The organism is Candidatus Latescibacterota bacterium, assembly GCA_020633725.1.
Lineage (GTDB): Bacteria > Krumholzibacteriota > Krumholzibacteriia > JACNKJ01 > JACNKJ01 > VGXI01.
In genome coordinates, this window is sequence record JACKDC010000005.1 from 57,672 (window position 1) to 115,342 (window position 57,671).

The 57,671-nt window shown below is 70.2% G+C and carries 42 protein-coding genes (2 of these 42 cut by a window edge); 37 read left to right on the plus strand and 5 right to left on the minus strand.

All coding sequences use genetic code 11. The features are described 5' to 3' along the window. Positions 1-836: the 5' portion of an alpha-ketoacid dehydrogenase subunit beta gene (locus H6693_11360; GenBank protein ID MCB9516782.1), read on the minus strand. Its footprint begins 145 nt before the window's first position; the window shows 836 of its 981 coding nt (coding positions 1-836); its start codon is at positions 834-836; the stop codon falls past the left edge of the window. Continuing rightward, complete coding sequence (gene pdhA, locus H6693_11365; protein MCB9516783.1) at positions 829-1,938, minus strand: pyruvate dehydrogenase (acetyl-transferring) E1 component subunit alpha; 1,110 nt, start codon at positions 1,936-1,938, stop codon at positions 829-831. Before pdhA ends, H6693_11360 begins: the two co-directional genes overlap by 8 nt. Positions 1,939-2,238: 300 nt before the next feature. Here pdhA and H6693_11370 point away from each other — a divergent pair, with 300 nt between their 5' ends. The 6 genes from H6693_11370 to H6693_11395 all read left to right on the plus strand — a co-directional run bounded on the left by H6693_11370 (position 2,239) and on the right by H6693_11395 (position 8,221). Continuing rightward, positions 2,239-2,832 carry an NAD(P)H-dependent oxidoreductase gene (locus H6693_11370; GenBank protein MCB9516784.1) on the plus strand — a complete coding sequence of 198 codons (594 nt, stop codon included), beginning with the start codon at positions 2,239-2,241 and terminating at the stop codon, positions 2,830-2,832. A 15-nt stretch (positions 2,833-2,847) separates the two neighbouring features. Continuing rightward, positions 2,848-3,912, plus strand: coding sequence for a hypothetical protein (locus H6693_11375; protein ID MCB9516785.1), 1,065 nt, complete (start codon positions 2,848-2,850; stop codon positions 3,910-3,912). 205 nt (positions 3,913-4,117) lie between these two features. Further along, on the plus strand, positions 4,118-6,775 hold the full coding sequence (clpB, locus tag H6693_11380) for an ATP-dependent chaperone ClpB (protein ID MCB9516786.1): 2,658 nt from the start codon (positions 4,118-4,120) through the stop codon (positions 6,773-6,775). A gap of 60 nt (positions 6,776-6,835) precedes the next feature. Next, entirely contained in the window at positions 6,836-7,321 is a 486-nt protein-coding gene (locus H6693_11385; protein MCB9516787.1) for a peroxiredoxin, read from the plus strand. Between the two features lie 116 nt (positions 7,322-7,437). Beyond that, positions 7,438-7,857, plus strand: a complete 420-nt coding sequence (locus tag H6693_11390; GenBank protein ID MCB9516788.1) for a BrxA/BrxB family bacilliredoxin — start codon at positions 7,438-7,440, stop codon at positions 7,855-7,857. A gap of 22 nt (positions 7,858-7,879) precedes the next feature. Next, entirely contained in the window at positions 7,880-8,221 is a 342-nt protein-coding gene (locus tag H6693_11395; protein ID MCB9516789.1) for a 4a-hydroxytetrahydrobiopterin dehydratase, read from the plus strand. On the opposite strand, the gene H6693_11400 is transcribed toward H6693_11395, so the two are convergent. After that, positions 8,218-9,978 (minus strand): response regulator, encoded by a 1,761-nt coding sequence (locus H6693_11400; GenBank protein MCB9516790.1) that lies wholly within the window; start codon positions 9,976-9,978, stop codon positions 8,218-8,220. The genes H6693_11395 and H6693_11400 overlap by 4 nt on opposite strands. A gap of 156 nt (positions 9,979-10,134) precedes the next feature. Beyond that, positions 10,135-10,857, minus strand: a complete 723-nt coding sequence (locus tag H6693_11405; protein MCB9516791.1) for a phenylalanine 4-monooxygenase — start codon at positions 10,855-10,857, stop codon at positions 10,135-10,137. A gap of 264 nt (positions 10,858-11,121) precedes the next feature. On the opposite strand from H6693_11405, the gene H6693_11410 reads away from it, so the two are divergent. After that, positions 11,122-14,400, plus strand: a complete 3,279-nt coding sequence (locus tag H6693_11410; protein ID MCB9516792.1) for a T9SS type A sorting domain-containing protein — start codon at positions 11,122-11,124, stop codon at positions 14,398-14,400. Positions 14,401-14,423: 23 nt separating this feature from the next. Next, entirely contained in the window at positions 14,424-15,395 is a 972-nt protein-coding gene (locus H6693_11415) for a PorV/PorQ family protein (GenBank protein MCB9516793.1), read from the plus strand. A gap of 6 nt (positions 15,396-15,401) precedes the next feature. On the opposite strand, the gene H6693_11420 is transcribed toward H6693_11415, so the two are convergent. Beyond that, a complete protein-coding gene (locus H6693_11420; protein ID MCB9516794.1) occupies positions 15,402-16,220 on the minus strand; it encodes a UDP-2,3-diacylglucosamine diphosphatase in 819 nt (272 codons plus the stop codon). A 294-nt stretch (positions 16,221-16,514) separates the two neighbouring features. Here H6693_11420 and H6693_11425 point away from each other — a divergent pair, with 294 nt between their 5' ends. The 29 genes from H6693_11425 to H6693_11565 form a co-directional block, all read left to right on the plus strand. Then, positions 16,515-17,900 (plus strand): trypsin-like peptidase domain-containing protein, encoded by a 1,386-nt coding sequence (locus H6693_11425; protein ID MCB9516795.1) that lies wholly within the window; start codon positions 16,515-16,517, stop codon positions 17,898-17,900. A 77-nt stretch (positions 17,901-17,977) separates the two neighbouring features. Next, positions 17,978-18,838 carry an RNA polymerase sigma factor RpoD/SigA gene (locus H6693_11430; GenBank protein MCB9516796.1) on the plus strand — a complete coding sequence of 287 codons (861 nt, stop codon included), beginning with the start codon at positions 17,978-17,980 and terminating at the stop codon, positions 18,836-18,838. Between the two features lie 175 nt (positions 18,839-19,013). Beyond that, entirely contained in the window at positions 19,014-19,925 is a 912-nt protein-coding gene (locus tag H6693_11435) for a M23 family metallopeptidase (protein ID MCB9516797.1), read from the plus strand. 128 nt (positions 19,926-20,053) lie between these two features. Further along, the gene (locus tag H6693_11440) at positions 20,054-21,562 is read left to right on the plus strand and encodes an N-acetylmuramoyl-L-alanine amidase (protein MCB9516798.1); all 1,509 of its coding nucleotides are present in this window, start codon (positions 20,054-20,056) and stop codon (positions 21,560-21,562) included. Next, complete coding sequence (locus H6693_11445) at positions 21,562-22,230, plus strand: YbbR-like domain-containing protein (GenBank protein ID MCB9516799.1); 669 nt, start codon at positions 21,562-21,564, stop codon at positions 22,228-22,230. The genes H6693_11440 and H6693_11445 overlap by 1 nt, the downstream gene beginning before the upstream one ends. Positions 22,231-22,302: 72 nt before the next feature. After that, a complete protein-coding gene (locus H6693_11450) occupies positions 22,303-22,761 on the plus strand; it encodes a PTS sugar transporter subunit IIA (GenBank protein ID MCB9516800.1) in 459 nt (152 codons plus the stop codon). An 85-nt stretch (positions 22,762-22,846) separates the two neighbouring features. Then, complete coding sequence (vanZ, locus tag H6693_11455; GenBank protein ID MCB9516801.1) at positions 22,847-23,215, plus strand: VanZ family protein; 369 nt, start codon at positions 22,847-22,849, stop codon at positions 23,213-23,215. After that, the gene (locus tag H6693_11460) at positions 23,212-24,201 is read left to right on the plus strand and encodes a hypothetical protein (protein ID MCB9516802.1); all 990 of its coding nucleotides are present in this window, start codon (positions 23,212-23,214) and stop codon (positions 24,199-24,201) included. The genes vanZ and H6693_11460 overlap by 4 nt, the downstream gene beginning before the upstream one ends. Positions 24,202-24,261: 60 nt before the next feature. Further along, complete coding sequence (gene aspS, locus H6693_11465) at positions 24,262-26,040, plus strand: aspartate--tRNA ligase (protein MCB9516803.1); 1,779 nt, start codon at positions 24,262-24,264, stop codon at positions 26,038-26,040. A gap of 182 nt (positions 26,041-26,222) precedes the next feature. Continuing rightward, positions 26,223-26,507, plus strand: coding sequence for a hypothetical protein (locus H6693_11470; GenBank protein MCB9516804.1), 285 nt, complete (start codon positions 26,223-26,225; stop codon positions 26,505-26,507). 33 nt (positions 26,508-26,540) lie between these two features. Continuing rightward, positions 26,541-27,044 carry a LysM peptidoglycan-binding domain-containing protein gene (locus tag H6693_11475; GenBank protein MCB9516805.1) on the plus strand — a complete coding sequence of 168 codons (504 nt, stop codon included), beginning with the start codon at positions 26,541-26,543 and terminating at the stop codon, positions 27,042-27,044. A 93-nt stretch (positions 27,045-27,137) separates the two neighbouring features. Then, the gene (locus tag H6693_11480; protein MCB9516806.1) at positions 27,138-28,121 is read left to right on the plus strand and encodes a PhoH family protein; all 984 of its coding nucleotides are present in this window, start codon (positions 27,138-27,140) and stop codon (positions 28,119-28,121) included. Then, a complete protein-coding gene (locus H6693_11485) occupies positions 28,118-30,427 on the plus strand; it encodes an HDIG domain-containing protein (protein MCB9516807.1) in 2,310 nt (769 codons plus the stop codon). Before H6693_11480 ends, H6693_11485 begins: the two co-directional genes overlap by 4 nt. Further along, a complete protein-coding gene (ybeY, locus tag H6693_11490) occupies positions 30,381-30,854 on the plus strand; it encodes an rRNA maturation RNase YbeY (protein MCB9516808.1) in 474 nt (157 codons plus the stop codon). The genes H6693_11485 and ybeY overlap by 47 nt, the downstream gene beginning before the upstream one ends. A 4-nt stretch (positions 30,855-30,858) precedes the next feature. Beyond that, positions 30,859-32,169, plus strand: coding sequence for an HlyC/CorC family transporter (locus tag H6693_11495; protein MCB9516809.1), 1,311 nt, complete (start codon positions 30,859-30,861; stop codon positions 32,167-32,169). After that, positions 32,166-32,810: a DUF502 domain-containing protein gene (locus H6693_11500; protein MCB9516810.1), complete on the plus strand. Its 645-nt coding sequence runs from the start codon at positions 32,166-32,168 to the stop codon at positions 32,808-32,810. Before H6693_11495 ends, H6693_11500 begins: the two co-directional genes overlap by 4 nt. Then, positions 32,807-34,165 (plus strand): magnesium transporter, encoded by a 1,359-nt coding sequence (gene mgtE / locus H6693_11505; GenBank protein MCB9516811.1) that lies wholly within the window; start codon positions 32,807-32,809, stop codon positions 34,163-34,165. The genes H6693_11500 and mgtE overlap by 4 nt, the downstream gene beginning before the upstream one ends. 5 nt (positions 34,166-34,170) lie before the next feature. Beyond that, positions 34,171-34,947, plus strand: coding sequence for a DNA repair protein RecO (gene recO / locus H6693_11510; protein ID MCB9516812.1), 777 nt, complete (start codon positions 34,171-34,173; stop codon positions 34,945-34,947). Positions 34,948-34,972: 25 nt separating this feature from the next. After that, positions 34,973-35,863, plus strand: coding sequence for a glycine--tRNA ligase subunit alpha (locus H6693_11515; protein MCB9516813.1), 891 nt, complete (start codon positions 34,973-34,975; stop codon positions 35,861-35,863). Continuing rightward, on the plus strand, positions 35,856-38,033 hold the full coding sequence (locus H6693_11520; protein MCB9516814.1) for a glycine--tRNA ligase subunit beta: 2,178 nt from the start codon (positions 35,856-35,858) through the stop codon (positions 38,031-38,033). The genes H6693_11515 and H6693_11520 overlap by 8 nt, the downstream gene beginning before the upstream one ends. A 401-nt stretch (positions 38,034-38,434) precedes the next feature. Beyond that, positions 38,435-41,542 carry a T9SS type A sorting domain-containing protein gene (locus H6693_11525; GenBank protein ID MCB9516815.1) on the plus strand — a complete coding sequence of 1,036 codons (3,108 nt, stop codon included), beginning with the start codon at positions 38,435-38,437 and terminating at the stop codon, positions 41,540-41,542. Positions 41,543-42,115: 573 nt separating this feature from the next. Further along, complete coding sequence (locus H6693_11530; protein ID MCB9516816.1) at positions 42,116-45,226, plus strand: T9SS type A sorting domain-containing protein; 3,111 nt, start codon at positions 42,116-42,118, stop codon at positions 45,224-45,226. 336 nt (positions 45,227-45,562) lie between these two features. Next, the gene (locus H6693_11535) at positions 45,563-47,695 is read left to right on the plus strand and encodes a hypothetical protein (GenBank protein MCB9516817.1); all 2,133 of its coding nucleotides are present in this window, start codon (positions 45,563-45,565) and stop codon (positions 47,693-47,695) included. A 48-nt stretch (positions 47,696-47,743) separates the two neighbouring features. Beyond that, on the plus strand, positions 47,744-50,206 hold the full coding sequence (locus tag H6693_11540; protein MCB9516818.1) for a hypothetical protein: 2,463 nt from the start codon (positions 47,744-47,746) through the stop codon (positions 50,204-50,206). A gap of 120 nt (positions 50,207-50,326) precedes the next feature. Next, on the plus strand, positions 50,327-51,991 hold the full coding sequence (locus H6693_11545) for a hypothetical protein (GenBank protein ID MCB9516819.1): 1,665 nt from the start codon (positions 50,327-50,329) through the stop codon (positions 51,989-51,991). A 71-nt stretch (positions 51,992-52,062) separates the two neighbouring features. Beyond that, on the plus strand, positions 52,063-54,528 hold the full coding sequence (locus H6693_11550; GenBank protein MCB9516820.1) for a hypothetical protein: 2,466 nt from the start codon (positions 52,063-52,065) through the stop codon (positions 54,526-54,528). Next, positions 54,525-55,574, plus strand: coding sequence for an asparaginase (locus H6693_11555; GenBank protein MCB9516821.1), 1,050 nt, complete (start codon positions 54,525-54,527; stop codon positions 55,572-55,574). Before H6693_11550 ends, H6693_11555 begins: the two co-directional genes overlap by 4 nt. 17 nt (positions 55,575-55,591) lie before the next feature. Continuing rightward, a complete protein-coding gene (locus tag H6693_11560) occupies positions 55,592-56,989 on the plus strand; it encodes a tryptophanase (GenBank protein ID MCB9516822.1) in 1,398 nt (465 codons plus the stop codon). A gap of 33 nt (positions 56,990-57,022) precedes the next feature. Beyond that, positions 57,023-57,671 carry the 5' portion of a pyruvate, phosphate dikinase gene (locus H6693_11565; protein MCB9516823.1) on the plus strand. The gene runs 2,123 nt beyond the window's last position, so 649 of the gene's 2,772 nt are visible here — the first part of the coding sequence; the start codon lies at positions 57,023-57,025; the stop codon falls past the right edge of the window.

Consider the following 57,671-nt stretch of genomic DNA (forward strand, 5'->3'; position numbering starts at 1 on the left):
TTGATGCGGGTGACGATCTCGCTCGACATGCCGAGGCTGCGCGGCGCCTCCTGCACCACCACGCAGCGCCCGGTCGTCTTGACCGAGTCGGCGATGGCGTCGCCGTCCAGGGGCGACATGGTGAGCGGGTCGATCAGGTGCGTCGTCGCGCCCCGCTTCGCCTCGAGCTGCGCGGCCGCCTGCTCCGCCGGGCGGCGCATGGCGCCCCAGGCGACGAGCGTGACGTCCTTGCCCTCGCGCACGTGCTCGGCCACGCCCAGGGGCATGGACTCGGGCGTCTCCGGCACCTCTTCGCGCCAGGCGCGATAGCTGTGCTTGGGCTCCATGAAGACCACGGCGTCGGGGTCGGCGATGGCCGCGCGCAGCAGCGCCCGCGCGTTGCGCGGCGTCGACGGGATCACCACCTTCAGCCCCGGGAAGTGCGCGTAGGTCGCCTCGCGGCTCTCGCTGTGATGCTCCAGCGCGCGCACGCCGCCGCCGTAGGGCATGCGCATCACCATGGGCACGCTGTACCTGCCGTGGCTGCGGTTCCGCACGCGCGAGGCGTGGCCCTCCATCTGCGCGATGGCGAGGTAGGAGAAGCCCGAGAACTGCATCTCGCAGACGGGCCTGAGCCCCGCCATGGCCATGCCGATGCTGGTGCCCGCGATGGCGCTCTCGGCCAGCGGCGTGTCGATGACGCGGCCCTCGCCGAACTTGTCGTAGAGCCCTTCGGTGGCGCGGAACACGCCGCCGTTGATCCCGACGTCCTCGCCCAGCACGACGACGCTGTCGTCCTCGGCCATCATCTCCGTGAGGGCAAGATTGATGGCCTGGATCATGGTGAGCTTAGGCATCGCCCGCCTCCTTGGCCCGCGCGGCGTCCCGCGCCAGCAGCGCGTGGAAGAGCTCGCGCTGCTCGTTGATCACCGGGTGGAGGGTTCCAAACACGTGGTCGAAGGGCGTGTCGGGGGGGAAGGTGGTCTCGGTCTCGTAGACCTTCACTTCCTCGGCGATGCCCGCGCGGATCTCCTCGCGCAGCGCGGTCTCGCGGGCTTCGTCCCAGAGGCCGCGGGCCTCGAGATAGCGGCGCAGGCGCAGGATGGGATCCTTCTCGGTCCACTCGGCCTGGGCGGCCTCCTCGTTGCGGTAGCGCGTGGGGTCGTCGGCGGTGGTGTGCACGCCCATGCGATAGGTGACCGCCTCGATGAGCGTCGGCCCCTCGCCACGCTTCGCGCGATCGATCGCCTCGCGCGTGGCGACGACCATGGCCAGGACGTCGTTGCCGTCCACCTGGATGCCCGGCATCTCGTAGGCCACGGCCTTCTGCGCGATGCTCCGCGCGCTCGTCTGCTTGCTGCGCGGGATCGAGATCGCCCACTGGTTGTTCTGGCAGATGAAGACCACCGGCGCCTTCCACACGGCGGCGAAGTTGAGCGCCTCGTGGAAGTCGCCCTGGCTGGTGGCGCCGTCGCCGAACCAGCAGACCGTGGCCGCCTTCTCGCCGCGCAGCTTCTGCGCGTAGGCGAGGCCCACGGCGTGGGGAATCTGCGCGCCCACGATGATCGAGTCGTAGAGGGTGCGCAGCGCGGGGTCGATCGCCGAGCCCTCCTCGCGGCCGTTCCAGAAGTGGAGGACGTCCTTGAAGCGGTGCCCGCGCATGAGCCGAGCGCCGAGCTCGCGGAAGGCGCCGACGAACCAGTCCATCGGGCCCATGCAATACACCGGGCCCACCGACGCGGCCTCCTGGCCGACGCTGGGACTGAAGGTGCCGAGGCGGCCCTGGCGCTGCAGGTTGAGCATGCGCTGGTCGGCTTCGCGGCCGAGCACCATGCCCCGGTAGAGGGTGTGAAGATCCTCGGGAGGCAAGCCGGGATCGAGCGCCTGGTCCACCTCGCCGCTGGGGGCGAGGATCTGCAGGGTCTCGATGCCGAAGCTCGCCAGTTCCGTTCTCGGCATTGCCGTCCTTTCGCTGAGGCGGGCGCAGAGGGCGGGAGGCGGAGACTCTCGCCGGCAGGCCTGCATTGACGGGGGGCGCGCGCCGGCGGCGACCTCGTTCCTGTGCTGGGGTCAAGCGGCGGTCGTCCGGCGCCGGCCCGCTCACACTAACCCGAGCGCCCTGTCGCCGCAAGGGTTCCGGCGGCAGGCGACAAGAGGGTCCGGCGCTCCGTTTTGGCCGCAGCGCCCCGGTCCCGCTCTTGCGCTTCCGGCCGGCTTGCGGCATTGATGGGTGCGTTCCTTCAGCGAAGCGGAGATCCCGTGAACTTGCTCATCGTCAGCGGCTCGACGCGAGCGCGCAGCCGCACCCGAGCGCTGGCCACCGGCCTCGTCTCCGTGGCCGAGACCGCGGGGGCCTCCGTGCGCCTGCTCGACCTGCACGCGACGCGCCTGCCGCTCTTCGAGTCCGGCAATGCCGACCTGGCCGCGCGGCCCGAGGTCGAGGAGATCAAGGACAGCGCCGCCTGGGCCGACGGCTTCCTGCTCGGCACGCCGGAGTACCACGGCGGCGTCAGCAGCGCGCTCAAGAACTGGCTGGACTACCTCTACGAGGAACTGGCCGGCAAGCTGGCCGGCGTCTACGCGGTGACGGGTGGCGGCGGGGGCGACATGTCCATCACCGCGGTCAAGAACAGCGTGCACTGGTGTCACGGCTTCACCCTGCCCTTCCATGCCGCGGCGCGAGGGGTGGACTTCGACGGCCTCGCGCTGCAGAACGAGAAGGTCCGCGACCGCCTCGAGCGCCTGGTCCGCGATCTGGTGCGCTACGCCCCCGTGCTGCGATCAACCTTCGAGTCGGCGCGCGCCCAGGGCAAGGGGCCCGAGGCGGGATTCGCCGGCTTCCACGCGGACTGAGTCCGGGAGACCTTCGTGACGATCCCCACCCTCGGCGAAGAACTCGCCGCCGCCCGGGCCCAGGGCGGTCTGGTCTTTCGCCTCCAGCTCGGCGGCGAACTCCTCCGCGTCACCGGCGCCGACGCGCCCGCCTGGCTGCAGGCGAACCTGAGCCAGGATCTCGAGCCGCTGACGCCGGGCCACGGCGCGCGCAGCCTGCTGCTCGACGCGAAGGCCGCCGTGCTGGCCGACATGGTCGTCCTGCGCACCCGCGAGGGCTTCCTGCTCGTCGCCGACGCCGACCCCGGCCGCCCGCTCGCCGAGGAGCTGGAGCGGCGCGTCTTCCGCGAGAACGTGCAGCTGCGCTCGCTGGAGGGCGCGGCCGAGCAGCTCAGCCTGGGGGGGACCGGCGCGGCGGACTTCCTGCGCGAGCGGCTGAGCGTGGACGCCCTGCCCGTCGCGCTGCACGCGCACGCGGAGGCGGAGCTGGCCGGCTGGCCCGTCCGCGTCCTGCGCTCGCGCAGCCTGGGCGTGCCCGGCTGGGACCTCCTCTTCGATCCGAGCTGCGGCCCGCAGGACCCAGCGGCCGCGGCCCAGGGCGAGGGCGCGGCGGGTGCGCTGCGCGGGCTGTTTCTCGCGCTCGACGCCGCCGGCGCCCGGCGGCTCTCCGCCCAGTCCGTGGAGGCGCTGCGTCTGGCCGCGGGACAGCTGCGGCGCGAACCGGATCTGCAGCGAGTCCTGCCCCAGGAGGCGGGGTTGTTGCCCGAGGCCGTGAGCGTCGCCAAGGGCTGCTATCCCGGGCAGGAAGTCGTCATGCGACAGCACAGCCGGGGCAAGCCGCGCTGGAGGCCCCAGCTCGTGGCCGGCGAGGGCGATCCGCCGTCGCCCGGCAGCGCGGTGGAGGACGCCGAGGGCGCGAGCGCGGGCTGGGTGAGCTCCGCGGCCCACGTGCCGCCGCCCGCGGCGCCGGGCTTCCTGGCGCTGGTCTTCGTCAAGGCCGAGCGCCCGCGGGAGGGCGCGCTGCGGCTCCGCGCGGAGGGCGAGGCGCCGGCGCGGCCCCTGGAGCTGCGAGAGCCCTTGCCCTTTCCGCTTTCGCCATGACACGCGCCTGTCAGTCCGACCGGCTTTCCTGACGGGTTCGGCCGTCACCGCTGTCAGGGCGTCAGCGCCCCCCGCGGCGTCCGCTGCGCGAGAATCGCCTAAGTCGCGTTGAAGCCGCCTGTTGCGGGCGAAGCTCCGAGCTGGTCCACAGCTTGCGCAGTCCCCTTCGGCGCCGCCCGTTCGGGCGGCAACGAGGAGGTCACGCATGGATCCCGGACGCTTCACCCGCAAGTCACAGGAGGCCCTCCAGGCCGCCCAGGCGGCCGCGCTGCGGGGGTCGCATCACGAACTCGACGACCTGCACTTGCTCCTCGCGCTGCTCGAGCAGGAGGGGGGCCTGGTGGGACGTCTCCTGCTCCGCCTGGACCTCGATCCGACGCGCGTGGCCACCCGCGCCCGCGAGGCGCTGGAGCGCCTGCCGCAGGTGAGCGGCGCCGGCGCGGGCAGCGGACAGCTGCTGCCGAGCCGTCGCCTTCAGCAGCTGCTGGTGGCCGCCGAGGACGAGGCCAAGGCGATGGGGGACGCCTACGTCTCCGTGGAGCACCTGCTCCTGGCCATGCTCGGGGCTGGCCGCTCGCATCCGGCTGGGCGTCTGCTCGCCGAGGCCGGACTCGCCAAGGGCGCCGTGCTCGCCGCGCTGGAGGGGCTGCGCGACGGCCAGAAGGTGGAGAGCGAGGACCCCGAAGCCGGCCTCGAGGCGCTGGAGAAGTACGGCAGCGATCTCGTGGCGCTGGCCCGCGAGGGCAAGCTCGACCCGGTGATCGGGCGCGACGCGGAGATCCGTCGCGTGATCCGCATCCTCTCGCGCAAGACGAAGAACAACCCCGTCCTGATCGGCGAGCCCGGCGTGGGCAAGACCGCCGTGGTGGAGGGGCTCGCGCAGCGGATCCTGCGCGGGGACGTCCCCGCCTGGCTCAAGGGCCGCCAGCTCTGGGCGCTCGACCTGGGCGCGCTGCTCGCCGGCGCGAAGTACCGCGGCGAGTTCGAGGAGCGCCTCAAGGCCGTGCTGAACGCCATCAGGCGCAGCGAGGGCGGGATCATCCTGTTCATCGACGAGATCCACAACATCGTGGGCGCGGGCAAGACCGAGGGCTCGCCCGACGCCGGCAACCTGCTCAAGCCCATGCTGGCGCGCGGCGAGCTGCACTGCATCGGCGCGACGACCCTGGACGAGTACCGCAGGCACGTGGAGAAGGACGCGGCGCTGGAACGTCGCTTCCAGCCCGTGCTGCTGGAGGCGCCGGACGTGGCCGACACGGTGTCGATCCTGCGCGGACTCAGGGAGCGCTTCGAGGTGTTCCACGGCGTGCGCATCCAGGACGCCGCGCTCGTGGCGGCGGCGTCCCTGTCCAACCGCTACATCAGCGACCGCTTCCTGCCCGACAAGGCCATCGATCTCGTGGACGAGGCCTGCGCCTCCGTCCGCACCGAGATCGACTCCGAGCCCGCGCGCCTGGACGAGGCCGGCCGGCGGCTCATGCGCCTCGAGATCGAGGAGGCGGCGCTGAAGCGGGAGACGGACCGCGCGAGCAAGGAGCGCCTGGCGCTGCTGCGCCGGGAGCTGGCGGAGCTGCGCGAGGAGACGAGCGCGCTGCGCGCCCAGTGGGACCTCGAGAAGGAGCGGCACGCGGCCCTGAGTGAACTGCGTGCGCAGGTGGAGAGCCTGCGGCGGGAGGCCGAGGCCGCCGAGCGCAGCTATGCGCTCGATCGTGCCGCCGAGCTGCGGCACGGGCGCATCCCGTCCCTGCAGCAGCGCATCGCTGAGGCCGAGGAGGCCGCCCGCGCGGCGCGCGACGCGGGCGGCGCGCCGCTGCTCAGCGAGACCGTGGGCGAGGCCGAGATCGCGGCGGTCGTCTCGCGCTGGACCGGCGTGCCGGTGGAGCGGCTCGTGGAAGGCGAGCGCGAGAAGCTGCTGCGGCTCGAGGCGATCCTCCACCGCCGCGTGGTGGGACAGGACGAGGCCGTCCGCGCCGTGGCCGACGCCGTGCTGCGCGCGCGCGCGGGCATCCAGGACCCCGCGCGGCCGCTGGGCTCCTTCCTCTTCCTCGGCCCCACGGGCGTGGGCAAGACCGAGCTGGCCAAGGCGCTCGCCGAGGCGCTCTTCGACCGCGAGGAGAACCTGATCCGCCTCGACATGAGCGAGTACATGGAGAAGCACAGCGTCGCGCGGCTCTTCGGCGCGCCGCCGGGCTACGTCGGCTTCGAGGAGGGGGGACAGCTCACCGAGGCGGTCCGCCGCAAGCCCTACAGCGTCGTGCTCTTCGACGAGATCGAGAAGGCGCACCCCGAGCTGTGGAGCGCGCTGCTGCAGATCCTCGACGACGGCCGCGCCACCGACGGCCAGGGCCGCACCGTGGATTTCCGCAACACCGTGATCATCATGACCTCGAACATCGGCTCGCCGCTGCTCATCGACGGCGTGGACGCCGGCGGCGAGATCTCCCCCGCGACGCGCGAGGCGGTCTTCGCCGAACTGCGCCGCCACTTCCGGCCCGAGTTCCTGAACCGGCTCGACGAGCAGGTGCTGTTCAAGCCCTTGACGGCCTCGGAGATCGAGTCCATCGTGGACCTCATGACGGCGCGACTCGCCGGTCGCCTGGCCGAGCAGGCGCTCGAGCTGGTGGTGGAGCAGGACGCCCGCCGCTGGCTGGCGCGGCGCGGCTACGACCCGGTCTTCGGCGCCAGGCCGCTCGCCCGCACCCTCAAGCGCGAGCTCGAGACGCCCATCGCCCGGCTGCTGCTCGCGTCGGGGCGGGGCGAGGGCGGCGGCGAACGCGTGCGCGTGGCGCTGGCCGCCGACGGCGAGCGCCTCGAGTTCGTGCGCGAAGCGAGCGCGCCCAAGGAGGAGGCGGCCTCATCCTGATGCGGGGCGGCGGGCGGGCGTGAGCGTCGCGCCGGCCGCCATGGCGCGATTGGAGACCCGGTGCCACGCAGCCCTCGTCTGGTCCCCGGCAACTGGGTGCCCGAGTTCAGCGCGGAGGACGAACAGGGCCGTCTCGTCAGCCTGGGCGACTTCGCCGAGCGCTGGGTGCTGCTCTACTTCTACGTGGCCGATGGACGTCCCGGCTGCGAGGCGCAGGCGCTGGGCTACCGGCGCCTCTTCGAGGAGATCAGGGCACAGGGCGCCGTGGTGCTGGCGATGAGCGCGGACCCGCCGGCGAGCCATGCGGCCGCGAAAGCCCGTCTCGCGCTGCCCTTCACGTTGCTCACCGACGAGCGGCACGCCATCGCCCAGGCCTACGGCGCCTGGGGCACGCGCATGATCCTCGGCGAGACGATCACGGGTGTGCTGCGCAGCCACTTCGTCATCATGCCGGGCTGCAGGCTCATGGAGGCGCGTGTGGGCGTGAGCGCTTCCGACAGCGCGGCGATCGCCCTGGAGACCCTGCAGGGCCGCGCGTTCTCGTAGCGGCGCCGGGACCTTGCGCGTCTCCAGGGAATGCGTATTTTCCATCCCGATCGATTTCAGGTTTACACCAGATTGGCGATCCACAGCTCTGGATCGCCCGGCAGCCCGGAGGAACCATGCCCTACGACGATCTCATGGTGGCGCCCATGCGCGAGGAACTGACCCGTCTCGGTGTGGAGGAGCTGCGCGACGCGGCGGACGTCAGTCGGTGGATGGACGATCACACGGGCAGCGCCCTGCTCTTCTTCAACTCGGTCTGCGGCTGCGCCGCGGGCATGGCCCGTCCCGGGCTGGCCCTGGCCCTGCAGAACGCGCATCGGCCCAACCGCGTCGCCACGGTCTTCGCGGGACAGGACATGGAGGCCACGGCCGCCGCCCGTAAGGCCATCGCCGAGGTGCCGCCCAGCAGCCCGAGCGCGGCGCTCTTCAAGGACGGCCAGCTGGTCTTCTTCCTGCCGCGCCACGCCATCGAGGGCCGCGACGCCCGCGACGTGGGCGCCGATCTGGCCGCCGCCTTCGACCGCTTCTGCGCTTGACCCCCGCCTCCGGAGGACAGGGATGAGCACGAGCACGCCTCTCGCGGAGCGCCACTGTCGCGACCTGCCCGCCGGCACGCCGGCGCTGGCCGACGGAGAGTTGCGCTCCCTGCTCGAACAGGTGCCGGGCTGGACCGTCGACGGCGAACGCCTGCGGCGGGACTACCGCTTCCCCGACTTCGTGACGGCCCTCGCCTTCGTCAACCGCGTGGGCGCGCTCGCGGAGGCGGAGGGGCACCATCCGGATCTGGAGCTCGCGTGGGGACGCGTGGGGGTGGCGCTGTGGACGCACAGCGTCGGCGGGTTGAGCGAGAACGACTTCATCCTGGCCGCGCGGATGAACGCGCTGCCGGCGACGGGCTAGCCGGCCGGGGACATCTCGCAGCGGCCGATGGCCTCCACGAGCGACTCCCACTTCACGGGCTTGCTCATGTAGTCGTCCATGCCGGCGTCGATGCAGCGCTCGCGATCGCCCTTCATGGCGTTGGCCGTCATGGCCACGATGCGCGGCTGCTTCTGGCTCGGGAAGTCGGCGCGGATGCGCCGCGTGGCCTCGAGGCCGTCCATCTCGGGCATCTGCATGTCCATCAGCACCAGGTCGTAGCTCTGGCGCCGCAGCGCGTCGAGCGCCTCGAGGCCGTTGGCCGCCACGTCGGCGCCGTAGCCCAGGCGCTCCAGCAGGCGCAGGGCCACCTTCTGATTCACCCGGTTGTCCTCCACCAGCAGGATGTGCAGCGGCAGCCGCTCCGCGAGGCGCTCCAGCGCGGCGGGGGGCGAGACGGCGGGGCCGTCCTCCCGTTCGCCGAGGGCGTCGAGGAAGGCCGCCAGCAGACGGTCCTGCCGCAGCGGCTTGCTCAGCGCCGCGCTCAGCGGCGTCTCGGCGATCGAGAAGCGCTGGCCGATGGAGCTGAGCATGATCTTGGGCGTCTTGGCGGTCTTGGGATGGCGGGCGAGCACCTGCGCGAGCTCGAGGCCGTCCATCTCGGGCATCTGCATGTCGAGCAGGATCATGTCGAAGCCCGGCTGCGACTCCACCATGGTGAGCGCTTCCCCGGGTCCCGAGGCGAGGATCGGCTGCATGCTCCAGGCGATGCACTGCACCTCGAGCAGGCGGCGGTTGGTGGCGTTGTCGTCGACCACGAGCACGCGCAGGCCGCGCAGGGCGTTCAGGTCGAGCGCGGGCTCGGGCAGGTTGCTGCGACGCACGCGCACGGTGAAGTGGAAGGTGCTGCCCTTGCCGGGCGCGCTCTCCACCCAGATGCGTCCGTTCATCAGCTCCGCGAGACGCTTGCTGATGGCCAGCCCCAGGCCGGTGCCGCCGTACTTGCGGGTGGTGGAGCTGTCCACCTGGCTGAAGGCCTTGAACAGCCGCGCCCGCGCCGCCGGATCGATGCCGATGCCCGTGTCGCGCACGGCCGTGTGAATCTCGTAGAGGCCCTCGCGCAGGAGCTGCGCGCGCACCTCGAGGGCGATCTCGCCCTCGCTGGTGAACTTCACGGCGTTGCCGATCAGGTTCACGACGATCTGGCGGAGGCGGGTGTCGTCGCCGATCACGGTGGGGGGCACGTTCGGCTCGACCAGGCAGGACAGCTCGAGCCCCTTCTCGCCCACCTTGAGCGCCATCAGGTCCAGGGCGTCCTCGAAGACCTCGCGCAGCTGGAAGGGGTGCTCCTCGAGTTCGAGCTGACCAACTTCGATCTTCGAGAAGTCGAGGATGTCGTTGAGGATCGTCAGCAGCGAGTCGCCCGAGCTGCGGATGACCTCCGCGTACTCGCGCTGCTCGGCGCTGAGCGACGTGTCCATGAGCAGGCTGGTCATGCCGATGACGCCGTTCATCGGCGTGCGGATCTCGTGGCTCATGGTGGCGAGGAACTCGTTCTTCGCGCGCGACGCGGTGGCGGCCTCGCTGCGCGCCTGCTCGGCCTCGTGCAGGGCCGAGGCGATGCGCTGGTTCGCCTCCTTGAGCTGGCCGAGAGTTTCGTCGAGCTGGTCGCCGCGCTTGCGCAGCGCCCCGCGCAGCAGCGCGAGCGCAGCGCGATTCAGGCCCAGGCCGACGGCGAGGGCGATGCCGACCACGGCGGCGGCGCCGGCGAACAGCGCCCAGTGGGGAAGTGAGCTCATGCCGCGTCCTTCGGATGGCGTTCCTACAGTCAGGTTATCGGAACTTCGAGACCTGGCTTTAGGAATCTCCGGATGACACGGCGGGCAGGGCGCGCGCGGCGCGCGGGACCTCCGCTTCCCGGGGAGGGCGCAGACGTCCCCATGCTTTCGCGCGGCTCAGTTCAGGTACTGGCGGCGATAGCGCTCGAGCGCGTCGTAGAGCTGCTCGTAGGACTCGATCACGAAGAGGATGGGCTGGTAGTGATCGATGTCGAAGGGCTGCGCGATCACCCGTTCCAGATCGAAGGGCGCGCGCTCCACCTCGGGGCTCTCCAGGCAGTGCTTGCCTTCGCCCGGCGAGGAGATGAGGCCGCTGCCGTAGAGCTTGATCCGGCCCTGCTCGCGGATGAGGCCGAACTCCACCGTGAACCAGAACAGGCGCTGGAGCTGCGTCAGACGGGGCTCGCCGCCGGCGGCCAGGGCGGCGGCGCCATAGGCCTGCAGGAAGTCCCCGAAGATCCGGTTCGCGTGCATGGGGATGTGGCCGAAGACGTCGTGGAAGATGTCCGGTTCGGGCAGGTAGTCGATCTGCTCCGGCGGCCGCACCGAGATCGTGGTGGGGAACTCGCGTCGCGAGAGGCAGGTGAAGAAGACGTCGGCGGGGATGTAGCCCGGCACCGCCATGGACTGCCAGCCCGTGATGGGCCCGAGCCGCGCGTTGATGTCGCTGAGCTGGGGCACGCGGTCGGCGTAGATCTCCAGGGTGCGAAGGCCGTCCAGGTAGGCCTCGCTCGCCTGGGACTCGAGCTCGCCGATCCGGCGATCGTAGAGCTTCTTCCAGACCGCGTGATTCTGCTCGGTGTAGGCCTCGTAGTCCTGGTCGATGTACGCGATCTCCATGCCCGCCTCCCGTGGTGTCGCTGCAGGGCTTTCGCACAATAATTTCGGAATCGGCGGGTTTGCGTCAAGGGCAATCCCGCCGCGCTCGCCTTGACGCCCCCGCGGCGGCCCCCCTATACTCCCCGCGCCTGCCCACCGTCCCCATCCGCAGCCAGGTGGTTGCCATTGCGCGCCTTGCATCGCCGCTCCCCTGCCCTACAACTCGCTCTCCTCGCCGCCGTCCTGGTCCTGGGACCGTGGGGACGTCCCTGTCCGGCCGCGCCCGTGCCCGCCGCGCCCGGCGCCGCGCTTGGCCTGCCGTCCGCCGTCGCCCCGCCGCCGCGGGCCCTGGGGGAGGCGCAGCGCGCGCGGCTCGCCGCGCTGCTGGACGGCGCGCCCGCGCCCACGCGGCAGGACGTCGCCTGGCTGGGCATCCTCGTGGACTTCAGCGACCGCCAGTTGTCGGCGACCTATGGCGAGGACTTCGACCCACTGAACGTGCTGGGCTATCCCGACTCCGTGGTGACCACCCCGCGCCGGGAGTGGTTCACGAATCTGATGACGCGCGCGTCGGAGTACTACGCGACGGTCTCGGCGGGCGCGGTGGCGCTGCACCCGACGCTGGCGGACTCGGTCGTCCACCTCAGCGGGACCATGAACCACTACGGCGACGACAGCGCCTTCAGCTGGGAAGAGGGCGTGCGCAGGCTCGCCGCCGAGGTGGTGGATTCGCTCGACGCGGCGATCGACTTCAGCGCCTGGGATCTCGTCACCTTCATCCACGCGGGGCCCGGGCAGGAGTCCGACCTGCTGCGCGACTCGCCCGAGCAGCTGTGGAGCGGCTACCTGGACTTCGCGTCGCTGAGCGAGGCCTTCGCGGACTCGCTGCCCGATCCGCCGGTGGACGGCTGGCCGGGCATCCCCACGGACGACGGCGGGTTCGTCCTCCAGCGCTTCAGCGTGGCGCCCGAGCTGGAGGTGGAGGAGCAGCTGTCGCCGCCCTACGTGCTGGGGCCGCTGGGTGTCTACGTCCACCAGCTGGGCAGCTACCTCGGCCTCGTCAGCCTCAACGATCTCGTGCCGCCCCAGGGGCAGGGCGCGGGCAACTTCGACCTGATGAGCTACGGCCTCTGGAACGCGCTGGGCTTCGTGCCCGGGCCGCCCTCGGCGTTCAATCGTGTCCTCCAGGGCTGGGCGACGCCGGACCTGCTCCCGCGCGCCGACGCCACCGCCGCCCAGGCGCGCCAGCTCGCGAGCTGGGAGCAGGGACCCACGGGCACGGTGCTGGAGCTGCCCATCTCCGACCGCGAGTACTTTCTCGTGGAGAACCGCAACCAGGACGCGAACGGCGACGGCGCCTTCACCTTCGACGACGCCAACGGCAACCACCTGCCCGACAACGGCGAGTCGCTGCTCGGCGCCGAGTTCGACTACTTCACCACGCAGTACAACGCCTCGGACCAGACGCCCGGCAGCGGCCTCTTCGTCTGGCGCATCGACGAGGAGTTCCTGCGCCTGACCTTCCAGTACGACGTCAACCTGATCAACGCCTACAACGACCACTACGGCGTCGCGCTGCTGGAGGCCGACGGCTACCCCGACCTCACCGTCTTCAGCTTCGACGAGAACGCCTACGGCGGCGACTTCGACGCCTTCCGCGCCGCCGGCGGACCGAACGACCTCGTGGCGACGCAGACATCCATCGACCAGCACAGCCTGCCCTCCACGCGCAGCGCCGAGGGCGCCGACAGCGGCTGGCGCTTCTCGGGCATCGGGCCCCACGGCCCCAGCATGGACTTCACCGTGCGGTGGGAGCCGGGCGCCTGGGCGCGCGCCGAGTGGAGCGCCGAGGGCCGCCTGCCCGTGGGCGACCCGCTCCTCGCCGACCTGCTCGCCGACCCCGGCGACCTGCCCGAGTTCGCGTTCCTGCTGAGCGACGGGGCGGACTCGCTCTTCGTCGCCGTCCAGCCGGCGGGCGCGGGCTTCGGCGAGCCCGTCACGATCGCCGCGCTCACCGGCGTCCCCGCGGGGGCGCTGGCCGGCGGCGACCTGGACGGCGACGGCGCCGACGAGATCGTCCTCCTCACCCGCGACGGCCGCCTCTTCGCCTGGAAGGGCGACGGCACGAACCTGTCGGGTACGCCCGGCGCGCCGCTGCTCACCGTGGCGGGGGCGTCCGCGGGGCCGCTGCTGCTCGCCGCGTCCGCGCTCGGGGTGGTCGGGGACGCGGCCGTGATCGTCCTCTTCGAGGACCAGCCCGACGACGGCGGCGCCGGCTTCTCGGCCACCGTGCCGCGCGCGTTCGACGGCGCCGGCGCGGCGCTGGATCTCGCCGCCGCGGGCCTCGGCTGGGAGCTGCCGCAGCGCGGACTGCCGATGGGGCCGCCCGCGCTCGGGCTCGCCGTGGCGCCGGGCGAGCGCGGCTACGGACATGGCGCCGCCTCGCTGGCCTTCGTGCAGGTGGCGCTCGCGGACACGTCGGGGACGGGCGCGGCGAAGGTGCTGCGCCTCGCGTCACCGCCGGCCGCCGCCGCCGGCTGGGCGGGCGTGGACTCGCTGGCCATCCCGCTGAGCGCCGATGCCGCGCTGCAGCTCGCGGCCGGCGACCTCGACGCCGACGGCGTCGACGACCTGCTCGTGGAGACCGCGTCCGGTCTCTCGCTCTGGTTCCCCGCGGGCCGCCTCGGCGGCGCCGGCGACGGGGAGACGCTCTTCCGCGCCGACGAGACCGCCGTCCACGGCAGCGGCCTGGCGCTCCTGCCCGCGGACCTCGGCGGGGACGGCCTCGCCGTCGCGCTCGCCGCGGGCGCCGGCGCGTTCGCCGCCGTGGGCCCGGAGGGTGGTGCCCTCTCGACCTGGCTCTTCGAGCCCGGGCAGACCGACCCCGATCCCGGCTTCTGGGCGGACCCCGTGCGCTGGCTCCTGCTGCGCCGCGACGCGGACGGCCGCGACCATCCGCTCCTGGCCACCTACGACGGGCGCGTCTTCGTGGGCCGCGCCGACCTGGCCGCGGGGGCGGCGTCCCAGTTCCCAGGCGGCGACCTGGGCGGCAGTCCCGTCCTCGCGGATCTCGACGGCGACGGCCTCCTGGAACTGCGCGGCCTCAGCGGGTTCACACCCGCCACGGGGAACACGGCCGGCGAGGACACGCTGCTGGCCGGCGCCGTGGCCCGGGTCTGGCAGCTCGACACGGACCTGCCCGCCGCGGGCGCGTCCTGGGCCCAGGCCGGGGCCGACGCGGGACGCAGCCGGCGCCTGCCGCTGGCGACCGGCTTCGCGCCGGCCACCGGCGGCGCGCGCCTGACCGAGGCCTACGGTTACCCCAACCCCGCGGGCGAGAGCGTCACCTGGCGCGCTTCGACCGACACCCCTGCGCAGATCACGGTGACGCTCTACGACCTCGAAGGCCAGCAGCGCCTGCGGGTCGCGGGGGCCACCGACGGCTACAGCGCCTGGGAGCGCGAGAGCTCGCTTGTGGGCCTCGCGCCCGGCGTGTACTTTTATACGATCCGCGCCGAGGGCTCGGGCGATCTCCGCAAGGGGCGCCTGGCCGTGTTGCGCTGATCCGTCCAGTCCTAGGAGGAACGATGGCGATCCGTGCCCGCATCCTGGCAGCCCCTGCACTCGCGCTGCTGCTTCTCGCCGGCGGGGCGATCACCGCCGCGGCCTACGAGCCCGGCACCTCGGGGCTGCTCTTCCTGCGCCTGGGCGTGGGCGAGCGCGCCGCGGGCATGGGCGAGGCCTACACGGCCCTCGCCGCGGACGCCACGGCCCTCTACTGGAACCCCGCGGGACTGGCGGCCGTCGAGCGCACGCAGGTGCACTTCATGCACAACGAGTGGATCTCCTCCGTGCGGCAGGAGTTCGCCGGCCTCGCGCATCCGACGCGCTACGGCACCTTCGCCGTGGGCATCACCGGGCTCAACATGGACGAGCTCGAACTGCGCGAGGAACTGCCGAGCAGCGAGCCGCTGGGACACTTCTCGGCCTTCGACATCGCCGTGCACGGCGCCTACGGCCGCGAGTTGCTGCCCGGCGTGCAGGCGGGCCTCGGCGTCAAGTGGATCTACAGCCGGCTCTACGAGGAGAACGCCAAGGGCTTCCTCGTCGATCTCGGCCTGCGCCACGAGACGAAGATCCCCGGCCTCACCCTGGGCGCCGCGCTGCTGCACTTCGGCGCCAAGTTCAAGTACGTGAGCGAGGAGTTCGACGCGCCCCGCACGATCAAGCTCGGCGCCGCCTGGCTGGCGCCCTTCCATCCGGCCGAGGGCGACGTCCGCCTGGCCTACGACCTGCTGCTGCTCAGCGACAGCGACACCAGCACCGACGCGGACCTCGGCGCGAGCAAGTCCCTCAATGCGCGCAATCACGTGGGCGTCGAGTACGACTACCAGGGCCTGGCCGCGCTGCGCGCGGGCTACAAGGCGGGCTACGACTCGCAGGGGCTGAGCGTGGGCGCGGGCCTGCGCTGGCACCAGGTGATGTTCGACTACGCCTTCCTGGCGGTGAGCAACGATCTGGGCAGCGTGCACCGCCTCGGGCTGACGCTCGACATCTGAGCGCCCCTAGCGCCCCTCGGCGCCCGGCCGCGGCCGGAGACGGCAGTGCGGCGGGCGGTCGGGATCGTCCACCGTCTCCACGGGCACGGTCAGCCCCGCGTCGTTCATCAGGGTCAGCTGGCCCTCGACGAGACGGGCGTAGCTGAAGCGCAGGATCCAGTCGCCCAGGCAGAGGATCTCCCAGCGGCTGTAGCGCAGGTGGAAGCCCAGGTGCAGGTGTCCGAGGATGAGCGCGTCGAAGTCCTCGTTCAGCACCGCCTTCAGCCGCAGGGGACGGCCCTGGCGGCCCTGCTCCATCTGCTTCTCGTCGAGCCAGCGGCTGCCGTGGGACAGGCGGTCCGCGAGCCAGAAGGTGAGGTCGGGGTGGACGAGCCTGGCCGCGCCGAGGAAGACGGGATTGCGGATCACCGCCTTGAGGGCCAGGTAGCCGCGGTCGCTGCTGAGCGTCTCGTCGCCGTGGTCGACGCGCAGCCGGCGGCCCTGGTGCTCGGCCACGAGACCGTCGGGCGACAGGTCGAAGTCCCAGTCCCGCGCCAGGTGCTCCCCCAGCCAGTAGTCGTGATTGCCGCCGATGAGCGTCACGCCGGTGCCGGCGTCTCGTAGACGACGCAGAGCATGGAGGATGTCCCCGAAGCCCGCGGGGACCACCCGTCGGTACTCGAACCAGAAGTCGAAGAGGTCGCCGACCACGTAGAGCCGCTCCGCCCCCTCGGCGGCCACGCCGGCGAGGAAGCGGGAGAAACGCTCCCTCTTTTCGCGCTCGTGGGCGGAATCCCGGGCGCTGAAGTGGGCATCGGAGACGAAGTAGACGGCATCGCCGGGCATCGGGGCTCCCTGCGGCGGGGGTCGGCGACCACCCTAGGGCATCGCGTCGGCCGCGCCCAGGGGAAAAGCGGGCCGGGGACCGGGAACCCCGCGGACGGCAGCGCGTTAGCGACGCACCCTGCCGGCGACCGTCCCTTGCCCCCCGGCCACGGCGCAGGAAATCTTGATCCTGACGAGAAATACAGATAGAATTCGCAATAGGGGACACCAGTGAGAGGAAAGGATTTCCAAGTGCTGAATCCAATTCAGAATCCAGGCGGCGCCCGCCGCGGAGTCCTCGGAGTCGCCATCGGCGTGCTGCTGCTGACCGGGATGGCCGGCGCTTCCCTCGCCAAGGACTACGGCGCGCTCCTCAACGCCGACACCGAAAGCCCCTTCCGCAGCGTCGCCTCCAAGGTCGTGCCCGCGGTGGTCTCCATCGAGGTGACCCGCGACGCCGAGGCGGCCATGCAGGACAACCCGCTCTTCGAGCAGTTCAAGTTCTTCGAGCGGCGCATGCCCGAGAACCACGTGCCCATCCCGGGTTCGGGCTCCGGGTTCATCATCAAGGACGACGGCACCATCGTCACCAACAACCACGTGGTGGGCGGCACCGAGACCATCAAGGTGCGCCTGCCGGGCGAGAAGGAACTCTACGACGCCGAGGTGCTGGGCACGGATCCGTCCACGGACCTCGCGGTGATCCGCGTCAAGGACGCCAAGGGCCGCAAGTTTCCCTACGTCGAGCAGGGCGACAGCGACGAGGTGCGCGTGGGCGACTGGGCCATCGCCGTGGGCAATCCGCTCGGCGAGCTCGAGGGCAGCCTGACCGTGGGCGTCGTCAGCGCCAAGGGCCGCAGCCAGCTGGCCATCCAGGGCGGCACGCCGCGCTATCAGGACTTCATCCAGACCGACGCGGCCATCAACTTCGGCAACAGCGGCGGACCGCTGGTGGACATCCACGGCCGCGTCATCGGCATCAACACCGCCATCAACGCCGCGGGCCAGGGCATCGGCTTCGCGATTCCCATCAGCCTGGCGGAGAAGATCATTCCGCAGCTCATCGCGGAGGGCAAGGTCACCCGCGCGTACCTGGGCGTGCTGCCCAGCGAGCTGGACGCCAGCCGCGCCGAGGCCCTGGGCCTCGACATCAGGCACGGCATCCTGATCGAGGACGTGGTGAAGGGCGGCCCCGCCGACCGCGCCGGTCTGCGCGAGGGCGACGTCCTCACCGAGTTCGCGGGACAGCCCGTGACCGACGTGGATCGCTTCCGCTTCATGGTCGCCGACCGCAAGGTGGGCGAGGACGTGGACGTGAAGGTGCACCGCGACGGCAAGGACCTCACCAAGAAGGTCGCGCTCACCGAGTTCCCCGAGGACGAACAGGCCCTGGCCGAGTCGAGTGACACGCGCGACTTCTTCGGTGTCGAAGTGGAGAACGTGGTCGGAAGCGAGCTCGCCGAGCAGCTCGAGATCGACGCCGACCACGGGGTCATCGTCACCCGCGTCCGGGCGGGCAGCGCGGCGGACGCCGCGGGCCTGCGCGTGGGCGACGTGATCCAGAAGATCAAGAACTTGGACGTCAATACCATGGAGGACTTCTCGAAGGCTGCCGAGCAGTTCCGGAATTCGGACAAGAAGCTGGGGCTGCTCGTTCAGAGGAAGGCCTACTCGACCTTCCTGTTCATCACACCCAGGTAGGGGGGCGCCCGCCCCACGGAACCACCCCTGCTGGAAAGGTTCACGCCGCGGCGACGCGGCTGGCGAAAGGACGGACCATGAGAGTCGATCGCGAACCAATCCGGCACAGCGGCGAGATCAGCTTGGACATCTACCTCAAGCAGATCCACGACATCCCGCTGCTGACGCGGGCGGACGAGGCGGATCTCGCCCGGCGCATCCGCGCCGGCGAGGAGGAAGCCCTGCACCGCCTGGTGGAGTCGAATCTCCGTTTCGTGGTGTCCGTGGCCAAGCAGTACGCGGGCCAGGGACTGAGCCTGACCGACCTCATCAACGAGGGGAACATCGGCCTCATCCGCGCCGCGGAGCGCTTCGACGAGAAGCGTGGGTTCAAGTTCATCAGCTACGCCGTGTGGTGGGTGCGCCAGGCCATGCTGCAGGCGCTGGCCGAGCAGTCGCGGATCTTCCGGGTCCCGCTCAATCGGGCCACCACACTGTACCGGCTCGGCAAGGTGCAGCAGCGCCTCACGCAGGACCTGGGCCGCGAGCCCACCGTGGAAGAGATCGCCGAGCGCCTCAAGCTCAGCCGCAAGGAGGTGCGGGGCACGCTGGACATCGCCAACGTCCCGCTCTCCATGGACGAGTCCTACGGCGAGGACGAGGAGAATCCGCTCCGCGACTACCTCAGGGACGAAGAGGCCGACGCGCCCGACGTGGACACCTATCGCCGCACGCTGGGCGAGGACGTCGCCGAGGTCCTGGACGGCCTGCCCGAACGCGAGCGGCAGATCCTCGTCCGTTACTTCGGGATCGGTGGCCAGGAACCGGAGACCCTGGAGCGCATCGGAGAGCGGCTGGAGCTGACCCGCGAGCGGATTCGTCAGATCAAGGAGGAGACCCTCCAGAAGCTGAGGAGTTCGCGGCACGGACAGGCGCTCAAGAGCTATCTGGAGTCCTGACAAGGGACTCGGCAGCGAACACTCCCGCGCGGGGGCACAGGGTGCCCCCGCGTTTCATTGTGCGCCTCCAGGCGGGAACGGAACCTGCTATTCCCCGCCCGTCCTTAGGGTCCTTGACAGTGCCCCGGAGGGGGCCTAGCTTGGGGCCGTTTCGAGGCTTTCACCCCCGAGGATCATGGCGAAGAAGAGCAAACGGTTCACTTTCGTGGTCATCCGCGAAACGGAGCATCCGATCCGCCAGCTTCGGCTCGAAGCCTGGCAGTTGCGGCTGCTCCTCGGCGCCTCCGCCTTGCTGCTCCTGATCCTCCTCGTCCTCGGCGTCGGCGGCCTCTTCCGCGGCCACAGCAGCTTCGAGCTGCGCCAGGCCGAGGCGGAGAACACGCGGCTGCGCGAGGACATCCAGCGCGTCCACGCCCGCGTGGCGGGGCTGGAGGCGACGCTCCAGGAGATCGACGAGTTCCAGCGCTGGACGCGCACCGTGGCCAAGCTCGAACCGCTCAGCGACGAGGTCCTCGCCGGCGGCGTGGGCGGACCCGCGCCGCTCAATCCGCCAACGGCCGAGCTCGCCAGCGTGGACCGGCGGCTGGATCGCCTCTCCGGCCGCGCCCAGGTGCTGCGACGGAGCGCGGAGAGCGTGCTCTCGGCGCTCAGGGACGACCAGGAGCGCCTGAGCCGCATCCCCTCGATCCGGCCCGTCGTGGGCGGCCGCCTCAGCAGCCGCTTCGGCCGCCGCGTGGACCCCTTCACCGGACGTCCCGCCTTCCACCGCGGCATCGACCTGTCCGCGCGCAAGGGCACGCCCATCATGGCCACGGCCGACGGGCGCGTGCTCAAGGTGCGGCGCTCGGACACGGGCTACGGGAACATGCTCATCATCGACCACGGGAACGGCGTGGAGACGCGCTACGCCCACTGCGACCGCATCCTCGTCAGCGAAGGCCAGAAGATCGCCCGCGGCGAGGTGGTGGCCACGGTGGGCAGCAGCGGCCACTCCACGGCCCCGCACCTCCACTACGAGGTGATCCGGGACGACAGCTACGGCAATCCCAGTCAGTACATCCTGTCCGACGAATTCATCGTTGACTGATTTTCGCCTCTCCGGCTAACTGAGCCCGACCGCGCGGACCGAACGCGCCCGGCCGAGCGCCGTGGCGCGGCGGTCGTCGTGGCGCCGGGCGGCGTCACGGTGGCGCGGCGGCCCGCTTCAGGAGTGGCATGACGCGTAGCGCGAGGTTCGGCCTAGCCCTGCTCTTCGCCGTGGCCTGGCCCGCGGCGTCGGCAGCCGCCGCCCAGGTGAGCGGCATCCGGCACTGGACGGCCCCCGACCACACCCGCGTCGTCCTCGATCTGGAGGGCGACTACCAGTTCACGATCGGCACCCGCCAGTCGCCCGAGCGCGTGGTGATCGATCTGGCCGGCGCGCAGTTCGACTGCGGCACCGAGAACCGGCCCGTGGACGACGACATCCTCGCCCGCATCCGCTGCAACCGGCTGCGCCGGGGCGCCCAGGTCGTGCTGGACCTCAAGGACGCCTACACCTTCAAGTACTTCGCGCTGGACGCCATCCCGAACAAGAAGCCGCGCCGCCTCGTGGTGGACGTCTTCCCCTCGCAGCGTGGCGAGAGCCCGGCCGAGGCCGTGGCCGAGACGCCGCCGGCGCCGCCCGGCGACGCGCCGCCGCCGCTGGGGCGGGAGGTCGTCGTGGTGATCGACGCGGGGCACGGCGGCGAGGATCCCGGGGCGATCCACCGCGGCGAGCGCGAGAAGACCATCACCCTGGACATCGCCCGGCGCCTGGAGCGCGTCATCGACGCCATGCCAGGCTATCGCGCGGTCCTCACGCGCTCCGGCGACTACTACGTCCCCCTGGCGCGGCGGCGCGAGCTGGCGGACAAGGCCAAGGGCGACCTGCTGGTGAGCATCCACTGCAACTCGGCGCCGAACCGGAACGCCGGGGGGATCGAGCTCTACTACCTGTCCACCCAGGGCGCGAGCAGCCGCCGCGCCGCGGCGCTGGCCGATCTGGAGAACCGCGCCGACCTGGTGGGCGGCATCCATCCGGCGGCGGGGGACGAGGAGTTCCGCCTGGTGGTGAACCGTCAGCTGGGCGTGGCCATCGAGCGCAGCCGCCTGGTGGCCGAGTCGCTGCGGGCGGCGGCCTACCGGGATCCGCAGCTGCGATCGAGCCGGCGGCTGAAGCGCGCGGGGCTGGCCGTCTGCAAGATGGTCTCCATGCCGTCGGTGCTGGTGGAGGTGGGCTTCTTCACCAACCGGAACGACTTCCAGCTCCTCGCCAGCCCCGAGGGCCGGCAGAGCTACGCGGACTGGCTGGCGCGGGGCATCGACGACTACTTCCGCGAGCACGCCGCCACGCTCTTCGACCCGCTCTTCGCGCGGCGCGACAAGCTGATCTACAAGGTCCGGCCGGGCGACAACCTCACGCGCATCGCGAACAAGTTCGACGTGAGCGTCGAGGACCTGGTCCGCGCCAACCGGCTCGAGAAGGCCAATCATCTGGGCGTGGGCGACCTGCTGCTGGTCGTCTCCGAGACGGAGCAGCCCGTGGTGCACCGGGTGCAGAAGGGGGAGAACCTCACGCTCATCGCCAAGCGCTACGGCGTCAGCGTGGACTCCCTGCTCCAGGCCAACCGGCTGCGCAGCCGGGACGTCATCCGCCCCGGTCAAGAACTCGTGATCCTGCCGCAGGGCGGCAAGGGGGACTGATGCTCGGCGCCCTGGGCCGCAACCTGCCCATCAAGATCACCAGCCTGGTGCTGGCCACGCTGCTCTGGGCCATGGTGGCCGGGCAGCGGGAGGTCATCCGCACCCTGCGCGTGGCCCTGGACCTGCCCGCGCTGCCGGACTCGCTCATGTACCTGCAGAGCCCGCCCGCCAGCGTCCAGGTGACCTTCCGCGCCAGCGGGCGCAAGCTGTTCTGGCTGCGCCTGCGCCCGCCGCTCCTGCGCCCGGGGCTCAGCCTCCAGGCCACCGACGAGCCCGTGGTCCTGCGCCTCCGCGAGGAGCTGCTCGACCTGCCCCGGCAGTTCAGCGGCACGGTGATGGACATCAGCCCGGCCAATCTGCGCGTCCAGATCGCGGCCGTGGGGGAGAAGGAAGTGCCCGTCAAGGTGGTGGTGGGCAAGGAGCCGCGGCATCCCTACCGGCTGGCGGAGGGCAGCACGCCGGTGGCCACGCCCAGCCACGTGCGGGCCCGCGGCCCCCGGGAGCGCGTGGACCGCATGCCCTGGGTCCGCACCGAGTTCCTCGACCTGTCCGACGAGACCGAGAGCGGCGTGCGCGCCGTGAGCCTGGAAGCCCCGGACTCCCTGCTCCGCTTCGAGCCGTCCACGGTGCAGGTGCGCTACGAAATCGAGGCCTGGCAACCCGAGTGAGCACGGGCCTTCTTGACGCCGGAAAGGGGCGACCCTAGACTGCAGGCAGACCAACGGGAGGCCTCACCAGGAATGCAACTGTCCGATCTCCTCAGGGAAGACTCCATCCAGCTCGACCTCGCCAGCACCGACAAAGCCAGCCTCTTCCAGGATGCTCTCCGGCATCTGCACGCGCGGGGCCACGTCACCGAGCCCGAGACGGTGCTGCACGATCTCGAGGTGCGCGAGAAGATCATGAGCACTGGCATCGGGCAGGGCGTGGCGATACCGCACGCGCAGTCCGAGGGCGTGCCGGAGACCCATCTCTCGCTGTGGCGGCCGAAGAAGCCCGTGGAGTTCGCGGCCATGGACGAGGAGCCGGTGGACCTGATCTTCATGATCCTCGGTCCGCGCGGCATCGGCAACGAGCACGTGAAGATCCTGGCCAAGATCTCCCGCCTGCTCCACGGCTCCGACTTCCGCGACCGCCTCCGCAAGGCGAAGACGGCCGCCGAAGTCCTCGAGACCATCCGCGACTTCGAATCGAACTGATCGCGGCCGTCGGCGGCCCGCCGCGACCGGCCCGACGCCGGCCGCCACGGACCCCCGCACCCCGGTCGCAACGGCAAAGGCTGCGATGCGTCGCCCCTGGCTGCTCTACCTGCTGCTCATCTTCGGGCTGTCGTCGATCCCCACGGATCCCCGTCCCAAGGGGGCGCCGCTCCTCATCGACAAGGTGGCGCACTTCGTCCTCTACAGCGGGCTGGGCTACGTCTTCGCGCGCGGCGAGGGCGAGCGCCTCGGCCGGCACTGGCGGACGCTGCTCGGCGCGCTGCTGCTGGCCTCCGCCGTCGGCATGGTGGACGAGTTCTACCAGGGCTTCGTGCCGAACCGCAGCCGCGAGCTGGCCGACTGGCTGGCGGACGTCTCCGGGGGCCTGACGGGCGCGGTGCTGGGGCTCAGCGTGGGCCTGAACGCGACCCGCGACGGGGAGGGCGGAGCGTGAGCGCCCCCCGCCGACAGGACGACGCCGCGCCCGACGTCGCCGGCCTGCGCCAGCGCCTGCGCCGCGTGGCGGAGGACGTCGCCGCGCGCTGGGGCTACCGGCCGCTGCACGTGCCCTCGGCGAGCGCGGAGTCCACGCTGGCCCGGGCCGCCGAATGGGGCGCGGCGGACGCCGAGCCGGCGGGCCCGCTGCGGCTCGTCGCCTGGGGGCCCAGCGCCGCGGGCGGCGACGCCCTGCGGCTCTGCCTGGAGGTCACGGGCAGCGCGAGCCCGGCGCTGGAAGCCGAGCTGATCGAGCTGGTGCGCGACGTCCTCGGCGAACTGGGCCTCTCGCCCCTGGGCGCGCGGCTCAACGCGCCGGGGGACGTCTGCTGCGGCGAGGACGGCCCCTGCGCGCGCTGCCTCGGCCACCTCGAGGGGCTGGAAGCGCTGCTGGACGGCCGCGGCATCGCCCACCGGCGCGACGCCGCGCTGACGTCGGCGACGGGCGCGCGCAGCCTCTTTGCGCTATCCTGTCCCGGCCCCGGCGGCGCCTCGCTGGGCGGCGGCGAGCGCCACGACGGCCTTCCCGCGCGCGTCGGCCTGGCGCCCACGCCGGCGGTGGGCGCGTGGCTGGACCTCGACGTCCTGGCCGGCGCGGTCCTGCGGGCGGGCACCGTGGAGGCCGCGGAGCTCGCGCCGCGCGGCGCGGCCCTGCTGCTGGTGGATCCCGAGGCGACGGCCGCCGCGCTGCGCATCGCCGGACGGCTGCGGGCGCGGATTCCCGTCGAGGTCGACCACAGCGGGCGTCCCCTCGCGGCGCAGCTCGCCGACGCGGACGCGCGCCACGCGCGCTTCGCGATCCTGCTGGGTGAAGAGGAGCTGGCGGCGGGCGTCGTGACGGTGAAGGACCTGGACTCCGGCGCGCAGCGCGCCCTGCCGGAGGACGACCTGCTGGATCTGATCCAGGCCTGGAGCGCCGGCGCCCGCCCGGCGTCCCGGCCCTGAACCTGACACCGGGACCGAACGGCCCGCGCGGGCGGGCGAGGAGGACGCGTGCTGGACAACCTGGGGGACTGGAAGCGCAGCGACGCCTGCGCGGCGCTCGGCGCCGCCGACGAGGGCCGCGAGGTCATCCTGACCGGCTGGGTGCACCGCCGGCGTGACCACGGCGGGCTCGTCTTCATGGATCTGCGCGACCGCAGCGGCCTCTGCCAGGTGGTGGTGGACGGCGAGGCGGAGTCGCTGCGCGAGTCCCTGCGCCCGGTGCGCTCGGAGTGGGTGCTGGCGGTGCGCGGCACCGTGCGCCTGCGGCCGGCGGACATGCGCAACGCCGAGCTGCCCAGCGGCGACGTGGAGGTGCTCGTCGCGGAGCTGCGCGTGCTGAACAGCAGCCTGACGCCGCCGTTCCCCATCGACTCCTTCCAGGAGTCCGAGGTCTCCGACGACCTGCGCCTCAAGTACCGTTACCTCGACCTGCGCCGCCGCGAGATGCTCGCGCGCATGGAGTTCAGGCACCGCGTGACCCTGGCCGTGCGCGAGTTCCTCTCGGGCGAGGGCTTTCTCGAGATCGAGACGCCGCTGCTCATCCGCTCCACGCCGGAGGGCGCGCGCGACTACGTGGTGCCCAGCCGCCTGCAGCCCGGCCACTTCTACGCGCTGCCCCAGAGCCCGCAGCTCTACAAGCAGCTGCTCATGGTGGCCGGTTACGAGAAGTACTTCCAGATCGCGCGCTGCCTGCGCGACGAGGACCTGCGCGGCGACCGCCAGCCCGAGCACACGCAGATCGACATGGAGATGAGCTTCGCCACCGAGGACATGGTCTTCGACGTCGTGGAGCGCCTGCTGGGCTCGATCTTCCGCGGCGTCATGGGCCGGGAGCTCGAGACGCCCTTCCTTCGCCTCAGCTACCGCGAGGCCATGGATCGCTTCGGCTCCGACAAGCCCGACCTCCGCTTCGCGCTCGAGCTCACCGACCTCGGGGACGTCGCCGCCCGCAGCAGCTTCCAGGCCTTCAAGGGCGTGCTCGAGGCCGGCGGCAGCGTGAAGGGCCTGCGCGTGCCCGGCGGCGCGAGCTTCTCGCGCAAGGACATCGAGGCCCTGGAGGGCGCGGCCAAGACCTACCGCGCCAAGGGTCTGGCCTGGATGAAGCGCGGGGCCGAGGGCCTGAGCGGCGGCGTGGCCAAGTTCTTCGAGGGCGAGACCGGCGAGGCGCTGATCCGCGCCGCCGGCCTCGAGGAGGGCGACCTCCTGCTCATGGTGGCCGACCAGGGGGAGGTGCCCTGCATCGCCATGGGCGCCGTGCGCAGCGCCCTGGGGGCCAAGCTGGGGCTCACGGCGGGCGGCGAGTTCCGCTTCCTCTGGGTGCACCGCTTCCCCATGTTCGAGCAGGACGAGGAGACGGGCAACTGGGAGGCCATGCACCACCTGTTCACGATGCCGGCGCCCGAGGACCTCGAGTTTCTGGAGTCCGACCCGGGGCGGGTGCACGGGCAGCTCTACGACCTCGTCTGCAACGGGGTGGAGCTGGCGAGCGGGAGCATCCGAATCCACCGGCGGGACATCCAGGAGCGGGTGATGGCCGTCGTCGGCATCGACAAGGACGAGGCCGAGCGACGCTTCGGGTTCCTCCTCGGCGCCTTCGACTACGGCGCGCCGCCGCACGGGGGCATCGCGCCGGGCATGGACCGTCTGCTCATGGTCCTGGACGGGGGACAGTCGATTCGCGACTACATCGCCTTCCCCAAGACCCTGCAGGGCAAGAGCCTCATGGTCGGCAGCCCGGCGCCGCTGGACTCCCGGCAGCTGGAGGAATTGCATCTGCGCGTCATGGAGCGGAAGGACTGAGGGCATTCCGCTAAGTGCTAACTGGAACGGAACTTGCCCCGGTGCTTTCGTGTCGGGGGGCCGATAGCCCTTGACAGGCCTGGGGGCGGGGCCTACTCTGTTCCAGTCGAGGCAGTGGGCTTTAAGCAATTGATTCGCAAGGACTTGAAGCCACCCGCGCCCCGGACGCAAGGAGGAAGGCAGTGAAGCGCACGACTAGCCGACGGTGGATCTTCCTGGGCCTGGCAGTCTCTGCCGGGCTGATGGCCGGCTGCGGCACGGCCCCGCCGTGCAACGTGGAGCCGGCCCAGGTGGAGCAGGCCCGCGCCGAGTATCAGAGCGCGGAGGCCACGGCCCAGCAGATGGCCGAGCAGAAGCAGGACCTACAGACGCAGATCACCTCGCTCAAGCAGCAGGTGGTCACCGAGAGCGAGTACCAGGCCCTCGAGCAGCGCCTCGAGACGCTGAAGCAGGGGAGCGGCCGCTAGGCCCCCGGGAAGGAGCACGCCATGAAGAGAACGATGCTGCTCGCCGCCCTCGCCCTGCTGACCCTGGGACTCCTGGGAACGTCGGGCTGCAGCAAGAAGGTCACGCGCCAGGCCGACGTGACCGCGGGCGACTACTACACCGAAGAGGAGTACAACAAGCTCTCGGACACGCAGCGCGCGAAGTACTGCGACGATCTTTCCGCCGAGCTCGACCGCCTGAACGCCGCCACGGCGCAGGCCCAGTCCGAGGCCTCGGGCGCGGACATCGATCGGCTCAAGTCCGATCTGGCGCAGCTCAAGAGCCAGCAGGCCGCCCAGGCCGGCAAGCTCGACCAGCTGCGCGAGCAGATCGCCTACTTCGAGTCGCTGCCCAAGAACTACCGGGTGCTGCGGGGCGACTGCCTCTGGAACATCTCCAAGAAGGAGCAGATCTACGCGAATCCCTGGCTCTGGCCCCGGATCTACGAGGCCAACAAGGACCAGATCCACGATCCGGATCTCATCTATCCGGATCAGGTGTTCGACATCCCGCGCTAGGTCGAGATTGACCCCGCGCTTGCCGCGAACTCCGGCTCAGCCTCAACTCTTGACGCCCGCATGGGCGTCAAGAGTTTTTGCTTGAAGGACGCGATGCCCAAGGAACACAGCGAGACCCTGTCCCTGGCCGACGTGGACGCCCTCAACCTGCTGGGGGTGGGCGACCGGCATCTCAAGATCCTCGAGGAGGACTTCGACGGCCGCATCACCGTGCGCGGCGACAAGGTCGTGCTCACGGGTCCGCGCCCGCGCGTCGACGAGATGGCCGCCGTGCTGCTGGACCTCATCGAGCTGGCCAAGACCGGCCGGGCGGTGTCCGAGCAGGACGTCCACTACGCCCTCGGCCTGCGTCGCGAACAACACGGCCGCCGGCTCAGCGAGCTCGAGGGGGCGGTCTTCCACACGGGGCGCGGGGCGGCCGTCACGCCCAAGACCTACGGGCAGAAGCTCTACGTGGAGGCGATGGACTCGCACGACATCGTCTTCGTGATCGGGCCGGCGGGCACGGGCAAGAGCTTCCTGGCCATCGCCCACGGCCTCGCCCTGCTGCGCGAGCGCAAGGTGGAGCGCCTGCTGCTGGTGCGGCCGGCGGTGGAGGCCGGCGAGAGCCTGGGCTTCCTGCCGGGCGATCTGCAGGAGAAGATCGACCCCTACATCCGGCCGCTCTACGATGCCCTCACGGATCTGGTCGGCGCGGTCAAGACCAAGCGTCTGATCGAGAGCGGCGTGGTGGAGGCGCTGCCCCTGGCCTACATGCGCGGGCGCACGCTGAACTCGGCCTACGTGGTGCTGGACGAGGCCCAGAACACCACCATGATGCAGATGAAGATGTTCCTCACGCGCCTGGGCAACGGCAGCCAGGCCGTGATCACCGGCGACATCACGCAGATCGACCTCGAGCGCCCGGAGAGCTCGGGGTTGATCGCGGCGAGCAAGCTCCTCGCCCACATCGAGGGCATCCGCTTCATCACCCTCGACCAGAACGACGTGGTCCGCCACCATCTGGTGCGGCGGATCATCGAGGCCTTCGAGCAGGTGGAGGCGTCCGCCCGGCAGCAACAGGAGGACCCGGCATGAGCCGCTCCCCTCGGCGAGCTTCGCGGCTGGCCGTTCTGATCAACGTCCTCTGCGGCGTGGCCCTGGTGGCCGGCCTGGCCATGCTCTACCCGCCGGTGTCGCGCTCGCCGCACTTCGAGTACAAGCTCGGGGACGTGACGCAGACCGGCGAGGAGGTCATCGCGCCGATCTCCTTCCCCGTGCCGATCAAGCCGTCGGTGCTGGCCGAGCAGCGCGCGGCGGCGTCGCTGTCGGTGCCGCCCGTCTACCGGCGCGATCCGGCCGTGGCGCGGCAGCTCGCGCAGAAGCTGGAGCGGCTGCGCGCGGACGTCGCCGGCTTCCAGCCGCTGGACTCGCTCGAGACCCGCGACCAGGGCATCGACCGCCTGCTCGGACTGCACCCGGGCCTCGAGCGCGACGCCATCGCCACGCTGCTCGCGAGCAAGCACCCGGGGCGCATCCTCGACGCGGTGGAACAGACCGTGGACAGCCTGCTCGAGGTCGGCATCCTCGACTCGCGGACGTCGCCGATCCAGGGCCGCGGCGGCGAGCCGCGGCTCACCCTGATCAGCACCGGCGGCGAGCGTCAGCTGCCCGCCGACGCCGTGGTGGACCAGGACGCGCTGGGCCGCGTGCTGCAGAGCAAGGCCAGCGCCCTGGCGGGCTGGACCAGCGAGGAGCGCGCGGCGTTCCGCTCGCTGGCGCGTTCGCACCTGCGTCCCAACTGCTTCGCGGATCCGGCCGAGACCGAGCTGCGCAAGCGCGCCGCGGCCGACGCCGTGCCCACGCAGCAGATCGTCGCCAAGGGCGTGCGCATCCTGAGTCCCAACGTCCAGGTGACGCAGGACCACCTCGACCGCCTGACGGCACTCGAGGCGGCGATGGGACACGAGGGGCAGAGCACCTGGCGGATCGTGGCGCTGCACGCCGGCCAGGCGCTGCTGCTCGTCTTCTTCACGCTGCTGATGACCCGCTTCCTTACTCTCTACCGGCACGACTTCTTCGTGGACCCGCGGCGCACGCTGCTGCTGCTGATCCTGCTCTTCATCTTCCTGGGCGTGAGCAAGTTCGCGCTGGATCTGGAGGGCGGCGGCGAGTACATGCTGCCGATCACCTTCGTGGCCATGATCGTGGCCGGCCTCTACGACGAGACCCTGGCCGTCATGGTCAGCACCTTCGCGCTGGTGCTGCTGGGCGTCACGGCGCAGCCGCCGGCGGGGGCCATGCTGGTGGCCTTCCTGGCGGGCGGCGCGGCCAGCTTCTCGATCCGGCAGCTGCGCAGCCGGCTGCAGCTCTACCGGAGCATCCTCTTCGTGGCGCTGGCCTATCTGCTGGGCGTCGGCGCGGTGCACCTGGCCCAGGGCCAGCTGCACGGCATGATCAAGGACAGCCTGGAGGGCATGGGCAACGGCCTGGTCTGCGCCTGGCTGGTGATGCCGATCCTGCCGCTGCTCGAGCGCATCTTCGACCTGACCACGGACTTCACGCTGCTGGAGCTCACGGACCTGAACCGGCCCATCCTCAAGCGCATGAAGGTGGAGGCGCCGGGCACCTTCCAGCACAGCCTGGCGGTGAGCAACCTCGCCGAGGCGGCGGCCGACGCGATCGGCGCCAACCCGCTGCTGGCCAAGGTCTGCGCCTACTACCACGACATCGGCAAGCTGGCCAAGCCCGACTACTTCGCCGAGAACATCCGCGGCTTCAAGAACCGGCACGAGAAGCTCACGCCCAACATGAGCGCGCTCATCATCGGCGACCACGTGAAGCGGGGCCTCGAGCTGGCGGATCAGATCAAGCTGCCGAGCATCGTGCGCCAGGGCATTCCCGAGCACCACGGCACCACGGTGATGCGCTACTTCTTCCACAAGGCCATGGAGCAGGACTCTCACGGCCAGGTGAAGGAGGACGACTTCCGCTACCCCGGCCCCAAGCCCCAGTCGGCGGAGACGGCGATCCTCATGCTGGCCGACACCGTGGAGGCCACGGCCCGCACGCTCAGCGAGCCCAGCGCGGCCAACATCCGCAGCGTGGTGAGCAGCAGCATCGACAAGCGCCTGGCCGAGGGCGAGCTGGAGGAGTGCGGGCTCAGCATCAGCGACCTGGCGGGGATCCGCGAGAGCTTCATCACGACGCTGCTCAGCATCTACCACCCGCGCATCAAGTACCCCACCGAGAAGCCGGCGGAGAAGCCGGCGCCGGGGGCGAAGCCGGAGAAGCAGGAGAACCGCGAGCAGCCCGCCGATGGCGGCAAGGCCGAGGCGCCCGCCGTGGAGGAAGCCCATGCGGCTCAGGATCGCGACGAATCCGGAGCACCCCGAACTCGCTGATCCCGAGGCGGAGTGGCTCGTCTGGCTCGCGGACCTGGCCTCGGCGCTGGGTCCCGCCGACGCCTGCGTGGAGCTGAGCTTCGTCGACGACGCCCTGATGCGCCGCCTCAACCGCGACTACCGCGGCAAGGACGCGTCCACCGACGTGCTCAGCTTCACCTACGGCTCCGACAGCGGCGGCGAGGCGACGCCCGACGAGGATCCGGAGGGGGAGATCGTCATCGCGGTGCCCACCGCCCGCCGCCAGGCCGCCGCCGCCGGGCACTCCCTGGCCGAGGAGGTATCGGTGCTGGTAATCCACGGGCTTCATCATATACTGGGCATGGATCACGAGGAGGACGAGGAGGCGGCGCGCATGGCGTCCGCCGAGGCGCCCTACCGGCGCCGCATCGCCGCGCGCTTCCGGTCGCGCGAGAGAAGGAGCTGACACGGTGGACGCCGCTTCGCTTTGGTTTCTGCTGGCCCTGGCCGCCACCTGCCTGCTGTCGGCGGCGGCCGCCGCCTTCACCACGCTGCTGCGCGTGGAGCCCCAGGCCTTCGAGGGCGACGGCCGCGGCGTGCTCGCCCGCATCCAGGAGCACTGGCCCGCCCAGCTCGCGCTGACGCTGCTGCTCTTTCCCTTCCTCGCCATGGCGGCGAGCCTGATGCTCGGGGCGCTGCGCTTCCGTCCGCTGCTGGCGGACGCCGACGGCCGCCTGTCCGCGCCCCTGCTCGTGCTGCTCTGGCTGGCCCTGGTGCTGGTGGTGCTGCTGGCCATCACGCTCTTCCGCGCCCTCGGCACCCGCTACCCCGGCACGCTCACGCGACTGCTGGGCTGGGTCTACATCCCCGCCTTCTTCCTGCTCTACCCGTTGAACGTGCTCTTCGGACCGCTGCTGCGGCGCCTCAGGCTGGGCCGGGGGCTCGAGTCCCTGGGGCCCCTGGTGTCCGCGCGCGAGGTGCAGGACTTCGTCGAGCACGTGGGGGGGGAGGACATCCTCGCCGAGGGCGAGCGGGAGATGATCGCGTCCATCGTCGAGCTGCGCGACACGCCGGTGCGCGAGGTCATGATTCCTCGCATCGACGTGAAGGCCCTCGACGTCGAGACGCCCTACGCCGAGGCCCGCGCGTTCGTGGGCTCCTGCGGGCACAGCCGCATTCCCGTCTACAAGGGCTCGCTGGACCACGTGGTGGGCATCCTCTACGCCAAGGATCTGCTGCGCCCCGAGAGCAGCCAGGGCGCGCAGGCGGCGCCGCTCATGTCCATGATGCGGCGTCCCTACTTCGTGCCCGAGACCAAGATGGCCGGCGACCTGCTGCGCCGCTTCCAGTCGCTGCGCCAGCACCTGGCGATCGTGGTGGACGAGTACGGCGGCACGGCGGGGATCGTCACGCTGGAGGATCTGCTGGAAGAGATCGTGGGCGAGATCCGCGACGAGTTCGACCGCGACGAGCGGCTCTTCGAGCTCATCGACGACAACACCGCCCGCGTGGACGCCAAGATCGACCTGGAGGAGCTCGGCGAGATCGTCGGCCACACCTTCGTGGAGCGCGAGGAGGACTTCGAGAGCCTGGGCGGCCTGCTGCTCTACCACTGCGGGCGCATCCTCAAGCCCGGCGACGAGCTCGCGCTCGAGCCCTTCACCTTCCGCGTGGAGAGCGTCCAGCGCCAGCGCATCGCCAAGGTGATCATGATGGGCGAGGGCCTGGCCGCGTCCGTGCGCGAGCAGGGCAAGGCCGGCGCCGCGGGAGAGGGCGCATGAGGCGCCTGCGCAAGTACCTGATGGCCGGCGTGGCCGTCACGCTGCCCACGGTGGTCACCGGCTGGCTGCTGTGGAAGATCGTGAACGGCGTCGACAACATCCTCGACCCGCTGCAGCGGCGGCTCTTCGGCTTCGACGTGCCCCTGCTGGGCTTCCTCGTGGTGGTGCTGCTGCTCATCATCGCGGGGAGCATCGCTGGCAACTTCGTCGGCCGGCGGCTGCTGAATCTCTACCAGCTCCTCGTGACGCGCGTGCCCCTGGCCGGGAAGATCTACCGCGCCGTGCAGCAGATCCTCGACGTCTTCGTGCGCGACAACACGCAGTCCTTCAAGAGCGTCGTCAGCTTCGAGTACCCGCGCCGCGGCATCTGGGTGCTCGGCTTCGTGTCCGGCGTGACGCCCCAGGGCTGGGCGCCCGCGGCCGACCCCGACGGCGAGCGCCTGCTCAACGTCTTCGTCCCCACGAGCCCCAACCCGACGTCGGGCTTCCTGCTCCTGGTCCCCGAGCGCGACCTGCGCATCCTCGACCTCAGCGTGGAGGACGCGCTCAAGGTCATCATCTCGGGCGGCGCCTTCGTTCCCACGCCCCTCGCGTCCGCGCCGGCGCCCGCCCGCCGGCCCGTCCCGGAGCCGCGGCCGTGAGCGAGCGCCTGGCCGAACTGCTGGAGCGCATCGAGACGCTGCTGGACGCGGGCGAGTCGCGCGCGGCCGAGCTGCGCGCGCTCCTGGCGGAGCTGCCCGCCGAGGAGGTCGAGGAGCTCTTCGGCGAGATGGACAGCGAGGGCCGCCAGGAGGTCCTGCGCCTGCTCGAGCCGGAGATGGCGGCCGAGGTGCTGGGCGGCGTCGACGAGCACATCCAGGAAGAGATCGCCGACGCGCTGAGCGATCGCGAGCTGGCCGAGATCGTCGAGGAGATGGACTCCGACGAGGCCGCCGACACCATCCGCCACCTCGAGCCCGAGGAGCAGGAGCGCGTCCTCGACCTCCTCGAGGACGAGACCGAGGAGGAGGTGCGCGGACTCCTTCAGCACGAGGAGGACACCGCCGGCGACCTGATGATGGCCGAGCTCGCGGCCATCAACCAGGATGCGCTGGTGGCCGAGGCCATCGAGGAGCTGCGCGCCAAGGCCGACGAGGTGAAGCAGCTCTACTCGGTCTACCTGGTGGACGACGCGCGGAAGCTCCAGGGCGTGCTCAGCCTGCGGGACATGGTGCTGGCGCGCCCGGGGATGCCGCTCAAGGCGCTGATGGAGCCGGTGCCGGTGACCGTCACGCCGTCGATGGACCAGGAGGAGGTGGCGGCGCTCTTCCGCAAGTACGACATCGTCTCCGCGCCCGTGGTCGACGCGGAGGGCGTCCTCGTGGGCCGCATCACCGTGGACGACGTCCTCGACGTCATCGACGAGGAGGCCTGGGAAGACCTCTCGCGCGCGGTGGGCGTGGACGCGCTCTCCTTCCACGCGCGCAGCCTCTTCAGCATCAGCGCGGGCCGCCTGCCCTGGCTGATCCTCGGCCTCTTCGGCGGGCTGCTTTCCGCGCGCATCCTGGCCCACTTCCAGCTCGCGCTGAGCCAGGTGCTGACGCTGGCCTTCTTCGTCCCCGTGATCACGGCGCTGGGCGGGAACATCGGGATCCAGTCGGCCACGATCATGGTCCGCGGCCTCGCCACCGGTGAGGTCAAGAGCCGCAGCCTGCGGCTGCGCATGCTGCGCGAGCTGACCGTGTCGGGCTTGAACGGCCTGGTGATCGGGGTGATCTCCTACTTCGTCGTCTGGATCTGGCTGGGCGATCGCGGGCTGGGCACGGTGGTGTCGCTCTCGATGCTGAGCGTCGTGGTCTGGGCGACCACCACGGGCACGCTGGTGCCGATCGTGCTCTCGGCCATCGGCGTGGATCCCGCCTACGCCACCGGGCCCTTCGTCACCACCACCAACGACGTCGTGGACCTGACCATCTACATGCTCATCGCCCATCAGCTGAGCTTCCTGCTGACCTGAGCGCCATGGCCCTCCTGCGCACGCCCGCCCGCGTCCTGCGCACCTACGCGCTGGGGGAGACGAGTCTCATCGCCGTGCTGCTCACCGAGGAGGCCGGGCTGCTCAGGGCCGTGGCCAAGGGCGCGCGCGAGGGCAAGAACCGGCTGCGGGGTCTGCTGCAGGCCGGCGCCGCGCTGGATCTGCTGATCTACCTGAAGAGCCGCGGGGGGCTGCATCTGCTGCGCGAGGCCACGGCGCGCGGGGCGCTGCCCCGTCCCGAGGCCGCGCTCGAGCCGCTCTGCCTGCGCCTGGCCGCGCTCGAGCTGGTGATGGCCACCACCGAGGAGGGCGAGGCGCTCGAGGGGCTCTACCCCCTGCTGGACGAGTACCTGGACCTCTTCACCGGCGCGGCGCAGCCGGGCTGGGCGTCCTTCTTCTCCTTCGAGGTGGGGCTGCTCGGCCTGCACGGCGTGTCCGCCGGCACGGACCTCGAGCGCTGCGGCCTCTGCGGCGGACCCATGGCGCGGGACACGCTGCGCTTCCTGCCCGGCGAGGGCGTCTTCGCCTGCGCGCGGCATCCCGACGAGGGTTTGCCGCTTGCGCCCGAGGAAAGGGACTGGTTATTGTCCATCTTCCTCGCCCGGCCCGCCGCCCTCTCGGGGCACCTGCCGCCGCCGGCGGCGCGCGCCCGGGTGGGGCGTCTGCTGCACCTCGCCCTCAGCCGTCATCTGCCCGGCTATCGCCTGCCGCGCTCCCTGGCCATGCTGGGCGGGCTGCCGGCGGACGAGGACCCGTCCGGCTAGCGCTGCGGAAGGAAGAAGGAGTGCGATGACCTACCAGGACATGATCCTGCGCCTGTCCCAGTTCTGGTCCGAGCAGGGCTGCGTGCTGCTGCAGCCCTACAACTCGGAGGTGGGGGCGGGGACCTTCAATCCCGCGACCTTCCTGCGCGTCCTCGGCCCCGAGCCCTGGCGCGCGGCCTACGTGGAGCCCAGCCGGCGTCCCAAGGACGGGCGCTACGGCGAGAATCCCAACCGGGTGCAGCAGTTCCTGCAGTACCAGGTCGTGCTGAAGCCGGAGCCGCCGGACGTCCAGGACCTCTACCTGCGCAGTCTCCAGCACATGGGCGTGGACCTGGAGCGGCACGAGATCCGCTTCGTGGAGGACGACTGGGAGAGTCCCACCCTCGGGGCGTCGGGTCTGGGCTGGGAGGTCTGGCTCGACGGCATGGAGATCACGCAGTTCACCTACTTCCAGTCCGTGGGCGGCTACGAGCTGAGTCCCGTGACCGCCGAGCTCACCTACGGGCTGCTGCGCATCTGCATGTACCTGCAGGGCGTGGACCATGTGATGAACCTGGACTGGGGCGGCGGGCTCACCTGGGGCGACGTCAACGGCGCCTTCGAACGCGACTTCTCCGGCTTCAACTTCGAGCACGCGGACGTGCCGCTGCACTTCGAGCTGTTCGGCCGCTTCGAGGCCGAGGCCGAGCGCCTGCTGGAGGCGGGTCTGGTGGCTCCGGGCTACGACTACGTGATCAAGTGCTCGCACATGTTCAACGTGCTGGAGGCGCGGGGCGCGATCAGCGTGTCCGAGCGCACGGGCTACATCACGCGGGTGCGGAATCTCGCGCGGCGCGCGGCGCGGGCCTACATGGCCCAGCGCGAGGCGCTCGGTTTCCCGCTGCTCGCGAAGGGGACGGTGACGCGGGATGCCTGAGCAGGACTTCCTCCTCGAGATCGGCACCGAAGAGATCCCGGTGGGCTACCTGCCCGGCGCGCTGGCCCAGCTCGCCGAGGGCCTGGAGGCCTGGCTGGCCGAGCAGCGGCTGGCGCAGCGGGGCATCCAGCGATTCGCGACCGCCCGCCGTCTCGCCCTGCTGGTGGAGGGCCTGCAGCTGCGGCAGGAGGACCGCGACGAAGAGGTGACCGGCCCGCCCGAAGCGGCGGCCTTCAAGGACGGCGAGCCCACCAAGGCCGCGCTCGGCTTCGCCCGCGGCCAGGGCGGCGCGCCCGAGGACCTCTACGTCGTCGACACTCCCAAGGGCCGCTACGTCGCCCTGCGGCGGCAGCTGCGCGGCCGCGAGGCCGCGGAACTGCTGGCGGAGCAGCTGCCCGCGCTCGTCACCGGCCTGCGCTGGCCCAAGACGATGCTCTGGGGCGACGGCGCCCTGCGCTTCCCGCGGCCGATCCGCTGGATCGTCGCCCTGCTCGGCGACGCGGTGCTGCCCCTGCGCCTGGGCGCGCTGGAGGCGGGCCGCGAGAGCCGGGGCCGGCGGCAGTCCGGGGTGGAGCGCGTGGACATCCCGCGCGCCGCGGACTACGCCGCGCGCCTGCGCCAGATCGGCGTGGAGCCGGATCCGCCGCGCCGTCGCGAGGCGCTGCTGGGCGCCGCCCGCCGCGCGGCGGCGGCGGAGGGCGGCCGCCTCGTCGAGGACGACGAGCTCGCCGACACGGTCAACTACCTCAGCGAGTGGCCCGTGGCCCTGGTGGGCGGCTTCGCGGAGGCCAGCCTGGCGCTGCCGCGCGAGGTCGTCACCACGGCCATGAAGTCCCACCAGCGCTACTTCTCGGTGGAGGGCGCGGACGGCGCGCTGCTCCCGCGCTTCGTCGTGATCCTGAACGGCGAGCGCCCCGAACCCGACGTCGTGCGCAAGGGCAACGAGCGCGTGCTGGCCGCCCGCCTGGCGGACGCGCGCTTCTACTGGGACGAGGACTGCCGCGCGGGCCTCGAGGGCCTCCGCGCGCGGCTCGAGAGCGTGCTGTGGATGGAGGGCTACGGCAGCCTGGCCGAGCGCTGCGAGCGGCTGCGCGTCCTGGCGGCCGCGATCGCGAAGCAGCTGCCGGCGGACGGCCCCGCGCTGGACGCGGACGCGCTCGACTGGGCCGCGCGCTACTGCAAGGCCGACCAGGCCAGCGAGATGATCAAGGACGGCAAGGAGTTCACCAAGCTGTCCGGCCTGATGGGACGGGAGTACGCGCTGGCGGAGGGCGTCGCCCCCGCGCGCGCCGCGCTGCTGCACGAGCACTGCCTGCCGCGCTTCGCCGGCGACCGCCTGCCGGCGACCCGCGAGGGCGCGGTGCTCGCGCTGGCCGATCGCCTGGACGCCCTCGTGGGCTTCTGGTCGGCGGGCTTTGCGCCCACGGGCTCGAAGGATCCCTACGCGCTGCGCCGTCAGGCCCTGGGCACGCTTCGGCTGCTCGTGGAGACGGAACTGCCGCTCTGCCTGGCCGACCTGCTCGACGCGGCCATCGCGGGCTTCCCCCAGCTCCGCGCCGGCGAGCTGCGCCCCGCCCTGATGGACTTCATGCTGGGCCGCTTCCGCGGGCTGCTGGAGGAGGAGGGCGTCGCCGCGGACATCTTCGACGCGGTGGTGGAGAGCGGCGAGACGCGGGTCCTCGATCTGCGGGGGCGGGCCCTGGCGCTGAACGGGCTGCGAGGCGACGCGGCGTTCGAGCAGCTGGTGATCGGCGCGCGCCGCGTGGGCAACATCCTGGCGAAGGCGGAGATCGCGCCCAGCGCGGACCGGGCCTTCCCCGACCTCGAACGCTGGGCCCGCGGCGGTGCCGGCCTGCCCTACGACTACGATCCCGCCGCCCTGGTCGAGGCGCCGGAGCGGGAGCTCCACGCCGAGGTGGCGGCGGCGACGGCGGCACTGCACGCGGCCGCCCAGGTGCGGGACTACGGCAGCGCCTATCGCCGGCTGGCGGATCTGGGCGGGGCCATCGACGCCTACTTCGAGGGCGTCATGGTCAACGCCGAGGATCCGGGGCTGCGGGCGAACCGCCTGGCCTTCCTGCGCAACCTGGCGCAGATCTTCCTCCACTTCGCGAGTTTCTCGCGGGTCGTGCTGGAGGGCGAGCGGGAGGGGACGGCGCCGGTCCGCTGAGCCACGCTCGGTTCGCCTGCGCCCCGCACATCCGCGGATCGGCTGTCAAGGGCATTCTGGGAATCGATGGGTAGCGCGGGGGCGTAACATCCTCGCGGCTTGACAGCCCAACTCCAACGCAGGTAAACTATTACAACTTGGATTAGGCCTTCGTGTCTGGGCCCGAGTGAGCAGGTTGGGAAATGCCAAGCCTTCCTGGTGCTTATCACGTCGTGTCCAGGGACTCCCGGAGACGGTTGCGGCGATCCTGCGGTGCCGCAGCGCTTCCGGGCGGGGGCCCCCGTCCCGGATCATAGCGGTCTCGGGGGTGCGAAGTTTCTGTCCAAGCTGCCCCACGGGCTGGATCCGGATCTGGCCCGACTGATTCGTCTCGAACAACCATTGCCTAAATGGGGGGTAACATGAAGAGGATCCTCTCTCTGACCCTTAGCCTCGCTCTCGTGGCCCTGGCGGCGAATGCTGGGCTCGCGCGCGATGTCGTGAAGGACACGCGTGTGAACTTCCAGTACTACGCCCCGTCGGTCACCGAGGTGCCGGCTGCGAACACCCGGGAAGACACGCTCTTCCTGTTCGCCAGCTCCGGTCCCGGTGCCTACGGCATGCCCGGTACCAACGCGCGTGGCTACACCTTCGACAACGGTTCCGGCGGGCCCGCGACGGCCGGCTGGACCACGCTCGATCTCACCGCTCAGGCCGGCGACTACTGGCATGTCGAGGCCCTGACGCTGACCAACGGTCACGGCACCGACTTGCAGTCGGCCGGCGACTTCGGCGGCGGCACGACGGCCAACGACTATGCTTGGTGGTGCGGCCAGTTCGACCAGTGCGGCTGGATCAATCCCACTGGCTACGGCACGAGCTGGAACCAGGACCTCGAGCTGTCGCTGCCGGCTTACACCGACAGCATCCGCGTCGAGTTCGACTACGTTGGCGATTTCGAGGGTGACACCTTCGACTTCTTCACGCTGTTCTCGAAGATGGGCGCCAACGACCCCGTCGAGCTCTTCCAGAATGCGGTCAGCGGCGAGCAGGCGGTTCTGCACTACTCGCAGACCCTGACCGACGGCTCCGACAAGGTCATCTTCCACTTCCAGTCGGATGGCGGCTGGTCGGATCAGGACGGCTCCTTCATCACCGATATCGGCGCCGTCTGGATCGACAACGTGGCCCTGTTCGTGGACGGCGTCGCCGGTTCCGCGTGGGACTTCGACGATGGCAACGAGCCCGCCGAGTTCAACGCGACGAGCCCGGCCGGTGCCGGCATCTACGGTGCGCTGTACTCCGGTCTGTTCTCCGAGGACGTCTGCTTCACCAACGGCACCTATGCCTGGGCGTTCTTCGATCTGAACACCACCGATCCGCAGTACCCGATCCCGGTGACCGCGTACGGCCCGCCCTACTTCGACAACGGCATCCAGAGCCCGATCCTCGACCGGGCGCACGCCCTGGACGACGCCACGGGCGTGTCGGTTCAGAGCGTCATGGGTCCGGACAGCCAGGTTCTGCTGTACTGGGACGTCTACCGCGATCTGCCTCTGAACGCGCTGATTTTCTACCAGTACTACATCTCCGCCGAGACCGTCGAGCTGAGCTGCCCGGGTCCCTGGGCCAACGACAACACGGTCTACTACGGTGACGACAACGCCTGGGCCCAGTGGAACATCGATGGCACGATCGACGTCGCGACGTCGGCCGGCCCCAACACGATCACCGGTCTGGATGTGCGTCTGACCACCGTCGACCAGTGCGGCGTGTGGTGCAACACCAACGGTGACGGTACGGGCCACACCCCGGCGCCCTACTTCGACAATGTCCAGCTGATGGTCGTGAACACCTCGGCGATCGCCTGGAACATCGACGTCTTCCGTCGCTTCCAGGACAACTTCCCCGAGGCGGGCACCGGCAAGGTCCGCATCGACAGCTCCATCGACGTGCAGCCCACCGCCAGCACCACGCTGGTGATCGGCGACTCGACCCGTATCGAGCTGAACATGGACCTGGACGGCGGCATCATGCCCGACGTGACGAGCGTCCCTGGAGAGACCCGTCCTTCGCTGTACATGTACTCCCGCGTCGTGGCCGGCCCGCACATGGGCTCGACCGACCCCGCGATGGGCGACCCGGACATCAGCGACGGCATCTACTCGCCCCACGTCGGCACCGCCGTTGTGAATGGCGAGACCTGGAACGTCGCGATCGCCGATACGTGCCGCTACCAGGGCACGAACAGCCCCGGCGCTTGGGCCTTCGACTTCGCCGAGGACTACTTCGAGGGTGGCGACATCATCGAGCTGTACTACAAGGGCACGTCGGGCAACGCCACGACGCAGACGCGTCCCCGTTACGCGGAGAGCACGGATCCTCTGCTGCGCTCCTACTACCGGGTTCGCTGCCTGCCGACGGCCGGCGCCACGATGCTGTTCTGCGACGACCGCAACGCGATCCTGCCCTGGTGGGAGGAGGCGTTCCGCTACAACGGGTACGATGGCTATGACATCTACTCGACGCAGGCGCCCAGCTCGGGTCTGCACAACGGACTCGGCGGCCGCGCGGAGATCGGTGACATCGATCAGTACACTGTGATCACCTGGGACAGCGGTGACCTGCCCAGCTACACGATCCAGAACGCTCTGCCCGATGACATCACCTTCGACGACGATCTGCTGGATGACTGGCTCAACAACAGCTCGCACAACACCTGCCTGTGGGTGATGGGCGACGAACTCGCCAGCGACCTGGACGATGAGCCTTCCTTCCTGCAGGACGATCTGGGTGCGAACCACCTCGATCTCGGTGGCTACTACGACGATCTGACCGGCATCAAGGTTCCGACCGCGATCGCCACCCACCCGGCCCTTGAGATCAATGGCCTGCAGCCCTACTTCCTCGTGGACGGCGGCTGCCCGACCATCGACAACTTCGACCTGGTGGAGGTCAACTCGACGAACCCGCTGGCTGTCGAGGCGTTCGCCTGGCAGAACGACGGCGGCACCACTGCCAAGGCCGGTATCTACAACCAGGATCCGGACGGCAACGGCACCGCCAGCAGCCCGGGTGGTCACACCAACCGTGCGCTGTTCAACCCGTTCAGCTACTTCCAGGTTCTGGATGCGGGCTTCGGCGTCGCCGATGGTTACAGCTACGCGCACCGCCTCGTCGGTGACGTGCTGTCGAACCTCTGCGGCTTCCAGCCCAACACCAACCCGGATGGCGCCGAGACGGTGCCCGCCAGCTCCGCGCTGAAGGGCAACTACCCGAACCCCTTCAACCCGACGACCACCATCAAGTTCGCCCTCTCGGCGGACAGCCAGGTGCACCTCAACGTGTACGACCTGGGCGGCCGTTTGGTGAAGGAGCTCGTCAACGAGCGGATGGCCGCCGGTGCGGACCATCAGGCCACCTGGGACGGCACGGACAACAGTGGTGCCCGTGTCGCCAGCGGTGTGTACTTCTACAAGCTGACCGCCGGTGACTTCACGGCCACCGACAAGATGGTCATGCTCAAGTAGTGCGCTCGTGGATGCTTGGTCTCGCTTCACACTTCGTGAGGCACTCGACCCAAGCATCCCCTCGCTAGCATGCGAGAGAGGGGGAGCCGAAAGGCTCCCCCTCTTCTTTTGCCCTCAACACTCTTTCGGTTTCCGCCCCGCGCGCGACCCCGCCCAACGATCGCCGAAAGCCTTTGTCGACAACGGGATGCGAGGCATGCGGGCGCGCGCCCGAAAGAGTTCTGCGGATCCGCAACAGCTTTTACGGCTTTTACAGCCAAGCGGACAACAGTAATTTCTCAAGTGGCCCAACGGCAATGGGTTACCGGGCCGGCTCGCGGGCGAGTCGGTACGGCGGCTGCAATGGCCCTGCCGGTTGTTCGAGGCGACTCGCCTCGGAGGCCGGATACTCGGCGCAGCATGCGCCGCCGATCGGGTGACCGCAGGGCCACGGGGTCCGCGGGAGTGGGGGCCGAGACACCGGGCAAGCGATCCTCGGTCCCACGTCCGCAGCACGGGGCTCCACTCGAAGGCGGAGCGACTCCGCGCCGAGTCGCCGGTTTCCTCACCACACACCCATGATTGGGGGAAACCATGACTCGACGCAGCCTCGCAATCCTGCTCGGTTTGCTGGCGCTCGCCCTGCCTCTGCAGGCGGCCGCTCGCCCCGCCGCGCTGGACGTTCGCGATCACCTCCAGCTCGACGGCCCCGCGAAGGAGTTCGCGCCGGCCGCCAGCACGCGAGCGGACACGCTCTTTCTCTTCGCGGCTTCGGGCCCGGGCTCCTTCGGATCGCCCGGCACCGACGCCCGCGGCTTCACCTTCGACGACGGCGCCGGCGGACCCGCCACGGCGGGCTGGACGCCGGTGGACCTGACCGTCCAGGACGGCTCCTGGTGGCACCTCGAGGACGCCGGCCTGGTGGACGGTCACGGCACCGACATGAGCGCCGCGGGTCAGCCGTGGACCGCCGGTGACGCCGTCAACGACTACGCCCTCTGGTGCGGGCGCAGCAGCGTCTGCGGCTGGATCCACGGCACGGGCTACGGCAACGACTGGCAGCAGTACGTCGCCGTCGCGCAGTCGGGCTTCAGCGACAGCCTGCGTGTGAACTTCGCCTACAACAGCGACTTCGAAGGCGACACCTACGACTTCTTCACCGTGGAGATCGAGGTGGACGGCCAGGCGCAGGAAGTCTATCGCCTCGACGTCTCGGGCGAGCAGACCTACCAGGACCTGGGCGTCACCATCCACGCCGCGGACTTCCCGGGCGGGAGCTTCGGCGACGTGCTCTTCCACTTCCAGTCGGACGGCGGCTGGTCGGACCAGGACGGCTCCTTCGTCACCGACATCGGCGCCGTGTGGCTCGACAACGTGGAGCTGGTGGCCGACGGCGTCACGACCTTGCAGGCCGACTTCGAGAGCGGCGTCGTGCCGGCCGAGTTCGCCTTCACCGTCCCCGCGGGCGCCGGCAGCTTCGGACAGCTCTACTCGAGCCTCTTCTCCGAGGACATCTGCGTGGTCAACTCGACCTACGCGTGGGCGTTCTTCGACCTGAACACCACGAACCCGGAGTACCCCATCCCGGTGACGGCCTACGGCCCGCCCTACATCGACACGGCGGTCCGCAGCCCGGTGCTGGACTCCGCGCACCACGCGGGTGATCCGAACGGCGTGCCGCTCAGCATCACCCCGTCCACGCAGGTGAACCTGGAGTACCTCGTCTACCTGGACATGCCGCTGAACTCGCTGATCTTCGAGAAGTGGGGGATCTCCGCCGTGACCGCCGAGCTGCCCTGTCCCGGCGACTTCGCCGACGACCAGGTGAGCTACTATGGCGACGACAAGATCTGGTTCCCCGCCGACCGCAACATCACGCTCGAGGTGGCGCAGTCGGCCAACGGCGGCACGATCACCGGCCTCATGGTGCAGCTGCGCGCGGTGGACCGCTGTCCGGTCTGGTGCAACCAGAACGGCGACGGCACCGGCCACACGCCGGCGCCCTACTACGACAACGTGCAGCTCAAGGTGATCGACGCGTCGGCCGTGGCCTGGAACGTGGACCAGTTCCGCCGCTTCCAGGACAACTTTCCCGACGCCGGCACCGGCAAGGTGCGCATCGACAACAGCGACGACATCGCGCCGCAGGGCAGCAGCACGCTGGTGATCGGCGACTCCACCGTGGTGGAACTCAACATGGACCTGGCCGGCGGCATCGCCACCAACGCCAGCAACCCCACGGGCGAGAACCGTCCGGAGTTCTACTGCTGGTTCCGGGTCGTCGACGGTCCCCACGCGGGCTCCGTGGATCCCGCCATGGGCGACCCCGACGACAGCGACGGCATCTGGTCGCCGCACGTGGGCACCGCCAGCTTCAACGGCATCACCTTCAACGCGCTGCTCGCCGACTCGGCCAGCTACCAGGGGACGGTGTCGCCGGGGAGCTTCGCCTTCGACTTCAACGACGAGTACTTCGAGGCGGGCGACGTGATCGAGTTCTTCTACCGCGCCGAGTCCGGCACGGGGATCATCGAGACGCGTCCGCGCTACGCCACGGCGACCAACCCGCTGCTGCGCGCCTACTACACGGTGCGCTGCCTGCCCACGGCCGGCGTGACGATGCTCTACTGCGAGGACAACATCGGCGACAAGCCCTGGTGGGACGAGGCGTTCCGCTACAACGGCTACTCGACCTACGACGTCTACACGACCCAGGCGCCCAGCTCCGGCCTCAACAACGGTCTGAGCGGACGCGCCGAGCAGGGCGACATCGACCAGTACCACGTCATCGTCTGGGACAGCAGCAACCTGCCAGCCTACACCTTCAGCAACGCGCTGCCGGAGGACAAGACCTTCGACACGGTGCTGCTGGACGACTGGCTCTCCAACAGCTCCCACGACACCTTCCTCTGGGCGCTCGGCTGCGAGATCGCCAACGACCTCGGCAACAGCGAGAGCTTCCTGAGCACCGATCTGGGCGCGAGCCTGCTCTTCGACGGGCAGTACATCGACGACGTGACCGGCGTGAAGGTGCCCAAGGTCTACGCGACGCATCCCGCCCTCGAGTGGCTGGGCGCGTCGCCGACCTTCTGGGTGGACGGCGGCTGCCCCTCCGTGGAGAACTTCAGCGTGATCGGCGTGAACGGCGCGCTCGCGCAGGAGAGCCACGCCTGGGAGAACGACGGCGGCACCGGCGCGGTGGCGGGCATCTACAATCGCGACCCCGACGGCAACGGCTCGCCCACGAGCCCTGCCGGCCACAACAACCGCACGCTTCTGAACCCCTTCGGCTACTTCCAGATCTGGGACGCGGGCTACGGCCTGGCGCAGGGCGTGGACTACTCCCGCAAGATGGTGGGGGACGTCCTCGCGAACCTGGCCAGCTACCAGCCCGACACGGCGCCCGACGCCGCGGACGACGTTCCGGCCTACACGTCGCTGCAGGGCAACTATCCGAACCCCTTCAACCCGACCACCAGCATCCGCTTCGGGCTGGCCGAGGACGCGCAGGTCAACCTGGCCGTCTACGACCTCAGCGGCCGGCGCGTGCGCCTGCTGGCCTCCGCGCGGATGGAGGCGGGACAGCACGAGATCGTCTGGGACGGCAGGGACGACGGCGGGGCCAAGCTGGCCAGCGGCGTCTACTTCAGCCGTCTCCTGGCGGGCGACTACAGCGAGAGCCAGAAGATGGTCCTCCTGAAGTGACGCAATCGCGTGTCCTCTCGCGCCCCGCTTCGAAGGGGCGCGACCCGGACACGAGGCTCGCTCGCGACCAAGGCTAGAGGGACCCGCGGGGTAGGAGCTCGCGGGGGGTTTGAGAGGAGGCCCGGCGGCAGTGCCGCCGGGCCGTTTCCTTGCCGCCTCGGCCCTCGCGGCGAGCTCGCGAAAGGGGGATTCGGGTTGACTTCAAATCCCCCAATTCCCTATATTACACCCGCTTTACCCCACTTCATGCCTGCCCCCGTGCCGTGATACTCCACCCGCCACGTGGAAGGAGCGCGTATCAATATGTTGGGGATTGACCGCCGCTGGAAGACCCTGTTGCTGGTCGGAGCCAACCTGGTTCTGGCGACGGGGTTGGGCTGCCGGCGGGAGCTGCCCGAGCTCTTCGACCGCAATCAGGCGCCCGAGACCTACGTCACCGCGGCGCCGGTGGAGTCGCTGTTCGATGGCTTCCAGGTTCACCTGAGCTGGTACGGGCGAGATCCGGATGGGCAGGTCGCGTACTTCCTCTGGGCCTGGACCGACTCCTCCCGCGCGTACTTCGCGGCCTGGAACCCCGAGACCACCGCCGAGGATCGCATCCTGCGCGAGGGCCTCTTCGACGCCACGCACCTGACGACCCAGACCGACTCGGTCTTCACGATGCAGGCGAACGACAACGGCGGCACGTCCCGCGACGTGACCTTCAACATCACGGCGGTGGACGACCAGGGCAAGCGCGACCCGGTGCCCGCGCGGCTCTACTTCTATTCCAGCGTCGACGCGCGTCCGGAGATCATCTGGCTGCAGTCGCCGCCCGACACGCTGGACGCGGGCGAGTCCTTCTCCTGCCGCTTCACGGCCACCACCGAGAACGGCTACATCCTCGGCTACCGGTGGGCCTCCGGCGACGATCCGCAGTTCGAGCCCCGCACGGTGCTGGGCGAACCGCTCTGGACCTACCAGGTCGTGTCGCCGCCCGACGTCCCCGAGGGCCAGGCGAACGTCGACGCCAGGTACTACGGCCTGCAGGACTCCATGGCCGTCACGCTGGAATTCGACAACGACATCCTCGCCCAGGTGGAAGCCACCGACAGCCCGGCGGAGCTGAAGGATGCGGTCGACGAGATCAAGGCGCGCTACAAGTTCGGGACCTATCTGATCAAGGCCAAAGCCATCGACCTGGCCGGCGTCGAGTCCCTGCTGGACACCAATCTCGACCACCTGCGCGGCGTGGTGGCCCCCGTGCTCAACCGCGACCCGGACACCCGGCTGCGGCCCTGGGACGGCGCCGACGACTACCCGCTCTTCGTCCGCTTCAAGGCCTCCCCGCAGGACAGCTTCACGACCTACGGCGTGAACGCCGTGCGCGTGGACACCTTCCCCGACGGCAGTCCGGCGCCGGCGGGCTTCCACTACGCGGTGCAGGACACGCTGCCCTGGGGCGACAACACCTGGGTCCGCTTCTACTGGCAGGGCTGGGACGTGGACGACCCCCTCATCGCCAGCGATCCGGGCGATCCGCAGGGCGAGTACCAGAAGCCCAACCGCACGCGCTTCCAGATGGGCTACACCTGGAAGACGAACAACCTCAGCAACGCCTATCCGCTGAGCGCGGATTCGGATGGTCGCTATCCGGGCGGCGGCGCGGAGGGGTACCCGCAGGTCCTGGAGTTCGACCGCTACGGCGAGGCCGGCGCGGACTTCGAGATGAACATCATGCCGGTGAACTACATCGTCTACGGCTACAGCCAGGACTACTTCGACCGCGTGGACGGCACCCCTGCCACGGTGACCTTCAACGGCGGCTTCTCGTCGCACGTGGACAGCATCGTGCTGGGTTACGTGAACTCGACCACCACGGTGAACCTCACGACGCTGCCTCCCGGCGATCCGGTGCGGATCAACCTGCACGGTCAGTTCGTCCTGCAGCCCGGCGAGCGCGTGAACTGGGATTCCGTGGCCAGGACCTACACCGTGCTCCCGAACAGCGTGGGCGGCGCGCCGGACTTCAACAACGAGTTCAACCTGACCTTGACCTTCCATGGCCACGACGACGCGCGCAACGGCGAAGCGGCCCAGCTCGGCCGCGCCTGGTGGGATCTGGTGGACACCGACTTCAGCAACAGCAGCTTCCAGTTCGTCACCGACAAGTTCGAGCCGGCGAACGAGACCACCGTGAAGTTCTGGAGGGCCGTGTTCCCCGGCAACGCGGACCCGCCCGCGAGCGGCGGCTTCACCGTACAGCTCCGAATCAAGGAAGGCGTCTTCACGCTCTCCAACGGGCCGGCCGCCACGCCGCTCTACCTGGGACCCAAGACGTTCACCGGGAAGTTCTGCAACACGATCTCGTCCCAGGTGCTCACGGAGTACATCGAGGACGAGGCGCAGCGGCAGCTCGGCCTGAACAACATCGGGCGCGTGGGTCAGCCCCGCTCCGCGCCCCTGGACATCCAGTACATGGCCCCGTAGCGGGTCGATCGGCGCCGCGCGGACGGCGCCAAACACGGGAAGACACACATGCGCATCACGTCGATTCTGCTCCTTCTCTCGGCAGTGATCTGGGGGGCGGTGGGCTGCGACACCCCGGGGACGACGGAGTACGCCAACCGCGCGCCGGAGGTCTATCTCTCCAGCGGCCCGGCCAACAACGCGCCCAACGTCAACTACAAGGTGCACTTCTACTGGAACGGCTACGACCCCGACGGCCGGGTCGACCACTTCGAGTACCTGGTGACCAACGACGAGGTCACGGGCTCGCTGCTCATCGACGAGAACATCTACGACACGATCGCCGCGCTCGATCAGAGCTTCCCGGAAGTCGACTACAGCTGGAACTCCATCGAGGTGCACGACACGATCCTCTCGGTGAGCGCCGATTCCATTCCCGTGCAGGACGTCCCCGAGGACTCGATCTACTTCTACGGCAGCGATCGCTTCCTCTTCCGCGCGCACCACACGTTCTTCATCCGCGCGGTGGACGAGGACGGCGCGCACTCGACGATCCCCGCGCACCGCACCTTCACCGCCACCACCATCGCGCCGACCGTCGAGATCAACCACCCCGCCAACGTTGGCGCGCCGGGCGGCTACGACAACATGCCGCAGGACATCTTCTTCCAGTGGTCGGGCCGGGACTCGGTGGGCAACGGCACGATCATCGACCCCGACAGCACGCGCTTCGCGCTGCTCCAGAAGGGCGACTACGGGATCGACACCCAGTCCGGCGGCAGGCTGCTCGACCTGCCCTCCTCCATCTGGAGCAAGTGGCGGCAGTGGGACGAGGTCGACTCCCTCGACACCAACCTCGGCGGCCGCCGCGCGCTGGTGACGGGCCTGACCCCCTCGTCGGCCGGCGAAGGCCAGGGACTCTACCTGTTCCTGGTGCAGTCCAAGGACGAGGCGGGCGCGATCACCAGCCACTACCAGGACGGCACGAACCTCCGCAAGATTCGCGTTCTGGCCTCGCTGCAGCCCACGGTGACGGTCGAAGAGCCCGTGCTGGGCCAGCGCGTCAGCCGGACCAATCAGACCTACGACTTCACGATCGCCGAGGACCAGCCGCTGAACCTGAAGTGGAGCGCCAGCGCCGCGGAGTACGGCAGCGAGATCACGGGCTACCGCTTCGGCTGGGACATCCTGGACACGACCAACGACTCGGAGTGGAGCAGCTGGTCGCTCGCGAACACGTCCAGCCAGACCAGCTTCGTGTCGGGCACCCACGTCTTCTACCTGGAGGCGCGCGACTACTCCGGCACGACGACCCGCGTGGTCTTCCGTCTCTTCGTCGTGCCCTTCACCATGGAGCGCGAGCTGCTGCTCATCGACGACTACTCCAACGTTGCCACCGAGATCGGCTGGGGCACCTCGAACAATCCCCTGTACTGGGGCACCTTCGCGCACAACAACGCGCAGCAGAAGGCGTTCTGGGATCACATTCTGACCGAGTACCCCGCCTACGATCCGATCGTCGACTTCTTCCGGGTGAGCACCATCAACAACAAGCCGCCCTTCGAGGTGGTGGCGAGCTACAAGCGCCTGATCTGGGAGGTCAAGGAGCAGGGTGCCACCGAGTCGGGGCTGGGACGCGTGGCCCGCTTCGTGGACGCCTACAGGGGCGGCAGCGTGCCCTTCGACTACCTCTCGGCCTTCATGGGTCGGGGCGGCGAGGTGCTGCTCTGCGGCAGCGCGCCGGTGGTGGCCATGCTGCCGGGCACCGGGGACATGGGCACGGAAGGCTACGAGCGCAAGACGCCCATGGCCTTCCTCAAGCACCTCGGCTACTCGGGCGGCACCGCGAGCGAGTCCGTGGCGGCCGTCCAGCGCTTCCTGCCCTACCGCTACTTCGGCCTCGACGCCGTGGTGCGGGGATCGGACCCCGCGCCGAGGACCTTCACGTGGACCGGCCAGGACTGGACCACGACGCGCACCTTCTGGGGCCTCTACGGCGCGGGCTATCCCGGCAACGAGCTGGACGTGTATCCGAACACCGTGGGCTGGGCGCCGGCGGACACGCTGCGCTTCCGTCCGGAAGTCTACCAGTGGTTCACGGAGGCGGGGCCGCACTACAACGACCCCGAGGACTTCGACTGCCTCGACGGCAGCGATCCGGATCCCTTCGGCCTGGCCAACGTGGAGATCTACAACTGGGACTACTTCCGCAGCAAGTTCGACCCGCCGCTGAACTACCGCACGAACCAGTACATCCCCTTGCTCACCTACGAGCCGGCCGACTCCACCACGCGCTGGGGGTCTTCGCCGGTCCACCAGCACTGCTGGCTGACGGCCGCCGGCGAGTACTTTGACGAGCTCAAGTACTCCCTGCCCGCGGGCACGCACAAGCACGCGATCGCGGTGGTGTCGCAGCGCAACCCTGAGGCGCCCAGCGTGCTGCTGGGCTTCACGCCCTACTATCTGGCCCAGGACGAGGCGCAGGGCTTGGTTGATCACATCCTGATCGACATGTTCGGGATGGTGAAGTAACGAGGCATTGGACGGAGGGACGCCGCATCGTTCGGGAGTGGGACCTGATCACCGCGGCCCCTCCGTCGCTCATCGCAGCGGACCGGGGCGCCGGTCACAGCTAGGAAGGAACGGGACGGGATGAGCTACCCGCCGAGTTGGGCGCGACGGACGCGCCGTTGGACCTCGATCGCGCTGGGCCTGTCGCTGCTGACGACGCCCGCCGTCGCGCAACTCTGCGACCCCGGTGCGATGCCGCCGGCCGCCGTGTTCGCCGACACGTTGTTGCTGCCCGCACCCGACTGGAGCCTGACGCCCTTCTACCCGGTGGGGGGGACGCATCTCGACGCGGTGAGCAACGCCTACTACCTGCCGCAGACCGAGTTCACCTACTTCGGCCTGGCCGCGGAGTTCGACCCGCAGGAAGAGGACCCGCCGCACTACTTCCTGCCCGAGGGCTGGCGTACGCGGGACATGATCACCTTCGAATGGACGCGCCCCCAGGGCACGCAGATTCTTCGCGAGCCCTTGATCCGTGGCGGCGGCGTGTGGGTCCCGGATCCGGCGCCGGGCTCGGCCCCCGGTGACACGGTGCTGGTGACGCCCCAGCTTCAGGTCTACGGATCCTACACCGGCGATCGCGACCAGCTCTTCGTCTTCGAGTACAGCTCCGGCGCGCGGTTCATGGGCGACGTGGTGCCCAGCCCCAGCGACCCGTCCGTGGCGGCCTGGACGGCCAGCAGCCACACCATCGGCGGCGTGCTCTGGTACGACACGCCGCAGTACCTCATGGCGATCGGGGACACGCTGACGGTGAACACCGTGCTGAGCTGGAAAGAGAGCTACATGCCTCAGCCCGAGTTCGCCTACGCGCCCGGGGATCCCGCCCTGACCGGACGCTTCAATCTGTACTCCACCTACACGCGGGTGGCGGCGGACTCGGTGCGGCTGCTGGACACGAACATCGACTGCGCCTACGGCCTCTTTCCGAGCGCCTGGTATCCCAATGGGCAGTGGGATCCCGAGAGCGATCCCTCCGCCTACGGGATCTACGCGTCGTTCACGCCCGGGGTCATCGGCGACGGCTTCCGCTGGCGCCTCGTGGCCGAGGAGTTCGAGGGCTATCTCGTCTGGAGAAAGACCGTGGGCTCCAACGAGGGTTGGGTGAACATCTGGAAGATCTCCCGCAACGAGGAGCGCGACAAGCAGTACTGGTGGTGGATCGGCGGGGAGTTCAGCCCCAGCGCGCCGCCGCCGTACTACGGCTATGATCCCGTCACGCTGACGCCGGTCTTCGGCAACACCGACGAGCGCCTCTACCTGGACTTCGACGTGCACAACGGCTTCGAGTACAGCTACGCGATCACCTCCTTCGACCGCGGCTTCCGCCCCAACAGCGGCGAGAACGACCACTACGTGGCCAGCAGCACGGCCAAGGAGAATCTCGACGACGTGGCGGAGACGCTGGTCTTCAACCGTCCGGCCGGCGAGGTCCTCGAGAAGCACGTCTACTGCGTGCCCAATCCGCTGCGCACGGGCAAGAGCGCCTTCGACGACCCGAACTACCACAACTTCCCCGGCAAGGTGGTGCGGTTCGTGGGCGTTACCGCGAACACGCGGCTCAAGGTCTACACCGTGGCCGGCGATCTGGTCTTCGAGACGGAGAACCACGATCCCAATACGCGGAACGTGGTCTGGGACACGCGGAATCTGGCGGGCGAGTACGTGGCGTCGGGCGTCTACGTCTATCGCTGCGAAGGTCGGGGGAGCGACGAGGAGTACGGGCGGCTGGTGATCATCCGCTGACGCCCGCCCCACGGTCCCGACGGCCCTCCGCCCGGCACGGACGGAGGGCCGTGCGCGTGAAGGAAGGCAGCATGCGCGGCAGCATCAGGCCAGGATTTGCACTGCTGCTCTTCGTGGTGATCGCGCTGGCGCTGAGTTTCGGCTGCGGCGAGCGCATCCACGGCGACGCTCCGGCGAACCAGCCTCCCCGCATCGCGCTCTCGGCGGGCCCGCCCGAAGGCGATCCCGACAGCGGCTATCGCATCCACTTCTACTGGCACGGCTCGGATCCCGACGGACAGGTGGACCGCTTCCAGTTTCTCGTCAGCGACGATCGCGTCACCGGTCCGCTGCTGATCGACGAGGACATCTACGACACGCTGGATGCGCTGGGCTATCGCTGGGCGGATGTGTTCGGCCACGACAGCATCTTCACCGTGACCGCGGACTCCATCCCCGATCCGGCCGTCGACCCGCAGGACTCGCTCTACTTCTACGGCGACCACTTCCTGTTCCGCGCGCAGCACACCTTCTTCATCCGCGCGGTGGACCGGGAGGGTCTGGTCTCGCGCGTGCCGGCGCACCGAAGCTTCACGGCCACGAACGTGGCGCCCGAGGTGAAGGTCCGCTTTCCCCACGACATCGGCGGCGTGGGAGGCTACGACAACCTGCCGCCGGACGTCTTCTTCCAGTGGGTGGGCGACGACTCGGTGGGCGACGGCACGGTCATCGACCCGGACTCCACCCGCTTCGCGCTGCTGCAGCGCGGCGAGCTGGGTCTGGACAACCAGAACACCGGGCGCATGCTGTCCCTTCCCGACAGCATCTGGAGTCCCTGGCGCCACTGGCTGGAAGTGGACAGCCTGAACCCCGAGGTGAGCGGCCAGACCGCGCTGCTCACCGGGCTCACGCCCGCGGGACCCGACGGCGAGGGCTTCTACCTCTTCCTGGTCCAGGCCAAGGACGAGGCCGGCGCCATCACCAGCCACTACCGCGACGGCAAGAACCTGCGCAAGATGCGCGTGGTGGCCGATCTGCAGCCGCGCCTGACCATCTACGAGCGCTCCCTGGGGACGAACTACGTCAGCCACGAGCAGTTCTACGACTACGACGTGGCCGAGGGACAGCCCCTCAACCTCAGCTGGACGGCCTCCGCCGGCGAGTACGGCAGCGAGATCACGGGCTATCGCTACGGCTGGGACATCGTGGATCTGAACGAGGACGACCAGTGGACCAGCTGGTCGCTCGGCAACACGTCCAGCTCCGCGAGCTTCCCCAGCGGCACGCACAGCTTCACCCTCGAGGCCCGCGACTTCAGCGGCCGCAGCACGCGCGTCACCTACCGCTTCTTCGTCGTCCCCTTCACGATGGAGTTCCACCTGCTCATGGTGGACGACTACGACAACACGCCCTGCGAGAACCCCTTCCAGGCCTGGGATCAGGGCGCGCCCTTCACCTGGGGCACCTACCCGCACTCGAACACCCAGCAGTACGAGTGGTGGCGGATCGTGCTGGCGGAGTTTCCCGACTACGTGCCGGGCCGCGACTTCTTCCGCGTGACCGGCGTCGATCCCGTGCCGTACATGCAGGTGCTCGGGCAGTACCGGCGGGTGCTCTGGGAGGTGCGCGAGACGGAGCCCGGCGGCTCGGCAATCGCCCGTCTGGCCACGATGGTGGATCCCTACTCCTACGGCGGGGAGATCCCCTACGACTACCTGAGCTCGTTCCTCGAGCGCGGCGGCGAGCTGCTGCTCTGCGGCGTGCATCCCGTCTTCGCCATGCTTCCGACGCTGAGCCAGATGCACACCTCGCTCTACCAGCGGAAGAGCCCGATGGCCTTCCTGAAGTACATGGGCTATTCCGGCGGCTCTCCCAACGAGTCCGCGGCCGCCGTGCGGAACTTCCTGCCCTGGAAGCACCTGTCCCTCGACGCCGTCACCAAGGCCGTGGACGCGAACCCCCGCCTCTTCCCCGGCGCGAGCTCGGCGGACCTGCGCAACGCGCGCACGTTCTGGGGTCTCACGGGCATCGGCTACACCGGCGGCGAGCAGGACTCCTTTCCGATCGGCACGGGCTGGTCGCCGCCCGACACGCTGCGCTTCGCGGCGGACGTCTACGCGTGGTTCGAGGACGCCGGCCCCATCTTCAACCTGCCCTCGAGCTGGGACGATCCCGGGGCCGTCCACGAGGAGTTCGGCCTCTCCGACGGCGAGATCTACAACTGGGACCGCTTCGCCCAGTCCTTCACGCCGCCCGTGCAGCTTCGCGACAGCCAGCTGCTCCCGATGCTCCACTACATCCCCGCGGATTCGACCACCCGCTGGGGGACCGCGCCGACGGCGTCGCATCCCTACCTTCGCGGCGACGGCGGCCACTACAACGAATCGCGCTACGCCACGGGGATGGGCGTCCGGCACGCGATCGGCGTCGTGAGCCTCCACAATCCCGACGCGCCCAACGTGGTGCTGGGCTTCGTACCCTACTATCTGGATCGGGACGTCGCGCGCGGCCTCTTCGGTCACATCCTCGGCGACATCATGGGGATGCAGCACCGGTGAACTGGTGCGAGCTGGCCCGCGTGACGCGCTCCGGGCGCGAGGAGTCCCGCCACCGCGGCGCGTGGGCCCTGGTGGACGCCGCGGGCCGCATCCTCGACAGCCGCGGCGATCCCCGGCAGCCGATCTGGGCGCGCAGCAGCGTGAAGGCCTTCCAGGCGCTGCCGTTCGTCGCCCTCGGGCTGCTCGAGCGGCACGGCCTCGGCGACGCGCACCTGGCCGTCATCTGCGGCTCGCACAGCGGCGAGCCGCGGCACCGCGCGCTGGTCGCGGAGATCCTCGCCGCGGGCGGACTGGCCGAGCGCGATCTCGCCTGCGGCTACCACCGCCCCTTCGACGGCGCCAGCGCCCGCGAGCAGATCCGCCAGGGGGCGCCCGACAGCCCGCTCTATCACAACTGCTCGGGCAAGCACGCCGGCATGCTCCTGCTGGCGCGCGCGCTCGGGGCTTCCCCCGCGGACTACCGCGACCCCGAGGGCCCGGGGCAGCGCCTCATCCGCGACACGCTGGCGGCCTTCGCCGGCGGGATGCAACCCGAGCTGGGCTGGGACGGCTGCAGCGCGCCCAGCTTCCGCCTGCCCCTCGCCGCGCTCGCCCGGGCCATGGCCGCCCTCGTGGCGGACGACCTGCCCGCCGGCCTGCCGCGGCCCGAGCTCCCCTGGGCAGCCGCCGTGCGCCGCGTGATCGCGGCCCAGCTCGCGCACCCCGAACTGGTGGGGGGAAGCCGACGTCGGCTGGACACCGATCTGATGCGGGCGGGCGGCGGCCGGATCCTGGCCAAGAGCGGCGCCGAGGCCGTGGAGCTGCTGGCCCTGCCCGGGCGCGCCCTGGGGCTCGCCCTCAAGGTCGCGGACGGCTCCGATCGCGCGGTGGGACCCGTGGTCCTGGCGCTGCTGGAGCGCTGGGAAATACTCCGTGGAAAAGACTTGGAGAGAGTGGCAGAATGGCGGCACGCTGAACAGATTGACGCGTCGGGACGGGTGACCGGGCGGGTGGAGGTGCTGCCGGAAGGGCTGCCGACCGCCGCGGCCGGGCCCCCTCTCCGCTAGCCGCGCAGGAGGTAAGCATGGAGCGCTACATCGAGCCCTTCAAAGTCAAGGTGGTCGAGCCGATCCGGGCCATCACCCGCGAGGAGCGGGTGGCCGCCATCGCCCGCGCGGGCAACAACCTGTTCAAGCTGCGCGCCGACGAGATCTACATCGACCTGCTCACCGACTCCGGCACCAGCGCCATGAGCGACAACCAGTGGGCCGGCATCATGCTCGGCGACGAGGCCTACGCCGGCAGCCGCAACTACTTCAACTTCGAGCAGGCGGTGCACGACATCTTCGGCCTCGAGCACGTGATCCCCGTGCACCAGGGGCGCGTCGCCGAGAACCTGCTCTTCTCCACCGTGCTCGGCAAGGGCATGGTGGTGCCGAACAACAGCCACTTCGACACCACCCGCGCCAACGTGGAGTATCACGACGCCGAGGCCCTGGACCTGCTCTGCCCGGAGGGCCGGGACCCGCACCTGGTGGCCCCCTTCAAGGGCAACATGGACGTGGCCGCCCTCGAGCGTCTCATCGCCGAGAAGGGCACGGAGCGCATCCCCCTGGTGATGCTGACCGTCACCAACAACAGCGGGGGCGGCCAGCCGGTGTCCATGGCCAACATCAAGGCCGTGAGCGCCGTCTGCCGCGCGCACAAGCTGCCGCTCTTCTTCGACGCCTGCCGCTTCGCGGAGAACGCCTACTTCATCAAGAGCCGCGAGGAGGGCTACGCCGAACGCAGCGTCCCCGAGATCGTGGCCGAGATGTTCTCCCAGGTGGACGGCTGCACGATGAGCGCGAAGAAGGACGGCATGGTCAACATGGGCGGCTTCCTCGCCATGCGCGACGGGGAGCTCGCCGACCGCATCCGCAACCTGCTCATCCTGGTGGAGGGCTTCCCCACCTACGGCGGGCTGTCGGGGCGGGATCTCGAGGCCATCGCCCGCGGCCTGCGCGAGGTGCTCGACGAGCGCTACCTGCAGTTCCGCCTGGGCCAGGTGGCCAACCTGGCCGAGCAGCTCGAGGAAGGCGGGGTGCCCATCCTGCGGCCGGCGGGGGGGCATGCGGTCTACGTCAACGCGGGCGAGTTCCTGCCGCACATCCCGCCCACGGCCTTTCCCGGCCAGTCGCTGGCGGTGAACCTCTACATCGAATCCGGCGTGCGCGGAGTGGAGATCGGCACCCTGATGTTCGGGGGCAAGGATCCCGCCACGGGCGCCGAGCGGACGGCGCGGCTGGAGCTGGTGCGCCTCGCGATTCCGCGGCGCGTCTACACCACCATGCACATGAACTACGTGGCCCAGGCGCTCCTCGACCTCTACGAGAAGCGCGAGGAGCTGGAGGGGATGAAGATCGTCAAGGCCCCGCCCTTCCTGCGCCACTTCTCCGCGACCCTGGACTTCATCGAACAAAAGAGCGTTTCGGCCGTCTGAGCCGAGAGTGGGAGAGAGCGAAGCATGATCGAGATCAGCCAGAAGAAGGTCTACACCTTCGGCGGGGGTTCCGCCGAGGGCAACGCCGGCATGAAGAACCTGCTGGGCGGCAAGGGCGCCAACCTGGCCGAGATGGCCAGCCTGGGCATCCCCGTGCCGGCGGGCTTCACCATCACCACCGAGGTCTGCAACTGGTTCGGCGCGCACGGCCACCAGCGGCCGCAGGACCTGGCGGACCAGGTGGAGCAGGGCGTGGCCGCCATCGAGCGCGTCATGGGCGGCAAGTTCGGCGACGCCAAGCGCCCCCTGCTGCTCTCCGTGCGCAGCGGCGCGCGTGCGTCGATGCCGGGCATGATGGACACCGTCCTCAACATCGGCCTCAACGACAGCACCGTGCAGGGCCTGATCCACGACGACACCAGCCGCCGCTTCGCCTACGACTCCTACCGCCGCTTCGTGCAGATGTACGGGGACGTCGTGCTGCGCGTGCGCGGCGACGTGCACGATCCCTTCGAGGAGCTGCTCCAGGCCAAGAAGAACGCGCGCGGGGTCAGCCTCGACACGGAGCTCAGCGCCGACGATCTGGCCGAGCTGGTGGGCGAGTTCAAGGCGCTGGTCGCCGAGCGCACGGGGCATCCCTTCCCGGACGAGCCCTGGCAGCAGCTCTGGGGCGCCATCGACG

Bases quoted from the DNA above. Each gene is read 5' to 3' on its own strand.
- pdhA (MCB9516783.1), bottom strand. From the start codon at position 1,938: ATGCCGAGAACGGAACTGGCGAGCTTCGGCATCGAGACCCTGCAGATC.
- clpB (MCB9516786.1), top strand. From the start codon at position 4,118: ATGGATCCCGGACGCTTCACCCGCAAGTCACAGGAGGCCCTCCAGGCC.
- H6693_11390 (MCB9516788.1), top strand. From the start codon at position 7,438: ATGCCCTACGACGATCTCATGGTGGCGCCCATGCGCGAGGAACTGACC.
- H6693_11395 (MCB9516789.1), top strand. From the start codon at position 7,880: ATGAGCACGAGCACGCCTCTCGCGGAGCGCCACTGTCGCGACCTGCCC.
- H6693_11400 (MCB9516790.1), bottom strand. From the start codon at position 9,978: ATGAGCTCACTTCCCCACTGGGCGCTGTTCGCCGGCGCCGCCGCCGTG.
- H6693_11405 (MCB9516791.1), bottom strand. From the start codon at position 10,857: ATGGAGATCGCGTACATCGACCAGGACTACGAGGCCTACACCGAGCAG.
- H6693_11415 (MCB9516793.1), top strand. From the start codon at position 14,424: ATGGCGATCCGTGCCCGCATCCTGGCAGCCCCTGCACTCGCGCTGCTG.
- H6693_11420 (MCB9516794.1), bottom strand. From the start codon at position 16,220: ATGCCCGGCGATGCCGTCTACTTCGTCTCCGATGCCCACTTCAGCGCC.
- H6693_11430 (MCB9516796.1), top strand. From the start codon at position 17,978: ATGAGAGTCGATCGCGAACCAATCCGGCACAGCGGCGAGATCAGCTTG.
- H6693_11435 (MCB9516797.1), top strand. From the start codon at position 19,014: ATGGCGAAGAAGAGCAAACGGTTCACTTTCGTGGTCATCCGCGAAACG.
- H6693_11440 (MCB9516798.1), top strand. From the start codon at position 20,054: ATGACGCGTAGCGCGAGGTTCGGCCTAGCCCTGCTCTTCGCCGTGGCC.
- H6693_11445 (MCB9516799.1), top strand. From the start codon at position 21,562: ATGCTCGGCGCCCTGGGCCGCAACCTGCCCATCAAGATCACCAGCCTG.
- H6693_11450 (MCB9516800.1), top strand. From the start codon at position 22,303: ATGCAACTGTCCGATCTCCTCAGGGAAGACTCCATCCAGCTCGACCTC.
- vanZ (MCB9516801.1), top strand. From the start codon at position 22,847: ATGCGTCGCCCCTGGCTGCTCTACCTGCTGCTCATCTTCGGGCTGTCG.
- H6693_11475 (MCB9516805.1), top strand. From the start codon at position 26,541: ATGCTGCTCGCCGCCCTCGCCCTGCTGACCCTGGGACTCCTGGGAACG.
- H6693_11480 (MCB9516806.1), top strand. From the start codon at position 27,138: ATGCCCAAGGAACACAGCGAGACCCTGTCCCTGGCCGACGTGGACGCC.
- H6693_11485 (MCB9516807.1), top strand. From the start codon at position 28,118: ATGAGCCGCTCCCCTCGGCGAGCTTCGCGGCTGGCCGTTCTGATCAAC.
- ybeY (MCB9516808.1), top strand. From the start codon at position 30,381: ATGCGGCTCAGGATCGCGACGAATCCGGAGCACCCCGAACTCGCTGAT.
- H6693_11500 (MCB9516810.1), top strand. From the start codon at position 32,166: ATGAGGCGCCTGCGCAAGTACCTGATGGCCGGCGTGGCCGTCACGCTG.
- recO (MCB9516812.1), top strand. From the start codon at position 34,171: ATGGCCCTCCTGCGCACGCCCGCCCGCGTCCTGCGCACCTACGCGCTG.
- H6693_11515 (MCB9516813.1), top strand. From the start codon at position 34,973: ATGACCTACCAGGACATGATCCTGCGCCTGTCCCAGTTCTGGTCCGAG.
- H6693_11520 (MCB9516814.1), top strand. From the start codon at position 35,856: ATGCCTGAGCAGGACTTCCTCCTCGAGATCGGCACCGAAGAGATCCCG.
- H6693_11525 (MCB9516815.1), top strand. From the start codon at position 38,435: ATGAAGAGGATCCTCTCTCTGACCCTTAGCCTCGCTCTCGTGGCCCTG.
- H6693_11530 (MCB9516816.1), top strand. From the start codon at position 42,116: ATGACTCGACGCAGCCTCGCAATCCTGCTCGGTTTGCTGGCGCTCGCC.
- H6693_11540 (MCB9516818.1), top strand. From the start codon at position 47,744: ATGCGCATCACGTCGATTCTGCTCCTTCTCTCGGCAGTGATCTGGGGG.
- H6693_11545 (MCB9516819.1), top strand. From the start codon at position 50,327: ATGAGCTACCCGCCGAGTTGGGCGCGACGGACGCGCCGTTGGACCTCG.
- H6693_11550 (MCB9516820.1), top strand. From the start codon at position 52,063: ATGCGCGGCAGCATCAGGCCAGGATTTGCACTGCTGCTCTTCGTGGTG.
- H6693_11560 (MCB9516822.1), top strand. From the start codon at position 55,592: ATGGAGCGCTACATCGAGCCCTTCAAAGTCAAGGTGGTCGAGCCGATC.